Source organism: Methylocucumis oryzae (assembly GCF_000963695.1).
In the GTDB taxonomy this organism is placed as follows: domain Bacteria; phylum Pseudomonadota; class Gammaproteobacteria; order Methylococcales; family Methylomonadaceae; genus Methylovulum; species Methylovulum oryzae.
Genome location: NZ_LAJX01000047.1, coordinates 1 through 44,648, shown reverse-complemented (window position 1 = coordinate 44,648; position 44,648 = coordinate 1). Strand labels below are relative to the sequence as shown.

44 protein-coding genes and 6 pseudogenes are annotated in these 44,648 nt (G+C 43.9%); 27 read left to right on the top strand and 23 right to left on the bottom strand.

Annotation, left to right across the window (positions count from 1 at the left end; genetic code table 11):
* Window positions 1-283 (top strand): annotated as a pseudogene (locus VZ94_RS25800) (hypothetical protein); the annotation flags it as partial.
* A gap of 22 nt (window positions 284-305) precedes the next feature.
* Entirely contained in the window at window positions 306-1,190 is an 885-nt protein-coding gene (locus VZ94_RS05710) for an ABC transporter permease (protein WP_052700244.1), read from the top strand.
* Window positions 1,191-1,260: 70 nt separating this feature from the next.
* On the opposite strand, the gene VZ94_RS05705 is transcribed toward VZ94_RS05710, so the two are convergent.
* Window positions 1,261-1,497, bottom strand: a complete 237-nt coding sequence (locus VZ94_RS05705) for a CCDC90 family protein (protein WP_045778498.1) — start codon at window positions 1,495-1,497, stop codon at window positions 1,261-1,263.
* A 224-nt stretch (window positions 1,498-1,721) separates the two neighbouring features.
* Here VZ94_RS05705 and VZ94_RS05700 point away from each other — a divergent pair, with 224 nt between their 5' ends.
* Window positions 1,722-1,964, top strand: a complete 243-nt coding sequence (locus tag VZ94_RS05700) for a hypothetical protein (protein WP_045778497.1) — start codon at window positions 1,722-1,724, stop codon at window positions 1,962-1,964.
* 18 nt (window positions 1,965-1,982) lie between these two features.
* Window positions 1,983-2,864: a PfkB family carbohydrate kinase gene (locus VZ94_RS05695; RefSeq protein WP_045778496.1), complete on the top strand. Its 882-nt coding sequence runs from the start codon at window positions 1,983-1,985 to the stop codon at window positions 2,862-2,864.
* 6 nt (window positions 2,865-2,870) lie between these two features.
* On the opposite strand, the gene VZ94_RS05690 is transcribed toward VZ94_RS05695, so the two are convergent.
* Together VZ94_RS05690 and VZ94_RS30275 are read right to left on the bottom strand one after the other, a co-directional pair.
* Window positions 2,871-3,329, bottom strand: coding sequence for an alpha/beta hydrolase (locus VZ94_RS05690; RefSeq protein WP_275575145.1), 459 nt, complete (start codon window positions 3,327-3,329; stop codon window positions 2,871-2,873).
* Window positions 3,292-3,543, bottom strand: coding sequence for an alpha/beta hydrolase (locus tag VZ94_RS30275; RefSeq protein WP_275575144.1), 252 nt, complete (start codon window positions 3,541-3,543; stop codon window positions 3,292-3,294). The genes VZ94_RS05690 and VZ94_RS30275 overlap by 38 nt, the downstream gene beginning before the upstream one ends.
* Window positions 3,544-3,646: 103 nt before the next feature.
* Between VZ94_RS30275 and recD the strand changes: the two genes are divergently transcribed.
* The 4 genes from recD (at window position 3,647) to VZ94_RS05675 (ending at window position 7,855) form a co-directional block, all read left to right on the top strand.
* A complete protein-coding gene (gene recD, locus VZ94_RS05685; protein ID WP_045778495.1) occupies window positions 3,647-5,278 on the top strand; it encodes an exodeoxyribonuclease V subunit alpha in 1,632 nt (543 codons plus the stop codon).
* A 153-nt stretch (window positions 5,279-5,431) separates the two neighbouring features.
* Window positions 5,432-6,676, top strand: coding sequence for an alkaline phosphatase (locus VZ94_RS05680; RefSeq protein ID WP_275575143.1), 1,245 nt, complete (start codon window positions 5,432-5,434; stop codon window positions 6,674-6,676).
* Window positions 6,648-7,007, top strand: a complete 360-nt coding sequence (locus tag VZ94_RS30270) for an alkaline phosphatase (protein ID WP_275575142.1) — start codon at window positions 6,648-6,650, stop codon at window positions 7,005-7,007. The genes VZ94_RS05680 and VZ94_RS30270 overlap by 29 nt, the downstream gene beginning before the upstream one ends.
* Before the next feature lie 134 nt (window positions 7,008-7,141).
* A complete protein-coding gene (locus tag VZ94_RS05675; RefSeq protein ID WP_045778494.1) occupies window positions 7,142-7,855 on the top strand; it encodes a putative periplasmic lipoprotein in 714 nt (237 codons plus the stop codon).
* Here VZ94_RS05675 and VZ94_RS05670 read toward each other — a convergent pair whose 3' ends face one another.
* Window positions 7,856-8,869: a polyprenyl synthetase family protein gene (locus VZ94_RS05670; protein ID WP_045778493.1), complete on the bottom strand. Its 1,014-nt coding sequence runs from the start codon at window positions 8,867-8,869 to the stop codon at window positions 7,856-7,858. It lies immediately after the preceding gene.
* 253 nt (window positions 8,870-9,122) lie between these two features.
* On the opposite strand from VZ94_RS05670, the gene rplU reads away from it, so the two are divergent.
* The 4 genes and pseudogenes from rplU to proB all read left to right on the top strand — a co-directional run bounded on the left by rplU (window position 9,123) and on the right by proB (window position 11,934).
* A complete protein-coding gene (rplU, locus tag VZ94_RS05665; RefSeq protein WP_045778492.1) occupies window positions 9,123-9,434 on the top strand; it encodes a 50S ribosomal protein L21 in 312 nt (103 codons plus the stop codon).
* 17 nt (window positions 9,435-9,451) lie between these two features.
* Entirely contained in the window at window positions 9,452-9,709 is a 258-nt protein-coding gene (gene rpmA / locus VZ94_RS05660; protein WP_045778491.1) for a 50S ribosomal protein L27, read from the top strand.
* 84 nt (window positions 9,710-9,793) lie between these two features.
* A pseudogene (gene cgtA, locus VZ94_RS05655) lies at window positions 9,794-10,826 on the top strand (Obg family GTPase CgtA).
* Window positions 10,813-11,934, top strand: a complete 1,122-nt coding sequence (gene proB, locus VZ94_RS05650; protein WP_045778490.1) for a glutamate 5-kinase — start codon at window positions 10,813-10,815, stop codon at window positions 11,932-11,934. The pseudogene cgtA and the gene proB overlap by 14 nt, the downstream one beginning before the upstream one ends.
* On the opposite strand, the gene VZ94_RS05645 is transcribed toward proB, so the two are convergent.
* Both VZ94_RS05645 and VZ94_RS05640 read right to left on the bottom strand, forming a co-directional pair.
* A complete protein-coding gene (locus tag VZ94_RS05645; RefSeq protein ID WP_204369061.1) occupies window positions 11,883-12,707 on the bottom strand; it encodes a TIGR02117 family protein in 825 nt (274 codons plus the stop codon). The two genes, proB and VZ94_RS05645, sit on opposite strands and share 52 nt — an antisense overlap.
* Window positions 12,685-13,242 (bottom strand): YiiX/YebB-like N1pC/P60 family cysteine hydrolase, encoded by a 558-nt coding sequence (locus VZ94_RS05640; RefSeq protein ID WP_045778502.1) that lies wholly within the window; start codon window positions 13,240-13,242, stop codon window positions 12,685-12,687. The genes VZ94_RS05645 and VZ94_RS05640 overlap by 23 nt, the downstream gene beginning before the upstream one ends.
* Window positions 13,243-13,873: 631 nt before the next feature.
* On the opposite strand from VZ94_RS05640, the gene VZ94_RS05635 reads away from it, so the two are divergent.
* The 4 genes from VZ94_RS05635 to VZ94_RS05620 all read left to right on the top strand — a co-directional run bounded on the left by VZ94_RS05635 (window position 13,874) and on the right by VZ94_RS05620 (window position 19,221).
* Window positions 13,874-14,884 (top strand): hypothetical protein, encoded by a 1,011-nt coding sequence (locus VZ94_RS05635; protein ID WP_131655477.1) that lies wholly within the window; start codon window positions 13,874-13,876, stop codon window positions 14,882-14,884.
* A 349-nt stretch (window positions 14,885-15,233) separates the two neighbouring features.
* Complete coding sequence (locus tag VZ94_RS05630; RefSeq protein WP_109867658.1) at window positions 15,234-16,811, top strand: CARDB domain-containing protein; 1,578 nt, start codon at window positions 15,234-15,236, stop codon at window positions 16,809-16,811.
* A 616-nt stretch (window positions 16,812-17,427) separates the two neighbouring features.
* Window positions 17,428-18,309: a helix-turn-helix transcriptional regulator gene (locus tag VZ94_RS05625; protein WP_045778488.1), complete on the top strand. Its 882-nt coding sequence runs from the start codon at window positions 17,428-17,430 to the stop codon at window positions 18,307-18,309.
* Window positions 18,310-18,429: 120 nt separating this feature from the next.
* Window positions 18,430-19,221, top strand: coding sequence for a LamG domain-containing protein (locus tag VZ94_RS05620; protein ID WP_045778487.1), 792 nt, complete (start codon window positions 18,430-18,432; stop codon window positions 19,219-19,221).
* 207 nt (window positions 19,222-19,428) lie between these two features.
* On the opposite strand, the gene VZ94_RS05615 is transcribed toward VZ94_RS05620, so the two are convergent.
* Genes VZ94_RS05615 through VZ94_RS30260 form a run of 7 tightly spaced genes read right to left on the bottom strand, consistent with a single transcriptional unit; the run spans window position 19,429 to window position 25,180 of the window.
* Window positions 19,429-21,072 (bottom strand): ABC transporter ATP-binding protein, encoded by a 1,644-nt coding sequence (locus VZ94_RS05615; RefSeq protein WP_045778486.1) that lies wholly within the window; start codon window positions 21,070-21,072, stop codon window positions 19,429-19,431.
* A gap of 2 nt (window positions 21,073-21,074) precedes the next feature.
* Entirely contained in the window at window positions 21,075-22,250 is a 1,176-nt protein-coding gene (locus tag VZ94_RS05610) for an ABC transporter permease (protein WP_045778485.1), read from the bottom strand.
* Window positions 22,243-22,578 carry an ABC transporter permease gene (locus VZ94_RS26835; protein WP_239649663.1) on the bottom strand — a complete coding sequence of 112 codons (336 nt, stop codon included), beginning with the start codon at window positions 22,576-22,578 and terminating at the stop codon, window positions 22,243-22,245. Before VZ94_RS26835 ends, VZ94_RS05610 begins: the two co-directional genes overlap by 8 nt.
* Window positions 22,532-23,317 (bottom strand): ABC transporter permease, encoded by a 786-nt coding sequence (locus VZ94_RS05605; RefSeq protein WP_204369059.1) that lies wholly within the window; start codon window positions 23,315-23,317, stop codon window positions 22,532-22,534. Before VZ94_RS05605 ends, VZ94_RS26835 begins: the two co-directional genes overlap by 47 nt.
* Window positions 23,318-23,329: 12 nt before the next feature.
* On the bottom strand, window positions 23,330-23,635 hold the full coding sequence (locus VZ94_RS26830; protein ID WP_204369058.1) for a hypothetical protein: 306 nt from the start codon (window positions 23,633-23,635) through the stop codon (window positions 23,330-23,332).
* Window positions 23,636-23,684: 49 nt separating this feature from the next.
* Entirely contained in the window at window positions 23,685-24,419 is a 735-nt protein-coding gene (locus VZ94_RS30265) for an ABC transporter substrate-binding protein (RefSeq protein ID WP_204369057.1), read from the bottom strand.
* Window positions 24,420-24,475: 56 nt separating this feature from the next.
* A complete protein-coding gene (locus VZ94_RS30260) occupies window positions 24,476-25,180 on the bottom strand; it encodes an ABC transporter substrate-binding protein (protein ID WP_204369056.1) in 705 nt (234 codons plus the stop codon).
* Between the two features lie 189 nt (window positions 25,181-25,369).
* Here VZ94_RS30260 and VZ94_RS05595 point away from each other — a divergent pair, with 189 nt between their 5' ends.
* The 4 genes from VZ94_RS05595 (at window position 25,370) to VZ94_RS05580 (ending at window position 28,375) form a co-directional block, all read left to right on the top strand.
* Window positions 25,370-26,152, top strand: a complete 783-nt coding sequence (locus VZ94_RS05595; RefSeq protein ID WP_045778484.1) for an enoyl-ACP reductase FabI — start codon at window positions 25,370-25,372, stop codon at window positions 26,150-26,152.
* A gap of 87 nt (window positions 26,153-26,239) precedes the next feature.
* Window positions 26,240-26,500, top strand: coding sequence for an AAA family ATPase (locus VZ94_RS05590; RefSeq protein WP_045778483.1), 261 nt, complete (start codon window positions 26,240-26,242; stop codon window positions 26,498-26,500).
* Window positions 26,500-27,567: an AAA family ATPase gene (locus VZ94_RS05585; protein ID WP_052700241.1), complete on the top strand. Its 1,068-nt coding sequence runs from the start codon at window positions 26,500-26,502 to the stop codon at window positions 27,565-27,567. The genes VZ94_RS05590 and VZ94_RS05585 overlap by 1 nt, the downstream gene beginning before the upstream one ends.
* Window positions 27,548-28,375, top strand: coding sequence for a hypothetical protein (locus tag VZ94_RS05580; RefSeq protein WP_045778482.1), 828 nt, complete (start codon window positions 27,548-27,550; stop codon window positions 28,373-28,375). The genes VZ94_RS05585 and VZ94_RS05580 overlap by 20 nt, the downstream gene beginning before the upstream one ends.
* 168 nt (window positions 28,376-28,543) lie before the next feature.
* Here the strand turns inward: VZ94_RS05580 and VZ94_RS05575 are convergent, their stop codons facing one another.
* The 9 genes and pseudogenes from VZ94_RS05575 to VZ94_RS05540 form a co-directional block, all read right to left on the bottom strand.
* Entirely contained in the window at window positions 28,544-29,038 is a 495-nt protein-coding gene (locus VZ94_RS05575; RefSeq protein ID WP_045778481.1) for a hypothetical protein, read from the bottom strand.
* 165 nt (window positions 29,039-29,203) lie between these two features.
* Window positions 29,204-29,722, bottom strand: a complete 519-nt coding sequence (locus VZ94_RS30255) for a septal ring lytic transglycosylase RlpA family protein (protein WP_045778480.1) — start codon at window positions 29,720-29,722, stop codon at window positions 29,204-29,206.
* Window positions 29,719-30,465, bottom strand: a complete 747-nt coding sequence (gene mltB / locus VZ94_RS05565) for a lytic murein transglycosylase B (protein WP_275575146.1) — start codon at window positions 30,463-30,465, stop codon at window positions 29,719-29,721. The genes VZ94_RS30255 and mltB overlap by 4 nt, the downstream gene beginning before the upstream one ends.
* Complete coding sequence (locus VZ94_RS30250) at window positions 30,431-30,712, bottom strand: lytic murein transglycosylase (RefSeq protein WP_275575141.1); 282 nt, start codon at window positions 30,710-30,712, stop codon at window positions 30,431-30,433. Before VZ94_RS30250 ends, mltB begins: the two co-directional genes overlap by 35 nt.
* A complete protein-coding gene (rodA, locus tag VZ94_RS05560; protein WP_045778479.1) occupies window positions 30,709-31,842 on the bottom strand; it encodes a rod shape-determining protein RodA in 1,134 nt (377 codons plus the stop codon). The genes VZ94_RS30250 and rodA overlap by 4 nt, the downstream gene beginning before the upstream one ends.
* A pseudogene (mrdA, locus tag VZ94_RS30245) lies at window positions 31,839-33,693 on the bottom strand (penicillin-binding protein 2). The gene rodA and the pseudogene mrdA overlap by 4 nt, the downstream one beginning before the upstream one ends.
* 12 nt (window positions 33,694-33,705) lie before the next feature.
* The gene (gene mreD / locus VZ94_RS05550; protein WP_045778478.1) at window positions 33,706-34,191 is read right to left on the bottom strand and encodes a rod shape-determining protein MreD; all 486 of its coding nucleotides are present in this window, start codon (window positions 34,189-34,191) and stop codon (window positions 33,706-33,708) included.
* A complete protein-coding gene (gene mreC / locus VZ94_RS05545) occupies window positions 34,188-35,015 on the bottom strand; it encodes a rod shape-determining protein MreC (protein WP_439097701.1) in 828 nt (275 codons plus the stop codon). Before mreC ends, mreD begins: the two co-directional genes overlap by 4 nt.
* 78 nt (window positions 35,016-35,093) lie before the next feature.
* Window positions 35,094-36,275, bottom strand: a complete 1,182-nt coding sequence (locus VZ94_RS05540; protein WP_439097700.1) for a rod shape-determining protein — start codon at window positions 36,273-36,275, stop codon at window positions 35,094-35,096.
* 114 nt (window positions 36,276-36,389) lie between these two features.
* On the opposite strand from VZ94_RS05540, the gene gatC reads away from it, so the two are divergent.
* The 7 genes and pseudogenes from gatC to glyA all read left to right on the top strand — a co-directional run bounded on the left by gatC (window position 36,390) and on the right by glyA (window position 43,742).
* A complete protein-coding gene (gene gatC / locus VZ94_RS05535) occupies window positions 36,390-36,674 on the top strand; it encodes an Asp-tRNA(Asn)/Glu-tRNA(Gln) amidotransferase subunit GatC (protein WP_045778476.1) in 285 nt (94 codons plus the stop codon).
* A gap of 8 nt (window positions 36,675-36,682) precedes the next feature.
* Window positions 36,683-38,152, top strand: a pseudogene (gene gatA, locus VZ94_RS05530) (Asp-tRNA(Asn)/Glu-tRNA(Gln) amidotransferase subunit GatA).
* An 8-nt stretch (window positions 38,153-38,160) separates the two neighbouring features.
* A pseudogene (gene gatB, locus VZ94_RS05525) lies at window positions 38,161-39,640 on the top strand (Asp-tRNA(Asn)/Glu-tRNA(Gln) amidotransferase subunit GatB).
* A 24-nt stretch (window positions 39,641-39,664) separates the two neighbouring features.
* Complete coding sequence (locus VZ94_RS05520; RefSeq protein ID WP_045778475.1) at window positions 39,665-40,045, top strand: hypothetical protein; 381 nt, start codon at window positions 39,665-39,667, stop codon at window positions 40,043-40,045.
* A 216-nt stretch (window positions 40,046-40,261) separates the two neighbouring features.
* Window positions 40,262-41,119: an NADP-dependent methylenetetrahydromethanopterin/methylenetetrahydrofolate dehydrogenase gene (locus VZ94_RS05515; RefSeq protein WP_045778474.1), complete on the top strand. Its 858-nt coding sequence runs from the start codon at window positions 40,262-40,264 to the stop codon at window positions 41,117-41,119.
* A 7-nt stretch (window positions 41,120-41,126) separates the two neighbouring features.
* Window positions 41,127-42,461 carry a glycerate kinase type-2 family protein gene (locus tag VZ94_RS05510; protein ID WP_045778473.1) on the top strand — a complete coding sequence of 445 codons (1,335 nt, stop codon included), beginning with the start codon at window positions 41,127-41,129 and terminating at the stop codon, window positions 42,459-42,461.
* 28 nt (window positions 42,462-42,489) lie between these two features.
* Window positions 42,490-43,742: pseudogene (gene glyA / locus VZ94_RS05505) on the top strand (serine hydroxymethyltransferase).
* 765 nt (window positions 43,743-44,507) lie between these two features.
* On the opposite strand, the gene VZ94_RS24260 reads toward glyA, so the two are convergent.
* On the bottom strand, window positions 44,508-44,648 hold a 141-nt coding region (locus tag VZ94_RS24260), incomplete at its 5' end, for a transposase domain-containing protein (protein ID WP_131655444.1).

Genomic DNA, 44,648 nt, shown 5'->3' with positions numbered 1-44,648 from the left:
ACGGCTGCCTACACCTTATGCTTTAGTATTAATCCCGTTACTGCATAAAAAAGCAAAATGCTTAAGCGCACAGCTTGTATTAATCCTAACCGGCATCATGTTTATCGTCATTATGAGCTTGGCTGATTCACTGAAGTTTACCTTAGCTAATGAATTAGCGCGTAGTCACTATACGTTGCGGCTGAGTTTTAATCGAGATCAAACCCAAGCGCTGATACAAACACTAGCTAATGCAGAGCCGGAAACACAAAGCATAGAATTTTTGGCAACGCCAAGCCATTGAGCTATCGTTTCAACAAAAGCCAGTGACTCAAACAGGCAGTTTAGGCGCACAACTGATAGGCTTACCGGTTATGACATCCGCTTATCAACCTTTAATTACAGAAGGCCGCTGGTTTAACCGTGATGACGATGCAAAGCCGCATTTAGTCTTAAGCGCTGATACTGCTGCATTGAATCATATAAACATCGGAGATGTTATTCAGCTCACGAGTGCTGGACAGACTGCTCGTGATTGGCACGTGATTGGGTTTTATCGTAGCTTCGCCGGCACGTCATTTAGCATAGAGCCTATTTATGCACCGATAACGGCATTAACACAACCTAATGGCCCTGCCCTAGCTGCTTATGCCTTGATTAGCACAACTATTCAAACCCTTGCCGACGAACAACACTACGCCGAACGCATTAAACAAGCGTGTTACGAGCAAGGTATTCCGGTCGATATTTACGCCAGCAACAGCTTGCTGGCACAACGCCAGCACAGTGAAAATCAGTTTCGACCCAGTTTAGCCATGTTGCTAGGACTCGCCAGCATGATAGCCTCAGTAGGTGCGATAGGTTTAACCGGCTATATGAGCAGTCAAGTGTTACAAAAGACGCGAGAAATCGGCGTATTACGTGCGATTGGCGCTGACGCTAAGCAAATCAGTCGGCTTTTTATCTTAGAAGGCTTAGCGCATGGTATCCTAGCCTGGGCTATAAGCTCACCGATTGCCTACGCTATCGCTGAGCCATTTGCGGATAAGCTGGGTTTTATCATGTTAAACATGAAATTAGATTTTGCTTTTTCCTGGTACTCGGTTGCGCTATGGTTAGCGCTTAGTGTGCTCTTAGCCTTATTAGCGACACTGATACCGGCTAAGCGAGCGGCTAATCTAACTATAAAGGATTGTTTAGCGTATAGTTAAACAGCGTTATTGGCGCGTCTTAGAGCAAAACGTAGATCGTGGAAACGAGAAAGTGTTTTCTGATAACTACTTAAAATAGCTTAACCAAGGCTGCAATCAACCCAGCTTGCGCTAGCAACATGCCAGCAATCCACTTAATCAAATCAACCTTATTTTCGCTCAATCTAGCATCAAGATAATCGCGTGTGACCATGTTATCCTGCGCCTCGACAATGACACGTACTACTGTTTCTGCTTGTGCTGCGTCAAACCCGGCTGCTTTCAATTTGTCAGCCAAAGCCAAGGTATCAAAAGTTATTGTAGCCATGTGTTATCTCCTTTTTATTTGACCGGTAGTCTACCACGGTTGGCAGACCTGGCAAATTGGGCTACTCTGTACGCCCAGATGCTGAAAACACCGACATACTAGACAATAGCAACACGTAGAAGCGAACATAAACAAAGTCGTGTTGAGTTAAAGATAGGTATGCGTTCCCACGCAAAGAGCGTGGGAACGAGAAAATACTCAAGCGACAGAACAGGATAACTATCATGACCACAGTAACTTTTGATACCCTTGACTTGGTAGAGCGATTAAAAACTGCCGGAATTCCGCCAGCCCAAGCTCAAGACGGACTGGTAACCAAACAAGACTTAGCTGAAGCCAAAAATGAACTAAAAGCAGAAATGAATGTGCGTTTTGAACGCATTGATGGCGAGCTAAAGTTAAATAGATGGATGTTAGGTGTACTATTGGCGGGCGTTATCTCGTTGGTGTTAAAGACATTTTTTTAACCGACAACCATTGCCGTTATGCCTAAAACCATTGCTCTCATAGGCGAAGTGTTATTTGACCTTTATCCTAATCAAAAACGTATCTTAGGTGGTGCACCGTTTAATGTTGCCTGGCATTTACAAGCCTTCGGTGCGGTGCCTGATTTTATTAGCCGTATTGGCACGGATGCGTTAGGTGTTGAGGTGCGTAATGCCATGCTTGCAATAGGCATGAATTTTGAGCATTTACAAACTGATGTGACTCACCCAACTGGCCAGGTATCTGTCTATTACGAACAAGACGAGCCGCGTTATCGGATAGAAGCCAATCAAGCTTATGATTACATTGATGCACGCCCTTTAGTCAATCGTCGTTACGACATTATTTACCACGGCAGTTTAGCGCTACGTCATGCGGTGTCTGAGCAAGCCTTGGCAACACTACTTGCTAATCATCATGGCTTACGCTTTATTGATGTCAACTTAAGAGCGCCTTGGTGGCAGTTGAGCACTATACAATCCCTGATACAACAGGCTGATTGGCTAAAACTCAATCAGGAAGAAGTGACTTTGTTAGTACCTAATTACGCCTCGCTGAACGCGCGTATTGACTATTTATTTGCACAGTCACAGAAGCTTAATACGCTCATCGTTACGCGCGGTGCAGCAGGCGCGATTGCGGTTAATCGCGCTGGCGACTATATCAATGTTGCGCCTAAACATCGATTACCGGTAGTGGATACGGTAGGTGCAGGAGATGCTTTTGCTGCGGTGATTTTATTAGCAATGCAACGTGGCTGGTCATTAGCGGATATGATGGCGCGAGCACAACAATTTGCTGGCGCACTGGTGAGGATACAAGGGGCTACAGTGCAAGATTTATCGTTTTATCAAGCATTTATTGACGAATGGCAGTTATAACCCATATTAACCTTGCATGACTTTTTCAATAAATGCTGAAATGTGTGCAATCTCTTCTACACACACTGAATGCTCCATTAAATAATCATGCCAACTGACTTGGTAACCCAGCTCATCTAAGCCATCGTAAGCAAGCTTGGCGTATTCGATAGCGATTTTACTGTCCAAAATGCCATGCCCCATGAATATAGGCGTGGTGTAATTCGCCGTTGAGCCTTCGGATTTTAATTGTTCTAAGGTCGGTAAGCAGGTCGACAACGCAACGATACCGGCTAATTTTTTCGGATAACGCAAACCTGCATGTAAGGCAATAACACCCCCTTGCGAGAAGCCGGCAAGTAAAATATGCTCAGAGGCAATGCCTTTATCTAGTTCGTGTTGTATGAGTTTTTCGATTTGCGCTGACGAGCGGTATATACCGGCAATATCAACCTCTGTTTCTAATGTAGCGCCTAAAAACGTCATACCACGCTCGCATTTGATAGCCAGCATTCACTGTCACAGGGATAATAGGTGCATTAGGAAAAATAAAATGCACATGTTCAAGCATGGATAAATGCAACTCAGGCACAATGCCTTCAAAATCATGACCATCGGCACCTAGTCCATGCAGCCAAATAATCGTGTATTGATGACTTGCAGTCGCAGGGATTTCTACAGTAGTCAATTCAGTGGTCATAAGCATCGTCCATATCTATGTTATTGAGTGTGCGATTATAGTATCCGATGCTTAACTAAGTGCAATAACTAACTGACAATTTTTTATCGCTATAGGTGGCGACATGACAGTTTTAGAACAACCGAGTTATTCTCGTTTAGACCACGTTTTTGCGCGGTTTTTAACTAAACTCTCGCCCGTCGATGATACGACTAAACGGGTGTTTAACGCGATACTGTTGCGTTTATCCAATCAACTTAGCCAAGGTCATAGTTGTATTAGCGTTAATGCGGATGAATGCGCGGTATTGATAAGCTCTACATTGGCCGATGCATCAGGCTTACTGCCATTAGTCATAGAGGACGACCGTTTATATTTACAGCGTTATTGGCATTATGAAACGCGTTTAGCTCAGCAATTGCAAGTATTGCTCACCACAGAGAAGCGCGCGGCTGACCTAGACGTATTAAGGCGTTATTTTCCTGCAGCTTCAGACACTGTCGTCGATTGGCAATATGAGGCGGTTAAACACGCATTACAACACGCATTGACGATTATTACCGGTGGTCCGGGTACGGGCAAAACAACAACGATTGTAAGATTGTTAGCGGCATTGCAAGAATGCGCAGGCGAACAGCCGTTGCATATTGCTTTAGCGGCACCTACCGGTAAAGCGGCTATGCGTTTAGCCGAAGCCATTCGTACTCGCATAGCTGAATTACCTTGTGGCGATGATATTAAACAACGTATTCCTGAACAGGTTTATACCTTACATCGTTTACTAGGCCCTAAACCACCCTCGCCGTATTTTTCTCATGATAGCGATAACCCATTAACCTTTGATTGGGTTGTCGTTGATGAAGCCTCTATGGTGGATTTAAGCTTAATGAGTAAATTAGTCGATGCGCTAAAACCCGGTGCTAACCTCGTGTTATTAGGCGATAAACACCAATTAGCGTCAGTAGAAGCCGGCGCAGTTTTAGCCGATTTAACCAGCGCATTACCGGCACAAACCGTTGAGTTGCAAGTTTCACATCGTTTTCATGGCGCGATTAAAGCATTGGCCGATTCAGTTAATCAGCAACAAGCACAAACCGCATGGGCTTTGTTACAACAAGACTCATTAACATGCAACTTACTGTGCGAAGACTTACTGAATTTTATCGTCGCGCAAGTAGAGCCGTATTTTACTTTAGTCGCGAATAACGCTGATTTTGTGACGCTGTTTACCGAATTTAGCCGTTTTCAAGTGCTATCCGCTACGCGATTAGGTGACTATGGCGTAGTCGCATTAAATCAACGATTAGAACGCAAACTCGTACAATTACGCAAAATTCCGCATGATGGCTGGTATCCTGGCCGCCCAGTGATTATTTTGCAAAATAACCCTGCATTAAGGTTGTACAACGGCGATATAGGTTTGTGTTTACCTGACCCTAAACAAAACAATCGCTTAATGGTGTTTTTCCAACGTGCAGACGGTCAAGTACACAGCTATTTACCAACGCGCTTACCGCCTTGTGAATCGGTTTATGCCATGACCATTCATAAAAGCCAAGGCTCTGAGTTTGACGAAGTGCTAATCGTCTTACCCGAATATGACATACCGCTATTAACCAAAGAACTGCTTTATACCGCAATTACCCGTGCCAAAAATAAAATAAACGTGTTTAGCCAAGCCAACGTTTTTTTAGCGGCTACACAACGCAAAATCGAGCGAGTTTCAGGACTGGCGGCCAAGCTCAACAACTTCTAGCAGATAGTCATCAAACTGTAACAGAATTTTAACCATTCATTCATCAATCTTACTTTTTAGAAGCATAAAATCTCTGAATAAGGTGTAAAGCCTTTGTTTAGCCTGTATATGCCTGGACGGCAATACGGCAGTTTTCAAAATCCGGAGATTAAAATGAAATTAAAATTAATGACGATGGCAGTAGCAGCTATTTTATCGGCTGGCACCGCCTATGTTAGCCAAGCAGCGACGGCTGATGCTTTCCCTGCCCCCCATTCTGACCGCAACACCTGGTATGCAGACGGTGAAGCAGCCGTGAAAAAAAATGCGGCGGTTAAACGCATCCCTGGCAAAGCAAAAAATGTAATTCTATTTATCGGCGACGGCATGGGGGTTTCTACTGTAACCGCAGCCCGTATTTTAGCCGGTCAACAACCAGGCATTATTGATGCCAGCAACACAACGGCGGGCAGCAGTGGCGAAGAAAACTATTTAAGCTTTGAATTATTCCCACACTTAGCGTTATCAAAAACTTACAGCGTTAACCAACAAACCTCAGACTCTGCACCGACCATGACAGCGATGGTAACCGGTGTTAAAACGTTAGACGGCGTTATCTCGCTTGACCAAGATGTAACACGTGCAGACTGCGCAACCGATATTAAAACGCATAGAATTACGACGATTTTAGAAATCGCGGAAAAAGCTGGTAAATCGACTGGTGTAGTTTCTACAGCGCGTATTACTCATGCGACACCAGCGGCTAACTTTGCCCATGTGCCTGAGCGCAACTGGGAATCTGATGCTAACCAACCGACTGGCTGCGGCGTGCCGGATATTGCGCGTCAGTTAATCGAATTTAAATACGGTGACGGCCTTGAAGTGGCATTAGGCGGCGGACGTGAATACTTCCGTCCTAACACATTAGAAGACACTGAAGACGCAGGCAAATTTGGCAGACGTAAAGATGGTCGTGATTTAACGGCTGAATGGACGACTAAATTCGGTGCTAACAGTGCCTATGTTTGGAATAAAGCGCAATTCGACGCGATTAACCCAAGCACCGCCACACACGTTTTAGGTTTGTTTGAGCGTTCACACATGGAATACGAAGCAGACCGTTTAGCCGATACCGCAGGCGAGCCTAGCTTAGCCGAGCTAACCGACAAATCGATTAGAATTTTAAACAAAAACCAAAAAGGCTTTTATCTTCATGTTGAAGCCGGTCGTATAGACCACGGTCATCACGCAGGCAATGCCTATCGCGCGCTAACCGACACTATCGCGATGGCGGATGCGATTAAGAAAACCGTCGCAACGTTAACGGAATTAGGCGAGTTAGATAATACGCTAATCGTCGTTTCAGCTGACCATAGCCATACCTTTACGATTGCGGGTTACCCACAAACGCGGCAATAACATCTTAGGCAAAGTCATTGAACCTGGTGATAGCGATTACGCCAAAGCTTCAGACAATATGCCTTATACCACGTTGTCTTATGCCAACGGTTTGGGTTATCACGTTGGTGTTAAAGGTGATGATGTTTATGCTCTAACGGCACAACCGGGTCGTGTTGCCGATATGACAACCGTCGATACGACTGACGCGGATTTCCACCAAGAAGCCTTAGTACCAACCAGTGCTGAAACCCATGCTGGCGAAGACGTCGCTATTTATGCTCAAGGCCCTGGAGCGCATTTATTCCGTGGTGTGGTAGAACAAAAACGTTATCTTCCATGTGATGCATAGAGCCATGGCAAAATAATATCGAACTGACCGGATGTTAGCTGGTTTTAGTTAAAGCTAATTGGCAGGAAATTGTAACAAGGGTGCGTTATGCACCCTTGTTCGTTTTCGCATGAAACAACATAAATGGAAAAAATATGAAGAATTGCTTGATATTGACAGTGGTGCTGACGCTAACAGGCTGTGCGTCGTCTCCTCAAGACTTTTACGAATTACCGGCAGGCTTAAGCCAGATAACGGATGCCTCGGTGTTAGCTTGCCAATTTGATAAACAAGTGACAACCGCTAAAGATAAACAACAATCTCATTGGTATTTATGGCGTGCGCCTATGCGTATGGAAACCCGTGATGAACTAACTCAGCAAGGCGAGCTTTGGGAGCGCAATAACCAAGCTCAGATGTTTTACACTAAATTATTTTTCAATGAGAAAACCATTGTCGAGTTTGTGCCGGGCGATTTAGCCGCATTAGGCAAGTCACCGTCATGGCCGCAATTGCATTCACTGATTGATCCCGCCGTATTAGGCAAGCGATTGCTGTTAACCCAGGAACAACGTATTGGCGATACGCAAGTCCAACATTATCGCGGCAAACTGCAACAAGCCGAGATTGAATTGGCTTGGCTACCTAATATGCAATTACCGCTACGCTTGTGGAAAAAAATGCCCGAAGAAGAACTGGTATTAACCCTTAAGACGTGCGCACAAACATTGCCCGTGCAACCCATTAGCCAAACTGAACTGAGTCAGTTTAGGCATTTGGATTACACGGATTTTGGCGATATGGAGGACGACCCGCTGGTGAAGCGTTTAGAAATGTTAATAGGCGAACACCAGCACAGCGGGCATTAATCAATAGCTGCGTTGTACCGAAAACTTGGCTAATTGAATCAATGCCGTTTTATAGTCCGATTCAGGAAGATTAGCTAACGCGTCAATCGCTTTAAGTGCTTGAGCTTCGGCGCATTGTTCTGTGTAAGCAATCGCTTGAGTGCGTTGTACAATAGCATACACATCGTTAAACGCCTCGCGATTGCCGTCTTTAATGGCAGCAATAATAATAGCAGCCTCTTCTGCACTACTGTTTTGTATCGCATAGATTAATGGTAACGTTGGCTTACCTTCCGCTAAATCATCGCCTAAATTTTTGCCTAAGTCTTCTTGGCTGGCCTTGTAATCTAACGCATCATCGATTAACTGAAACGCAATGCCTAAGTGTTGGCCGTAAGCGGCTAACTTTTCTTCTGTTTCATTATCCGCATTGCTTAAGACAGCACCTAAGCGCGTAGCGGCACTAAATAAAATAGCGGTCTTACGGGCAATGACTTCTAAGTACTTAGCTTCTGTTGTTTCTGGATTATTGCAATTTAATAACTGTAATACCTCACCTTCAGCGATAGCGGTAGTCGTTTTGGATAAAATCTCCATGACTCGCATATTGTCGGTTCGTACCATCATTTCAAATGCACGTGAATACAGATAATCACCGACTAAGACGCTAGCGGCATTACCCCAAACCGCATTCGCAGATTCTTTACCGCGTCTTAACTCTGACTCATCGACAACATCATCATGTAATAAGGTTGCCGTATGGATAAATTCAATTACAGCCGCTAGCAATAAGTGATAATCACTCATTGGACCTAACGCCTTCGCGACTAGCAACAATAACATAGGGCGTAAACGCTTGCCGCCATTACCGACAATGTAATGACCCATTTGGTTAATTAAAACGACATCAGAACTCAGCTCGTTAATAATCAGTTGATCTACAGCTTTTGACTCTATGTTTGTCAGGCCCTTGATAGAATCGAAATCGATAAGTTGAGAAGAATTTAAGCTAGAGGGTTGGGTGTGCAATGCCATTAGGAAATCTACTAAGAGTTGGATGGTGTTTGGATTGGTTTTCTAGGCTATGTCTATGAATTTAGCTGTTTTTAAGCTATTATAACGTAATTAAACCTAAGCGCCCATGCCGTTTGATAGGTATATTTACCTATACTTAAATAAACCTCGCTATTTTAAAGACTTAGAATCTTTCATTGACAGAGTTTTGTTTTATAAATTAGAATTAACGGTTTACGTTTAACAGATTAATGCTTTGACGGAGCTTACGCACATGTATGCGGTAATACAAACAGGTGGCAAACAGTACCGGGTTGAAGAAGGTACGACCTTAAAAATAGAAAAACTCGAGTTAGGTACTGGCGACAGCGTTGAATTCGATAAAGTCTTGATGGTTCATTCAGGCGACTCAATTAAAGTGGGTATGCCCTTTGTAGAAGGTGGTAAAGTCACCGCTACAGTTTTATCACAAGGCCGACACAAAAAAATTAAAATCATTAAATTCAGAAGACGCAAGCACCACATGAAACACATGGGTCATCGTCAATATTACACAGAAGTCCAGGTCACTGGCATTTCTGCATAAAAACAAGGAGTTAAACAATGGCTCATAAGAAAGCGGGTGGTAGTACTCGAAACGGTCGTGACTCTAATGCGAAACGCTTAGGTGTTAAACGTTATGGTGGTGAACAGGTCGCAGCTGGCAATATCTTAATCAGACAACGCGGCACACAATTTCATGCAGGCGTAAACGTGGGTTGTGGTAAAGACCATACGTTGTTTGCCTTAACTGAAGGCAAAGTACAGTTTCAAATCAAAGGCCCTGATAATCGCCAATACGTTAGCGTTATTGCCGCATAGTGCGCGCAGTTTTTGCTAAGTAAACAAAAAAGCCCTGCCTTGGCGGGGCTTTTTTGTTTATACAGTTTGTAGCTAAATAAAAATATGAAATTTGTTGACGAAGCAGAAATTAAAGTGGAAGCCGGTGACGGCGGCAATGGCGCAATAGGCTTTAGACGGGAAAAATATATTCCGTTAGGTGGCCCCGATGGTGGTGACGGTGGCGATGGCGGAAGCGTTTACCTTGTCGCAGCGGAAAACGTTTAATACACTGGCTGATTTTAGATTTCACGCCGTGCATAGAGCCGAGCGCGGTCAAAATGGCAGTAGCCGCAATTGCACGGGTAGAAAAGGCGAAGATTGCTTCGTACCGGTACCATTAGGCACCTTAGTCAGCGATGCCGAAACAGGCGAAAAAATTGGCGATTTAACGCGTAGCGGAGAAACCTTATTAGTCGCAAAAGGCGGGTTTCACGGCTTAGGCAATACGCGTTTTAAAAGCAGTATTAACCGGGCACCACAAAAAGCCACTAAAGGCACGCCTGGCGAACATAGATTTTTAAAGCTAGAACTCACGTTAATTGCCGATGTCGGCTTGCTCGGTATGCCTAATGCCGGTAAATCCAGTTTAATTAGAGCCGTTTCCTCTGCCACGCCTAAAGTTGCCGATTATCCATTTACCACTCTCTACCCTAATTTAGGCGTTGTCCGGGTAGATGATTTACGCAGCTTTGTCATCGCCGATATTCCAGGGGTTATCGAGGGTGCTGCTGAAGGCGCGGGATTAGGCGTACAATTCTTAAAACATTTATCGCGCACGGGGTTATTATTGCATTTAATCGATGTTGCGCCTTACGAAAGCCAAGATACACCCGCCCAAGCCGCGCAAAAAATCATTCGCGAAGTCGAAAAATGGAGTGATGAATTGGCTAATAAGCCTAGATGGCTAGTATTCAATAAAATCGACCGGGTGCTGGACGAAGAACTGGACGAACACTGCCAAGCCATTATCGATGAACTGGGCTGGACCGGCCCGGTATTTAAAATAGCCGCTATTAATAGCACCGGTACGCAAGCATTAATGTTTGCCATTATGTCATTTTTAGAAGAGCAACGACGTCAACATGAGCAGAACTGAATTTGCAACCGCTAAACGCATCGTTATAAAAATAGGCAGCTCTTTACTCACCAAAGGCGGGCGCGGCCTAGATAAAATCTCAATTGCTGCCTGGGTAGCCCAAATGTCAGCCCTAAAAGCTCAGGGTATTGATGTCGTACTGGTCTCGTCAGGCTCAGTAGCAGAAGGCATGAGCCGATTAGGCTTAAAAACTCGCCCCACCACTTTACATGAACTGCAAGCTGCCGCTGCCGTTGGTCAAATGGGCTTAGTCCGAGTCTTTGACGATAATTTCCAGCAACACGGGCTACACGCCGCGCAAGTCTTATTAACCCATGATGACTTATCAGACCGCCAACGTTACTTAAATGCACGCAGCACACTACTTACGCTGATAGATTTTGGTGTTATCCCCGTCATCAACGAAAACGACACCGTTGCTACCGAAGAGATTCGCTTTGGTGATAACGACACCTTAGCTGCCTTAGTTGCTAATTTAGTCGAAGCTGATTTACTCATCATCTTAACCGACCAACAAGGCTTATTCACCGCCGATCCTAGCGTCTATCCCGAAGCAGAATTAATTTCTGCCATCAGCGTAAACGATGCGCGCTTAGAAAAAATGGCCGGCGGAAGTCGTAGTGGCCTGGGGCGCGGAGGCATGACGACTAAGGTACGCGCCGCTCGCTTAGCCGCCCGCTCAGGCGCCGGAACCATTATTGCTGCCGGTACCGTCAACGATGTCATTAACACTGTCATGCAAGGACATGAATTAGGCACATACATTATCCCAGACATCGCTCCGTTAATCGCTAGAAAACGCTGGCTAGCCGGACAATTGCAAGTTAAAGGTCATGTTGTAATAGATGCTGGCGCTGTTAATGTATTACGCAACGAAGGCAAAAGCTTACTAGCAGTTGGCGTTAAAACCCTATCCGGCACGTTTCAACGCGGTGAGCTGGTGTCTTGTATCGATGAAGCGGGTATTGAAATAGCGCGCGGCTTAATTAACTACGACTACAACGACGCTAACCTCATTATCGGAAAAAGCAGCACATTATTTGAAAGCATCTTAGGCTATGCCAATGATGAAGAATTAATACATAGAGATAATATGGTGCTAATGTAGAGTATCGAGTACCCGTTTTGATGCTCTACAAAACCATGCTTTTTACTTAAACTCAGAACGACTCGAACAAGCATGATGCGCGCCGCAAACTCTTCCATTACACTACCAGCCGTCAGCTTAAACGTCCAATCAATGACCACACCCGCACTGCGTAATGCTTTTGCTGTCCATGTATTGCAAGTATTAAAAAAATAATAACGCCCCTGCCCTAAGTAAAACTCACTATCACCATAAATACCGCGCCGCAACGCTGTTATGACACCGGCTTTGTTGTGTGCAAAACTTGCCGCTAAAAACTGTTGTAACGAGCTCAGTTCATACTTAGCAAGACAAGTACTGACGATAGTATCGCCGACAAAATACTGCTCGGGCGCGTCAGGAATCGCGACCACATGCAATACTGAGCCTTTAGACCAAAATAATGCTTGCAGCGTTAAGCCCGTCGTAATTTCTTGTGCTTGATAAAATCCCTCATCGCCCCATCCGATTTCATAATACGCTGGCTCGATAAAACGCCGCTTAAGCTCAGGAACAGCAGCATTTAATATCACACCCGGAACAATCAACCCAGTATGCCAACCATGACTAACCACCGAAATTTGATAGACGCGAGAAATATCAATGCTGGCAACGGCTGGCTGAACAACACTTGGCTCACTAGAGCAAGCCGCCAGCAACAAACACAAAATACGTGGTAAATGGCCAATCATGCCAACTAAACCGCATTCGCTACCCTTAAAACAAATACAACTAACCAGTACTTTCTGATTCATAAACCGTTGTTAATTTTTCACAAAGCATTTGACTGGCAGGAGATACCGTCACTCTCTGCCAAGGAATCCTGCCAAAAAACCATAAACGCCAAAACCATAACTGCGTGTTTGGCTGTTTGTGCAATAACTCGGCAAATGTTTCAAGCTTGCCGATTTCTATAGCTAACGCGTTAGCAAACGCATCATAAACTAATTTAGAACAAAACAAGCGCTTAGATTCGTAGCGAAAGCCTAAATGATAAAACCGCCCCATTTGCTTATCACATTCGCGCCTTAATGCTTGAATATCTTGTGGAGTTAATGGATTCAGGCAACGCCTAACCGTTACCCAGCCGTTATCAGTACGCGCTAAATAGCATGCCAATGGCGTATATTTCGCAACAGGAAACGTGCTTTCAGCGACTAACCAACCTTGTTGCTCATCATAAAAAGCAATCCCCATATGCGAGGCGCGTGAACCTGTTGCCGCTGCCACTCGTCGATAAAGCGGATTAGGAATCGATAAGAAAATCAAATCACCGTCTTGTAGCTGCATAAATACCTCAAAATTAATCAATGTTTAATTAATAGCATAATAATGCTTGTGTGCTCGTGTCAAGCAGGTTTAATTGCTAACGGTATTTTAAACACGGATACACTGTTACCAAACCAACATAACAGCTAACGTTTACTGCAACACAAGTAGCGCACTGCTCGAAACATCGAACAGCACTGCTCAAACAAATTATATACTTATGTATATAATTTGTTTGGCATTGTAATTGAATCTTTTTAAAAGCTAGACATAAAAATACGGTATTAAACGTAGTTATTTAAAGAAAATACGGCAAATGCCTTACTATCAGATAAACACCCTCAACGCTTTTTCCCCTAAGCAAACGCCGAGTTAAAACTAATTACTCGTAACGTCATGCACTTATTACTTGAATTCACGACTCTTTTTAACGTCTTTTTCAGAAATTTGCTACAAAAACTCAACATAGACACAGCCCCCAAATATACTTAAGCCATTGTTTATAAATAAACAATTATAAAAAAACCTACGTTTAAGCAGATTCACTCATTATTCCTTGGCACTAAATTTGCTGTTAGCGTCATTGAATCAGCATTTAGCTGCTTCAGCAGTCGGCATTACTACCGAATTGAACTTTACAAACAGAGGAACGATGAAAATGAAACAATCGATAAAACAACTGAGTTCTATTTTAGCCGTCTCGGCAGTGCTGGCATTTTCTGCCATTACACCCGCCGAAGCAGCCCCTAAGACGTTTAAAGACGGCGTCTTAACGTTTGATTTTGCACCTGATGTCTGGGGCGTCATCATGAGCCGTGCCGGTAATGCGTATAACGGTGTAGATAGCAATGGTCGACCAAACGATGAACATTGGCAGCAAGACACATCTGGAACTAACAACATGGTTTTCGATAACGGTCTAAAAGGAATTATTGAAGGCGATGCGTATAACACGCGTGACTTATATCTGGATGACTACTTTACCGCCGAGGAAATCGCACCATTGACCGCTTATCAAGTCATCGGTCAGTCCAAAAGACTAGGCGCTTCAACGTTAGCATTTAACTTAATTTATCTGCATAACTTTAACCCGTTACTCACCGATGACGCGGTCAACTTAGTGGGTATTCACCGTTTGCCTTTTAGCGAACCGTGGCCAAAACCGCCGTTCAAAGTCTTCCCATACGGTGTTACTCCGACAAAATCAGCTAATGATAACGGCGGCCGCAACCCACAAGCAACCACAGCCATGTTTGATGATTTTGACCCGTTAGCGACGTTTACCGGACAAATTGGCTTAGGCGGTGCTTTTAGAATGTTTGGTCGTTGGGGCCAAGTATCTGTAGGTGACTTAGCCTTACGCTATGACCCACTACGCTCTACCGTCAACGCCTATGACCGCACAACCGGTCTGCCATTGGGTGGTAAAGAAGGTACTGACGGCTGGTATTTCACTGCCCACATGAATTTGACCTCTGAATTGGGCCTTAAAGGCACTCCAGCGTTTGAAACGGCTGATACTAAAGTGAAAATTACAGGCGACAAATTTGTATTAACCGGCAATATCGTATTAACACCGTTTTGGCGTGGTAAAGAAGGCCCTAACGGCGTAAGAAAAGCCGGAACATTCCGCTTAGTTGCGAAATTAATGCCAGCACCATAGCCCCCCCCCAGAATCCCTGATAACAAGCAGGCAGAATCAAAATCAATATTGCCGTCTTATAAAGACTTTTGCCTAATCATCGGCAACAGCTATAGACACCTGAGAATTCTGCCGTGTTCTCACCCATAACCACGAGAAGCCTAATGTTAGTAAAAAAACCGTTTACTGTAACTAGAAATAAACTATCCACTGCCCTCCAGTCTGCACTACTGATTGGCTTGACATTATCAACTGCGAATGCTGTTGCTGAAGGCGAAACCACCCGGCTTAGCCTTAGCTCCGATGCAAAGAAGCCGTTATTACCCGCAACGGCAGTTGGCGCCCTGCCTTCAGCGCCGATAACCGTTACGTGGTGTTCCAGTCAGACGCGACTAATCTGGTAGAAGGCGATACCAATGCATTACTTGATGTTTTTGTGCGTGACCGCTTAACGAATAAAACGACGAGAGTCAATGTCGCCTCTGACGGCACACAAGCCATGGGCGGAACGAGTAGGCAGCCCACGATTAGCGCGGATGGCCGTTATATCGCCTTTAATTCCGGCGCGACTAATTTAGTTCCAAACGATCTCAATGTTAGAAGCGATATTTTTATCCGTGACACCGTAACCAAAACCACTACACGTATTAGCGTCGCACCGGATGGCTCTGAAGCAAATCATAGCAGTGCCATGCCGTCTATCAGCGCTGATGGTCGTTATGTATCATTCAGATCGACCGCGACCAACTTGACCGCAGACGTCGATACCAACAATGATAATGATATTTTTGTTCGCGACCTTAAAACCAACACCACGACAAAGGTTAGCGTCTCTTCTGACGGCGAAGGTGCGAATGCGGGTTGTTTTAAACAATGGATTAGCGCCAACGGTCGCTTTGTGGTGTTCCAATCTGGAGCGTCTAATTTAGTGCCTGGCGACACCAATGATAGAGACGATATTTTTGTCCGTGACCTTGACAACAACACTACCGAGCGAGTCAGCGTATCCACTGACGGCGTACAAGGCAATAATGGCGGCTGGCACCCCGTCATCAGTGCTGACGGTCGTTATGTGGCGTTTTGGTCTGCCTCTTCCAACTTAGTTGAAGGCGATACGAACTTTATTGAAGATGTTTTCGTTCATGACCGCGAAACCCATGAAACCACACGCGTCAGTGTCGCCAATGACGGTACAGAAAGAAGAGGAGCAAGCGAAACACCATCGATTAGTTACGATGGTCGCTATGTCGGCTTTAGATCCTGGTCTGCTTTCACGCCGAATGACGATAACGGCGTCGATGATGTTTACGTGCATGACCGTTTAACGCATACAACCAGCTTAGTCAGCGTCACATTAGACGGTACGTCCGGCACAGGCCCTGGCGGACGCTTCGGTGCAGGCATTAACACCAACGGCAGCCGAGATGCTATTATCAGCCCTGATGGTCATTATATGGCGTTTAAATCATTAGTCACCGACTTGGTGGAAAATGACAAAAATGGCGGCGCGATTGTCAACGGCGTAGTCACGCCGGGTATTGATGTTTTCTTGCGTGACCTAACCCTGATTAAAGATGAAACAGCCAACTTGTCAGTCACTCAAAGAACAAGTCCTGCTAAAGCCAAGAACGGTAAACCGTTCAGCTTTATCGCAACAGTCACCAACAACGGTACTGATGCGGCTACCAACGTCAACTTGACTAACGTGTTCTTAGGCAGCTACGGTGCAGACCTGGTATCGATAGAGCCTAACCAAGGCGAATGTATGAACACAAGCCCTGCAATATGCCGACTCGGTACGCTTGCTGCTGGCGAAAGCGCGACCGTTACTGTTAACCTCAATGCTACCGCCAAAGGCACGGTCAACAACCACGTCAGCGTTAATGCCTCACAAAAAGACCCTTCTGCTAAAAACAATATTAGTAGCAAGGCTATTAAAATTAAGTAATTAACACCGGAGTCCAAAACATGTTTTGGACTCCATTCCCCCCCTGTATTCCCGCCTTTTTAATCCCCACATCTCGCTTATTGCCTACCTATTATTTTCTACCCAGCATCAAATGTGATAGCTCAATCATAGATACGCATTCCCACGCTTCGCGTCACTGCCATTAACTTAAGCAATATATCCAAATAATCAATGACTTGCATATTGTGTTTATGAAATATTCTTCCGTAAGTCGGGTTACTTCTTGCATGACCCAAATGGACGTGGAGAATCCAGATAGTGCAGGGGCAACTATCTGTCCATGCCGTAACCCGACACAACGCTCATTATTTGATTTTTAATATTTATCTCTTAACTGTGGGCAGTGACGCGAAGCGTGGAAACCAGAAAAACAACCATTGTTTGATTAGCGCCAAAACTACGTCATGTAAATAATAACATTTTGTTATCTAGTTAATTTTTAATAATTTTTTAAATTGGTAATAGTTGTTGTGTTAAAAGACTTCAAGGAATAATAAAAATCTCTATACTCAGAGCGTTACGTTTTATCGACTACTCTGTTTATAGAAGAAAAAAATATTAATACACACGGAAAAACCCATGAAGCCTAAAAAACATGATCGAATTAATGGAACAAGAATTGGCGCCTCCGCCTAATCCCCCGCTAGTTTCTAGTGACGGCATGGGTTGGGAAAAGCTGCAATTTTACTATTACCATCAGCCAGCCAGTGCTATTCAAGAGCATGTTCAAACCCATTATGTTATTTGCATTAATCTTGGCAATCCTGTTGTGGTAGAAAAGAACATAGACGGCAAGCAACACATTTTAGATGAACTGAAAGGCGATATGAGCATATACCCCGCTAATACCAGGCAGTCATTTCAATGGAATAAAAATGCCGAATTTTGCCAAATACTGCTGCAACCATCGGTATTATTTGATGCCTTGGATGAAATTTTTCCCACTCAAAATATTGAGTTTCATCCTGATATAAAAACAAAATCCGACCCAATTATTACTCATCTTGGGCTTTCACTAAAAAATGCCGTTGAAACCAACGGGGCAAGCAGTAAACTCTATGCCGATAGTATCGCTCATGCCTTAGCGATTCATTTGGCAACGCAATATGCCAGTGGTGGTAACCCACTTATTTTAGACAAAACCAAAAAAAGCGGCTTAAGTAAGCTTCAACTAAGTCGTGTGTTGGATTATATCCATAGCTATTATTGCTCAGACATCAGCTTGTCTGAATTGGCTAAAGTTGCTTACTTAAGCCCTTACCACTTTTCACGATTATTTAAAGAATCGACAGGGCTATCACCTAACCAATATCTTATCGAGTTCAGGATGAAAAAAGCTAAACAACTACTGCTAGAAGACAAAATTTCTATCGCAGAAATCTCCCAAAATGTCGGCTTCTCTAACCAAAGCCATCTAAATTATCATTTTAAAAAGCTATACGAACTATCTCCTAAAGAATTTAGGGCAAAAAAATAGCAAGTTTTTGTATATTTTGCGCAGGTTTTTAATAGTTTGCTATCTGTAACGCCGCTTAAAATGCGAACGACATCCTCATTTGGATGTACATCCTTTTGTCTTTAAAACAGGAAGATAGCAATGAAACCGATAAGCAAAATTCTAGTCCTCGCCACTTACGCCATTAGCGCTTATGCCGTCCAAGCGGCACCGGTTAACAAAATAGTCGGCAATTGGCATTTAGATGAAACTCGCGGGCAAAAAGCCTTTGATTCATCAGGTTACAATAAGCATGGACAATTAGGTGCAAGCAAAGCAGCCGATAGTTTTGACCCTGTGCGAGTTGCGCGCCGCTTTGATAATGCCGCCTTAAGTTTCTCTGATGGCCAGTTTGTAAAAGTGCCGCACGCCAATAACTTACAGCCACAAAAAATTTCTGTTGAAGCCTGGGTTAAACCAGGTACCGCACCCGCATCAAGCCTGCCTTATATACTGGCAAAAGGCCAACAAAACTGCAGCTTTGCTAGTTACGCGTTGTATATTTACAACAAAGACAGCGATGAACAAGCACCTAACACCGCACATTTTTATGTAGCGTATGCCGATGGCAGCGCAGAAGGCACTTATGTGGAATCGCCGGTAGATTCACCAGACATTTTAGACGGCAACTGGCATCACTTAGTCGGTACCTATGACCAAACCGCCGTCAGACTTTATGTTGATGGCGTAGAAGTCGGTACAGGCACACCACATACGGCACCGATACCTTACGACATGTTTACCAACAAAGACCTCTATATTGGCGACTATGACGGCGATGCCAATTCATGCGACAACTACAACGGCAATTATGTCGGCGAACTTGATGAGGTTAAAGTTTGGAGTAAAGCACTGACGGCTGAAGAAGTGGCTAAGCGTTATTTGGGTGATTAAGAAATAGGCTTGGTTTCTCGTTCCCACGCTTTGCATCACTGCCATTAAGTTAAGGAGTATAGCCCAATGATCAATAACTTGTGTGTTGTGAAATATTCTTCCTACACAACGCTAATCATTTGATTCTTAATGCTTATCTATTAACTTAATGGCAGTGACGCGAAGCATGGATACGAGAAGAAAAAAGCCGGGTTACGCTAACCCAGTCTACATGAATGCTTTTAGCCTTGGCACAGCGGATAGTAAGGCAGCCGTATAAGACTCTTTCGGTGACTGACACACAGTAGCGGTAGGCCCTTGCTCGACGATTTTGCCTTTATGCATGACGACGGTCCAATCGCTTAAATATTCCACGACACCGATATTATGGGTAATAAACAATAAGGTTAAATGCCGCTGTGCACGTATCGTTAACAACAATTCTAAAATTTCAGCTTGTACCGACACATCTAACGCGCTGGTAATTTCATCACAAACAATAAATTCTGGATTTAAACATAAGGCTCTGGCTAAGCCTATGCGTTGACGTTGACCGCCGGAAAATTCATGCGGATAACGCCATAGGTGATCAGGACTTAATTGCACACTGGTTAACAGCTCCGCAGCCAGTTCTAAACGTTGCTGTTGGTTTTCGCCTATGCCGTGTACCTTCATCGGCTCGGTTAATGTGGTCGCGATTAACAACCTGGGGTTTAACGACGATTGCGGGTCTTGAAACGCAATTTGCATGTACTTGCGCAATGGTCTTAACGCCCTTCCCGATAAACCTGTTAGGAGTTGGTTTTTCAGCCGAATATTACCCGATGTCGGTTTTTCTAATTGCAATAACGCACGGCCTAATGTGGTTTTGCCGCAACCGGATTCACCCACTAACGCCAAAATCTGCCCTGGATAAATGGCTAGCGAGACATCGTCAACGGCGCGTACATAATCGACAGTACGTCTAAACAAGCCTTTCTGAATAGGAAACCAGACATTTAAATGCTCAATGTCAATCAGCGGTTGTGTTGAAGCTTTAGCGTCGTTAGGCACTGTAACCACTTGTGTTGGCTTGGCTAAGTTCTCTGGTAACGAATTCAATAACGCTTGCGTATACGCATGTTTAGGCGCGCGTAAAACGTCAGAACACGTACCGACTTCGACCAGTTTGCCATAGCGCATCACGCCTATGCTGTGCGCCATTGCTGATACTACACCAAAATCATGGGTAATAAACAACATGCTCATGCCCAAATCGCGCTGCAAGCTTTGTAACAGCTTTAAGATTTCAGCTTGTACCGTCACATCTAACGCGGTCGTCGGCTCATCGGCAATTAATAAATCCGGCTCACACGCTAATGCCATCGCAATCATAACCCGCTGGCGCTGGCCACCGGATAATTGATGGGGGTAAGTGCGTAAGCGTTGCTCGGGATTAGGAATTTGTACTTGCGTCAGTGCCGTTAATGCTTTTTGTTCGGCTTGCTCAAGCGTTAACTCAGGCTCGTGGAGTAACAGCGCTTCGGTAATTTGCTCGCCTATCGTCATAACGGGGTTTAACGATGACATAGGTTCTTGAAAAATCATCGCAATACGACTACCGCGCACCGCTTGCATCTCAGTTTCGGTTAACGCCAAGATATTTTGGCCTTGAAAAATAATCTCGCCATTAGGGTGACTCGCAATAGTTTCAGGCAATAAGCGCATGACCGATAATGCCGTGACCGATTTACCGCTACCCGACTCTCCGACTAAGCAAAATGTCTCACCTTTACGCAAGGTAAAACTAATGTCGTCTACCGCTTTAACCAAACGACCAGCACTTTGTAAATGCGTGCTTAACCCGCGTATGTCTAACAAGACGTCACTCATGGTTAAGCCTCGCTGTCATTGGCTAATTTGGGGTCAATAGCGTCACGGAAGGCCTCACCGATTAAGTTATACGCAAATACTGTAAAAAAAATCGCCCCGCCGGGAAACACCGCCATCCACCAATTAAACGTTGACGACTTCACCGCTTGATCCAACATTTGTCCCCAAGATGGCGCATCAACGACACCTAAGCCTAAAAAGCTTAGCGTCGCTTCAGCTAAAATAGCACCCGCCACGCCAAAGCTTACCGCTACTAATAAAGGTGCAATACCATTCGGTAACATGTGCCTAAACAATATCGACGGTAACGGTAGCCCCGCCGCAATAGCCGCTTGTACATAATCTTGTTTACGCAGTTTTAAAAACTCACTGCGCACGAACCGCGCATAACCGGTCCAGCCGGTAACCCCTATGATAACCATCATCATGTATAAACTACGGCCAAAAAAAGCCACAAACGTTAGCAATAAAAATAACGTCGGAATATCCTCAAATATCTCCAATAGGCGCATACCCAGCATGTCAATGACACCAGAAAAATAGCCCATTAAACCACCAATGATTACGCCTATGACCAATGCAATACCGGATGCGATTAAGCCTATGCTCAGTGAAATCCGGCACGCATGAATCATACGGCTTAATACATCCGCACCGTTTTCTTCCGTACCCATCAGATGCCAATGACCTTGGCTGGCAAACGGAGCTTCTAGTCCTTTGCTGTTTATATCGCGTAAATAATCGGTAGGTGCATACGGAATCGGTGGCATAAGACGCCACTCAGCCGTACTAAAAGGCGGGCTTCTAAAATCATCATAAATCACTAGCGCAGGCGGCTTTACCAATGCATTAGCTAATAAGACAATGACGACGCAACCGGCTAACCATAGCCAAAACCGTTGCGCCATAGGCTGTTTCATCATTGCCAACAAACCAGCTAATAGCGCCGCACCTAATAACACGACATCTTCAACCGATAAATAACTTAACACCGGTGCAGATAACTCGCCCTGATTCAGCATTAGCAAAGGCATGGAATTGGCCAAAAATGGCGCAAACACGGCCGCAAAGATTAGCAACGCTAACCACGATAAACTTAACGTGACGCCAACACCGGCTAAAGTTCTACGCCAAACTAACGCAGGATAAGAAAAGCGTGACAGTACGGGCTTAGTCATACGTCACCCTTGGATCGGCTAAGGTGTAACAAAAATCGGCGATTAAATAACCCACTAAGGTTAAAAAGCCGCTCACCCAGGTAATCGATAATACTAATTCACGGTCCCGGCCTTTAACGGCTTCTACGGCTAGCTGTCCCATGCCATTAATACTAAAAATATTTTCAACAATCAGCGAACCGGCTAATAGTCCAGGTAGCAAACCTGCCGACACAGTAATTAATGGCAATAAACTATTGCGAAACACATGCCGCCATAACACATCATCTTCTGCGACGCCTTTAGCTCTGGCAGTACGGGCATAATCGGCCGATAAGTTTTCTAACACAGCGGTACGAGTTAATTTTTGCCAATGCGGCAAAGCTACCATAAGACAAACACAACACCGGTAAAATCAAATGCCAAAGCCTGTCTAGCAAAAAGCCTCGCACAAAGCCATGCTCATCCCAATGCGGTAAAAAAGGCATATCTAACGCTTCCCGGCTGCTAATCCCCGCCGTCGGAAACCAATTAAAATACTGTACGTTTGCGAAAAAGCCCAGTAATAACACACCCGCTAACATCGTCGGAATAGACCATAGCGCTAACATCGCAATACCCGAAGCTACGTCAAACGAGCCGCCACGATGTTTCGCCGAATACACGCCGACTAAAATCGCAATCACATACGTCACCGGAATGGTTAGCACATTCAGCAACAACGTGATGGGTATGCGTTCGGCCAAAATATCCGCTACCGGTCTACCGTATTGAAAACTAGTGCCTAAATCCATGCCTTTGGTAAAAGAAAACTCGCGTTCACCGTGCTCATGATTGACAAACCCTACCGGTGACACATTATTCAACCAACGCAAATATTGCATAGGCGCAGGTTGGTCTAAGCCATAACGCTTATTGTAATAATCCAATAAGGCTTGTTTCTCCTGGGGTTTCATATCCATACCACCGATTAGCGATTGTGCGCTAATACCACCCGGAGACATAGCCATGACGGTAAACACCACAATGGTAATGCCCAACAACGTCGGTACCATTAACAACACTCGGCGTAATAAATACGTCAACATAACAAGGCTCCGCTATTGGCTATATTTTTGCGACGCTAACGGCACATAGTTTTCTAGCGGCAATGAGCCAAAATTAAGTCCTAATTTAGTCATGGTTAAGTTTTTAATCCGGTTATCAATGAATAACAAACTCTTGCGCCGCATTAAAAACGTATAAGGCTGGTCTTGATACAACACGCGTTCGGCTTGACGCCACAATGGCATACGCTTGCCTTCATCAACGGTAGCGCGGGCTTGCTCAATTAATTTATCAAGCTCAGGATTTTTATAATTAATGAAATTATCGCCTTTACTTATCGCTTGCGAGCTATGAAACATTTGATATAAATCGGTTTCTATGCCACTAGTCCAGCCTAAGGTAATCGCATCAAAATCTTTTTTTATCGATATTTTCTAACATGACAGGCCATTCCTGCGGCGTAGGAATCATTTTTATACCGGCTTTAGCATATAAATCCTTTAGCAGTAACACTAAGCGCTTAGTGTCTTCATTCGCTTCAAAATACGTTAACTTAAATTCAAACGGTAGCCCGGCGTTGTCTTCTAACACGCCGTCGTTGTTCTTATCTTCGTAACCCGCTTGTTTTAACAAGGTTTTTGCTTTTGCTAAATCGTAAGAATATGGCATTAACTGAGCGTCATGTTGTTTACTAATCGGGCTAAACGGACTGACGGCGGGTTCGGCATAAGCCAAATAAATGTCTTTAATGATGCGGCTAACATCGGTTAAATAAGTCATCGCTTGTCTTACCTTAGCATCGGCAAAACGAGTAGGCTTGCCTGCACGTTGCTGATTCCAAGCAATATAACTATAACCGACTACAGGTGGCATATATTCAAAATGCTGGCTTTTATCTAAGAGTTGCTTATCCGTTTTTAGCGCTTCGTACTCCACGGCTCGCGCTGAATACGAATCGATACCGCCATTGCGAAACGTGGTGAGTCTCGCGCTATCGTTTTGAATAATTTTCCATAAAATGCGGTTGTACGGTGGTTGCACATCCCCCCAATAACGCTCGTTACGCACCAGTTCGATATTGCCTTTATCAGGCGTCCACAGTTTCGCATCCGTTAAGCGATAAGGACCTGTGCCTAATAACAAACCTTTAGACCCATTAAACTGCTGTGGTTTGGTTAAATAGTCGCTATAAAAAGTGCTTAGCCAAAAATATTCATGCCACCGGCTAATGACAACGCTTCAAAATAAGGCTCTTTAAACGTGAAAACGACTTCGTATTGACCATTGGCCTTAACGCTGTTGATTTTTTCCAAATAAGCCCGTTCGCGAGGCGCTTGAATCGCCTCGGTCATAATAAAATCGTAAGTAAAGACGACATCATCAGCGGTTAACGGCACGCCATCGGAAAAATGCACATCTTCGCGTAATTGAAAGCGAATAGTTAAGCCATCAGCACTGACTTGCCACGACTTAGCAATCAATCCTTCCCAAGCTAAGGTTTCGGGATCGCGATTAATTAAACTTTCTAATACAAAACCTTGCACATTGGCGGCGTAAGCATCCGACGATACCAGCGGCGTAATGGTTTTTATATTAGTACCAAACGCATCAACACTCCAATCGCCTTGGGCATAGTCTGGTAATTGACTGGCTTGGTAAGCGCGTTTAAACGCAGGCGCAACGCTGTTCTGTGATGTTTTAGCCGCATTCGTGCGTAACGGCGCATTAGCCAACGCAGCGTTTAACTCTCGCATCGCTTTCGCTTGCTCGGATAGCGTTGTCTCTATATCTGATAGCTTTAGCCATTGCCTATCGATTTGATACATGGTCAAAATCAATAACAAAACTAATATAAACAATAAACTATAAATAATCCGATCATGTACGGTGAGTTGTTTCTGCATCGCGAAGTCAAATCTCTTAAGTTAAAAACAAAGAACTCGTTAGCTCTTGGTAAAATACCGGCTTGCAGGTTAAGCATACCATAAATGCTTCACCAGCAAAGTAACCAGTGCGCGGTTGAAAACACTAGACACGACTGCTGGCGTAAGATACTTTAAACAAAATAAACAATAACAACACGGGGAAAATCCATGGGTTTCATGCAGGGTAAAAGAGTATTAATCGTTGGCTTAGCCAGCAACCGTTCTATCGCTTGGGGAATTGCTCAAGCCATGTACAGAGAAGGCGCTGAACTGGCCTTCACCTTTCAAAATGAAAAATTACAAAGCCGCGTCGTCGAAATGGCCGCCGAATGCGAATCTAATATTACCATCGAGTGCGATGTCAGCAGTGACGAGCACATTGATAATGTGTTTAAAGTATTGGCTGAGCATTGGGATGGCTTAGATGGTATCGTGCACTCGGTAGCCTTCGCACCCCGCGAAGCCTTAGATGGTGATTTTATTAGTGCTACAACGCGGGATAATTTCCGTATCGCTCATGATATTAGCTCCTACAGCTTTACTGCCTTAGCAAAAGCGGGACGTCAAATGATGGCAGGTCGTAATGGCTCTTTATTAACCTTAACCTATTTAGGTGCAGAGCGGGTTATTCCTAATTACAACGTCATGGGTGTTGCTAAAGCCAGTTTAGAAGCCAACGTGCGTTATATGGCCGTTGCGTTAGGTGAAGAAGGTACGCGCGTCAATGCCATTTCAGCCGGCCCTATTAGAACCCTAGCCGCCTCTGGCATTAACAATTTTAAAACCATGTTAAGCAAAGCCGCTGATAGCGCTCCGTTAAAACGCAATGTCACGATAGAAGAAGTCGGCAATGTCGCCGCGTTCTTATGTTCTGATTTAGCTTCAGGTGTGACTGGCGAAATCACTTATGTTGACTGTGGCTATAACATCGCTGGCTTAGCGGCTATGTAAACAAATTTCTAATGGCGCAATAGCGGTAAGGTATTGCGCTCTAAAAGATGGTTATCTCCTTGCGACTAGTAATCTTAAGAAATCAATATGTTAACAAGCATAAAAATTGAAAAGCTCTTTGATATTTTTGATTACAACATAGAGCTTAAAAAACAAGGGATAACCATTTTGACAGGGCCTAATGGCTACGGAAAAACTACGATATTGAAAATATTGGAGGCTTTTGCTAGCCAAAATGGTTATTTTTTTACTAAGATTCTGTTTTCAAAAATTATTTTAACGTTTGATGGACATGATACTGCTACGATAGAAAAAGAATCCAGCAAAGACATACAGTTAAAAAATTAATGGATCAGATTCCGGGCAATGGCATGGCAAATTTTCTCTTAGCAAAAAAGCAATTGAAAAGATTTTGCGGAAAGGCCCATTTCGACAGTTTGGAAAAAAATACCTGGATTGATATAGTTTCGGATAAAGCTTTCGACCAAAATTCACTTTTGGAACATATTGGATTTCAATATCCTGAGCTTGTTACTGAATTTCAATCAAATGAGGCGCTTGAATTACCAAAATCTAAAATTCCTTCAATTTACTTCATACGAGAACAGCGTTTATTGCGCCCAGTATCAAATGACAAGATTAGGAGTTGGAAGAATTTGAGCATGTTAGCATCTATTGAATCTGAAATAGATGGTGAAGTGAGTGCCTTTAGTCAAACTATTGAAGAGTATGCCAAGGAGTTACGTGAAAACATAAAAGAAACCCTAGCTAAATCTTCACAAATTAATCAAGAACTTGATAGCAGCTTTCCCCGTAGGCTTTTTGATCAGCAACTCGATATATCTGAACAAGAATTTACTCAACGTTTTGATAAAGTTAAAGACATTCAAAAAGCTCTGAGTGAATTTGGCCTTTCTGACGTAAAAGAGGACAACCATCCGACCTATAAGAAAGAAAATGCCAAAGCTCTTTGTGTTTATATCGAAGATACCGAGCGTAAATTAGCCGTTTTCTCAAGTTTACTTGAAAAGCTAAAAGCGTTTACTGAAATATTAAATGAACGAAGATTTACCTTTAAACGCATTGACATTTCAAAAGACCACGGCTTTAAATTCAGTACTCATCAAGGTACAGAACTCGCATTAACCGATTTATCTTCGGGCGAACAACAAGAAGTCGTTATTTTGTATGAGCTTTTATTTAAAGTGAGGCCAGGTACTTTAGTATTAATTGATGAACCTGAATTATCTTTGCACGTAGTTTGGCAAAAGCAATTTTTAGATGATTTGTTCAAAATAATCGAATTACAAAAAATTAATATCATTATTGCAACTCACTCCCCGCAAATAGTAAATGAGCACTGGGAGTTAACAGTAGACTTGGAGGAGTTGCAGGATGCAGCGCTATCTCAATGAGTCGGATGTTATCGGAAGTATCACCTTACAGTTACATCACCCTAATACCAAACACAAACTATGGGTTCTTGTCGAAGGAGAAACGGATCAAAAGCTTTACGGCAACCTGATTACCGGTAAAAACACTGTAATCGAAAGAGTTCATGGTGGTGTAACGGCTTTACGAAAGGCAATGGCAGCGCTAATTATCAAATCGCCTAGAATCATTGGCATACGAGATGCCGACTTTTTACACTTGAATGGACAACAAGAAATCATTGATCGGTTATTTTTAACTGACGCGCATGATGCAGAAATGATGATGGTTGCTTGCGATAAAGCTTGGCAACAAGTCGTTGCGGAATATTTACCTGAAAAACGTACTGATTTTGCTCAACTACGCTCTGATTTATTACTATCCCTTAGATTTCTAGGTGGCCTACGCTGGCTGAATGATTCTCAACAGTTGGAGTTAAATTTTAAAGCTGGAATTACGAATTTTTATGATGCTGAGAATTTAGCGATTCCAAATCAGATGAAGTGCATTGAAATCATCGCTAGTTGTTCGCCAAATAAAACAGATATTCCAACAGAGCGTGACATCTCCGAGAAAATTATGGCTATTACCGATGACTATAATTTATGCCAAGGTCATGACTTTGAATGCGCTTTCTCTTTGCATGTGAAAGCAAAAACAAATAAGGGTATAAGCGATACAGATGTTGGCAAAGCTTTGCGCTTGGCATATCGACTCGAGGATTTTGTAACAACTAGCCTTTACCAACAACTTAAAAATTGGGAATCAGAAACAAGAAATATGCTGTTTTAACCATGTTGCTCAATAGGGTATGTGACATAAACAACATCAATCCCGCCACGCAACCCCTTCGCTAACAGCCTAATAGCTCAGACTTATTGCATTCTATAAACAAATAGCTACAAAATCTTGAAGGGAACTGCCGTTATAGTTTAAGCCCTGATTTCAAAAGCCCCCACCTCACCGAACCATCCTAGCCTTAGAGTAGCGTTTAAGCCTTGTTTTGCCAGAGACAATAGTATTCTTATTAACGAATTTGCCTTGAAGGCCTAAGCAAGCATGATCCCGTCCAATCGCGTCGGAGACAATTTTGACTCCAAAGAATTTGTTAGTGCCGTTGGCCCGCACCGCATAAAGTCCAGTGCCGTCATAACGACTACAGAACGTATTTTGCAAAGTGCAGACATAATTGGTGTAGTCATATATACCTAATCGAGTGAAAGATTCGTAAAGGTAACTCACTTGGTTAGTAGCGGGTGAGGTAGTCGTTGATAACCATGTACCACTCAGCTTATCCATAATAGCTTGGTTGCTTTGACTATCCAGAAGCCGGTAAGCATCCGTGGCTTTTTGGTCGATTTGCTTGGTGTTGGGGTCTAGGCAATAATCCTCGCGAGCCATTACGACTTGCGGTAGTAGAACTACCACGACAAGCATCGCTATCATGCTAGTCATAACGTAGCGAGCCAAGAAAGCTGGGTATTTAATGCGAACCACGATTGCCCCCTAAAACGATTGAGTTAACGTGTGAAGAAGCGATGTCTTCATTAAGAAACGCTCCAGATTATGATGGGGGGCAACATAACCTGGAGCGATGGGACGCTTGGGTTAGGCGGGTAGTTAGCCTGGATTGTCTAAACTATTTGCAGCACTTGATTTTGCGTCACTGCTTAATGGGGTAATTTTAATCGTTCCGGTACCGGTTTTATGAATGCCTAATTCTCTAGCAGCCGCATACGATAAGTCCATAACGCGGCGTTTATGATGAGGGCCTCGGTCATTGATTCTGACAATCACTGAGCGATTGTTTTTAACATTAGTCACTTCTGCATACGATGACAGCGGTAAGCTATTGTGGGCAGCGGTCAAGGCATACATATCGTAGGTTTCGCCATTTGCCGTACGATGGCCGTGGAATTGATTACCGTACCAAGAGGCAAGGCCTAAGCGATCATTTCGATGATGAGCAACATGATGGCTTAAACGGTGACGACTGTGACGATGATGAACAGAGCTGTGATTATGATGGTGTTGTAAGCTGGCAGCATGTTTGTGCTTAGCTGCTTCAGCGTTTTTAATAGGATTGGTTATAAAACCACATAACAGAACAATAGATACTGCTGGTATGAGTTTACTCATGGGAATGCCCCTTTTGTGTTGTCAACTTGCTTAGCCGCCAATAAGCGTTGACTCAATTGATAAACCGCCATAGCGTATAACGCGCTGTGATTGTATCGAGTCAAACAATAAAAATTATCCAGACCTAACCATAACTCGTCGCCTTGTTCTAAGCTTAAGGCGATAAGCTTTACTTTTGTGTCTGGCGCTAATGGCACCGATATTTTTAAGTCGAGTGATTCTAACCCGCTAAGTCTTAAATCCGGCTTAAGGTTGTCCGTTAAAAGCTTTTTATATCGGTTGTCCGGTGCAAAGACCGGATAGGCTATGCCCTGCCCTGGTTGCCAGCCGTACTGCGCAAAGTAATTTGCAACACTGGCAATGGCATCGGCAGGATTACGCCATATATCGCGTTGACCATCGTGTTCATAATCTTTCGCGTAATGACTAAAACTGCTGGGCATGAACTGCGGTATGCCCATAGCACCGGCATAAGAACCGGTAAGTTCGGTAGGATTTTTATGCTCTACTTGGCACAGCAACAGGTAATGCTCTAACTCGCTTTGGAAAAACTCACTACGCTTAGGATAATCAAACGCTAGCGTGGCTAAGGCATCGAGTACGGAGTATTTACCGGTAAACCGCCCGTACTGGGTTTCTACACCAATAATGGCGACAATAATTTCAGCGGGTACTCGGTAGTGTTGCTCAACAGCCGCTAAAACCGCCTCATGTTCGCGCCAGAATTTTACCCCGTCTTGAATACGTGTTTCGGTCAGAAAAAATCTTGCGATAACGATGCCAGGGCAATGCTTCGGCGGGCTTATTCATCTTGTCGATAATATCTTGGTTAGGCTGATAGTTATCGAATAACGCGTGGAGTTGCTGTTGGTCGTAACCATGCTTATCTATCATGTTACGCATGAAAGCTGTTTTTAACGACTCTGACTGTGGTGTCACACAGGCGCTGAGTGCTAAGCTGAGTACAGTGGTTATGAGTTTTTCAGTCATGCGCGTGCCATACGTTTTTTATGTGTGTGAATAGACATTAAAATGCCAAAGCCAGCTAATAACGTGACGATAGACGTTCCGCCATAGCTGATTAACGGCAATGGCACACCAACTACAGGTAAAATACCTATGACCATGCCGATATTGACAAAAACATAGACAAAAAAGGTAAACGCTAAGCTACTCGCCAATAAGCGGCAATAAGTATCTTGTGCTTGCGAGGCAATATATAAACAGCGCGCGATAATCGTTAAATATAAAATCAATAAGCTGACACAGCCAAATAAGCCAAACTCTTCGGCAAATACCGCAAAAATAAAATCGGTAGAACTTTCCGGTAAAAAATCTAATTCGGATTGGGTACTACCTAACCAACCTTTGCCATAAATACCGCCTGAACCTATAGCAATTTTCGATTGTATGATGTGATAACCACGACCTAAAGGGTCAGCTTCTGGGTCTAAAAAGGTTTTAACCCGGTCGCGCTGATAATCGCGCATAAAATGCCAAATTATCGGGGTTAATGCAGCGAGTAACGCGATAATCGCAATAATTAAACGCCACGATAAACCCGCAAAAAATAAGACACCCGCGCCAGAACTGGCCACTAAAATAGCGGTGCCTAAATCAGGTTGCACCGCGATTAACAAGGTGGGAATTAGGATTAATGCCGTTGCGATAAGCAACTCTTTAAATCTAGGCGGTAATGCGTGCTCTGATAAAAACCAAGCAATCATCATAGGCGTGGTGATTTTTATCATTTCGGAGGGTTGGAAGCGAAAAAAACCTAGTTCTAGCCAGCGCTGAGCGCCTTTACCGATTTGTCCCATAATTAATACGGCGAGCAATAAGACAATGCCTATACCGAATAATATCGCCGAAAAACGCTTAAATTGATAAGGGTTAACATGCGCGAGTGCAGTCATTAAGCCAAACGCTAAACCTATGCGCGCAAATTGCCGGAACAACACATCCATGCTTTGTCCACCGGCGCTGTATAAAATGACAAAGCTTAACAATGCTGTCAGCGTAAGCCCTAAGAATAGCGGTATATCAATATGCAAGCGTCTTAGAATCATGCCAATTATAGAGGGCGGTTCTAAATGCTCGTGTCGCGTCTCAGTCTTCATGGTTGCTCAGAATGATAGATTTTTAAATACTGCTTAATGACTTTGCCAGCAATAGGTGCGGCTACTGAGCCACCATGCCCACCATTTTCGGCAATCACGGCAATAGCAATTTCTGGATTATCGGCAGGTGCAAACGAGATAAAATAACGCATGGTCGCGTAATTTAAAGTCTATGTCGTTTTCGTTGTATTTAGCGTTTTGTTTAATATTAAACACTTGCGCCGTGCCGGTTTTGCCAGCGATTAAGACACTGGAACTACGACCTAAGCTTTTAGCCGTGCCACGTTCACTGTGTACGACATTAATCATGGCATTAATGACGTCATTTAAATTTTTCGCATTTAAGGGTAATACGCCTTTATGCACTTCAGGTCCTGGCCTAGTCTCATGCGCACCAACAATTTTCTCGACTAAAAAAGGCGTCACAATATTGCCATGATTCGCTAACGTTGCGGTTGCACGCGCTAATTGTAGCGGCGTGACTTGATGATAGCCTTGGCCTATACCGGTAATAAGTGTTTCGCCCGGATACCATGCCTTATTTTTCTGACTTTGCTTCCATTCTCTTGACGGTAATAAGCCGGCTTTTTCGCCAACTAAATCAATGCCTGATTTTTCACCAAAACCGAATTTTTGTAAAAACTCGTGCATACGGTCTATGCCTAATGTGCCAGCAAGACGGTAAAAATACACATCACACGATTGCGTAATAGCTTCGTTCATATTGACGGAACCGTGTCCGCCTTTACGCCAATCGCGATATTTATGACTGACACCGGGTAATTGATAATAACCTGGACAGAATAATTTTTGCTGTGCGCTAATCGCATCATATTCTAAACCAGCAAGCGCGATAAATGGCTTTACCGTCGAGCCAGGCGGATATAATCCGCGTAACGCGCGGTTATATAAAGGTTGGTCTTCAGATTTTTGCAACGCTTGATAAGCATCGTTGCTAATGCCTACCACAAATGGATTAGGGTCAAAACCTGGTCTGCTGACAAATGCCAGTACACCGCCAGTCTTAATCTCAATAGCCACGACGGCACCGTTATAATTTTCCAATCCCTCATAGGCAATTTTTTTGTAAATCAATATCTAGTGTTAAAAAGATATTAGCACCGGGCTCTGGATTTAACTCGTTTAACGTATTCAGCGAACGCGCTTGCACATTGGTTTCGATTTCGGCATAGCCGGTTTTGCCATGCAGATACGTCTCGTAACTGCTTTCAATGCCTAATTTGCCAATATGCGTAGTACCGCGATACTCTGAAACCGGCAATTCTTTTAATTCAGCTTCGTTAATACGTCCTACATAGCCCACGACATGCGAGGCTAAATCACCATAGGGGTAATGCCGCACTAATTGGGTATGAATATCAACGCCCGGAAAATAGGGTCTAACCACCGCAAATTTCGCTAACTCTTCGTCTGTCATATTGAGCAATAACGGCGTACTGGTAAAACGTTTTTTGCCGCTTACGTTGCTTTTGGAACAGCTCGATTTTTTCGTCGGAAATATCTAGTAGTTGCTTTAACTTCGCTAAGGTGTCATCTATATCGGCGATTTGCTCTGGTATTAACTCTAAGCTGTAAGAGGGTGTGTTCTCCGCTAAAATTCTGCCTTTACGGTCATAAATAATGCCACGCGTAGGCACTAGCGGTATCAGTTTTACACTATTGCCTTTAGCAAGTGCTGTGTATTTTTCGTGCTCAACAATTTTGCAGATACACTAAACGCGCAACCAATCCCGTCGTTAATATAAAAATCACGACAAAAGCCGCGATAATACGATTAACAAATAAGCGGTTTTCGACGGTATTATCTTTAACAGAGTAAACGCGCGACATAAAACCTAAGACTTATTTTTGCACAGGTTGTGCTAAGCGAACAAAGCGCAATACAGTATAAATCAATGGCCAACACAATGTACCCGTAAAAACAGGCAGCCAAAACGTGCTATGTAGTTGCGCGGGATGTAGTAGATTTTTGACTAAAAACAATAACAACTGCGATAACAGCAAACAAAAGAAAATAAACACTTCTTGCTGTAACAATGGGAATTGTCGTATGCGTTTATGCAGTTTCAAACAAATATAGACGACCAGCGAATAAGCTAACGCATGTTGACCGATTAATTGCCCAGTTAACACATCAGAGAACAAACCAAACGTCCACGCAGTAAAAATACCGACTGTTTCTGGCACGGCTAATGACCAATAGATTACGACTAATAAAACCCAATCTGGATTATAAACCGCCGATTCTGAGGATAATGGTAGAATTCTAAGACACATAGCTAAAATCATCGTTAAGATGATTTTGCTATAACCATAAGAGATATTCATGGGCTGGAGTTAGGGGTTGAGTCAGTGGTAGACGGCTTAGTAATAAGCGGCACAGGTGTTGAGTTACTCCATACAATCATTAACTCACGATTTCTATCCAGCTTAGCCATGGGTGTTGCGGTGATATTGGCAAATGGCTTGTTTAATTGCGAGGTGAATTCATCAACCACTGCAACAGGATAGCCTTGTGGAAACGTCCCACCTAGCCCTGAAGTAATTAATAAATCGCCGGGGCGAATATCTGCGTTACTGGGTAAATAAGGCAACAGCAGCTTATTAATTTGACCACTACCCACCGCAATCGTCAGCAAGCCATTACGATTGACTTGCACGGGTACCGCATGATTAGGGTCAGTAATGAGCATGATTTCAGAAGTCAGCGGCATTGCTCTAAACACTTGGCCGACAACGCCATTCGCATCGAGTACCGGTTGTTGTTGATGCACACCAAAACGCGTGCCCTTATTGACCACAACAATATGCTCATAAGGCGCCATGTTTACCGACAGCAATTCTGCGATTAAGACTTGCTCGCCTAATTTAAAAGAGTTTTCCAGCAACGCACGCAAACGAATATTTTCTTTTTCTAGCGCTTCTAATTTCAACAGCTGGGTTTGGTGAATCAGCTGATAGTCACGCAAACGCCCATTTTCCTCTTTTAAATTGACATAAGATTGAATAGATTCTGAGGCTTGTTTATAAACCGTTGACGGTAAATCCACCAGATATTTAATAGGGTCGACCACAAACGATAATGCGGCGCGTAATAAATCGATTTGCTGGGTTCTTTGTCCAGCAATTAATAACGCAACAGAAGCAATCACCGCCACCAGCAAACGCGTGTTAATCGATGGGCCGGTTGCAAATAACAGTTTGATAGCGGGGTTCCTCGTAATGTAAGGCTATGCAAGTCGTTTATAAGGAAAAGAAATACGCCAAGCGACCACGTTTACAGTTTTTAAATCCGCCGTAGGGTACGCCATGCATACCCTACATAAAACCAAAAACTCGACTGCGGGTAGTACAAATAACAGCCAATCTATTCTAACGAAAAAAGTTGATAAGCCTTTTTTATCCAGTGATTCTAATACAATACCACCGCCACGCGCGACGCAGGTTAATGGGTCATCAGCAATGAATACTGGTAAACCCGTTTCTTCAGCCAATAATCGGTCTATATCTTTAAGTAACGCACCACCGCCGGTTAAATAAATACCACGATTGGCCACATCAGCGCCTAATTCTGGCGGGGTTTGTTCTAGCGCTACTTTAACAGCGCCAACAATACCCGATAACGGTTCTTGCAAGGCCTCTAAGATTTCATTGCTGTTTAATGCGAAACTTCTAGGTACGCCTTCCGCTAAATTACGCCCTTTAACTTCAATTTCTGTGACTTCGCTGCCTGGATAAGCCGTGCCTATTTCTAATTTAATCCGCTCAGCCGTCGCCTCACCAATTAACGTACCGTAATTTCTACGCACATAATTAATAATCGCCTCATCAAAACGGTCGCCACCGATGCGCACTGAGTTTGAATAAACAATACCATTAATAGAAATAACAGCGACTTCCGAGGTACCTCCGCCAATATCCAACACCATAGAGCCACAGGCTTCATCAACGGGTAACCCTGCGCCAATAGCTGCCGACATAGGCTCTTCGATGAGATAGACTTCCCTAGCCCCTGCCATGGCAGCAGATTCTCGAATAGCCCGGCGTTCAACTTGAGTTGAGCCACAAGGGACGCAAATTAATATTCTAGGGCTAGGACGTAATAATTTACTTTTATGAACTTTTTCGATAAAAAAGCGCAACATGCGCTCGGTAATAGCAAAATCGGCAATCACGCCGTCTTTGAGAGGTCTAATTGCGGTAATATTGCCCGGAGTCCGGCCTAACATGCGTTTTGCATCAGCGCCTACGGCTGCAATGGTTTTATTGCCGCGAATTTTATCCTCTTTAATCGCGACTACCGATGGTTCGTTGAGTACAATGCCTTGTCCTGGGATGTATATCAGGGTATTTGCGGTGCCTAAGTCAATCGATAAATCGTTAGAAAAAAGCCCGCGAATTCGTTTGAACATTTGTGCCTGTTGCCCTTAAGGAATAAAAATTGTAATACTTTATCAATCAAGCGGGTATTTGAGCAAGATATAAAGTATTATATTCGGCTAACCCGCTTTAAGGAGTCAAACGCTTTGTTAACTGCAACCGATGTTAAAAAAATTGCTTATCTGGCAAGACTTGGCATAGACGAGCAAGATTTAACGGCTTATGCCCATGATTTATCCAATATGCTGGACTTAATGACCCGCATGAATGAATTAACGACTGACGGTGTAACCGCTATGGCGCACCCGTTGGATCAAACCCAACGTTTACGTGCTGACCAGATTACCGAATCCGACCAACGCTCACATTATCAAACTATCGCACCGCTTGTTGAAGACGGATTATATTTAGTGCCTAAAGTCATAGAGTAACTAGCCCCATGCATACGCAATCCATCAGTGAATTAGCCCAAGGCTTACGGCGCGGCGATTTTTCTAGCGTCGAGCTAACCCAACATTTTCTAACGCGCATTAAACGTTACAGCGACCTGAATGCCTATATCACCGTGACTGAAGACAGCGCGCTAGCCTCAGCCCACGAAGCCGATCAACGTTTAAAAACCGCCAATGCCGCGTTACTAACCGGTATTCCTATCGCGCATAAAGATATTTTTTGTACACTAGGCGTTAAAACTAGTTGCGGCTCCAAAATGCTGGATAATTTTATCGCACCGTATAACGCTACCGTCGTGGAAAAATTGGCCCAAGCCGGTGCTGTCGTGTTAGGCAAACTCAATATGGACGAATTTGCTATGGGTTCGTCAAATGAAAACAGTTTTTATGGCCCTGTTAAAAACCCCTGGCATACCGATTATGTACCCGGCGGTTCATCCGGTGGTTCAGCCGCCGCCGTTGCGGCTGGTTTAGCCGTAGCGACGACCGGTACTGATACCGGAGCTCAATTCGCCAACCAGCCGCCTTTTGTGGCATTACTGGCTTAAAACCAACCTATGGACGCGTTTCACGCTGGGGTATGATTGCTTATGCCTCTAGTTTAGACCAAGGTGGTCCATTAGCGCGTAGCGCTGAAGACGCAGCCATTTTATTATCCGCGATGGCAGGCTTTGACCCCAAAGACTCAACCAGCGCTGACCAAGCGGTGCCAGATTATTTAACTCACTTAACGCAGCCATTAACCGGTTTAAAAATTGGCTTACCTATTGAGTTTTTCAGCGACGGCTTAAGCGAAAATATTGCTAAAGACCTAGCGTCAGCGATTAACGAATTCAAACAATTAGGCGCCGAAGTCATAGAAGTCTCTATGCCTACGTTAAAACATGCAATACCGGCTTATTACGTGATTGCATCAGCGGAATGCTCATCTAATCTGTCTCGTTACGACGGCGTGCGTTTTGGTTATCGTTGTGAAAATCCAGCCGACTTAACCGATTTATATGTACGCTCACGCGGCGAAGCGTTTGGCGCAGAAGTTAAAACGCCGTATTTTAATGGGAACGTATGCATTATCTGCAGGCTATTACGATGCTTATTATTTAAAAGCACAGAAAATACGCCGTTTAATCAGCGAAGACTTCAAACAAGCCTTAAGCCAAGTCGATGTCATTATGAGCCCGGTCACGCCTAGCAATGCCTTTGGTATAGGCGAAAAATCGGCAGACCCCATTCAAATGTATCTAGCTGATATTTTTACCATTGCGATTAACTTAGCAGGCTTACCGGCCATGTCGATTCCGGTTGGCTTAAGCGCTGACGGCCTAGACAAACCTAATTTACCGGTAGGCTTACAAATCATAGGCAATTATTTTGCCGAACAACGCCTATTAAATATTGCCCACCAATATCAGCTAGTAACCGATTGGCATAAACGTATGCCTAGCGCTTATCAATAGGTTGCACCATGACTACAACATTTGAATCTGCATACAATGATACCTGGAGTGATACTTGGGAAGCCGTTATAGGCTTAGAAATTCACACCCAATTAGCCACGCAATCAAAAATTTTTTCAGGCTCGGCAACGGCTTACGGCGCTGAACCGAATACCCAAGCTTCGGCCATAGATTTAGGTATGCCTGGTGTGTTACCAGTACTCAATGAAGATGCTGTGCATAAGGCAGTCATATTTGGCCTAGCTATTAATGCTGAAATCGCGCCTTATTCTGTGTTTGCTCGCAAAAAATTATTTTTACCCTGATTTACCTAAAGGTTACCAAATCAGCCAATATGAATTGCCTATCGTCGGTAAAGGCTTTTTAGACATAGATGTCGATGGTGTTAGTAAACGCATTGGTATCACGCGTGCGCATTTAGAAGAAGATGCGGGCAAGTCATTGCACGAGAACTATCACGGCTTCAGCGGTATTGATTTAAATCGCGCCGGTACGCCCTTATTGGAAATTGTCTCAGAACCTGATATGCGTAGCGCTAAAGAAGCCGTCGCCTATATGCGTAAATTGCACGAATTAGTCCGTTATCTTGGGATTTGCGATGGCAATATGCAAGAAGGCTCATTTCGTTGCGATGCCAACGTATCGGTTCGCCCTAAAGGTCAAGCAAAATTCGGTACGCGCGCAGAAATTAAAAATATCAACTCGTTTAAATTTGTTGAGAAAGCAATTAATCACGAAATTGAGCGACAAATTGAATTATTAGAGCGTGGTTTAACCGTTATCCAAGAAACAAGGCTTTATGACTCAGTTAAAGATGAAACGCGCTCTATGCGCAGCAAAGAAGAAGCCAACGATTACCGTTATTTTCCAGACCCAGACTTATTACCGGTACACATTGAAGAGCGCTTAAAGGCTACGCTGAAAGCCTCTCTACCTGAATTACCTGATGCAAAAAAGCAGCGTTTCAAAGACGACTATCAGCTTGATAATGACAGCGCGCAATTATTAGCGTCATCGCGCACTTGGGCTGATTTTTATGAAGCTGTCATCAAACAATCGGGGTGTGATGCTAAATTATGTGCTAACTGGATGACCGGTGAGTTAAGTTCCGCGCTCAATAAAGCCGCGCTTGAAATCACTGAATCACCGGTGAACCCGGAGCATTTGGCCGGTTTGATAAAACGCATTGCCGATAATACAATTTCTGGAAAAATCGCCAAGCAAATTTTTGAAGAACTATGGCAAAATCCAACACTTAGCGCTGACAGCATAATCGATAGCAAAGGGCTTAGACAAATTAGTGATACCGGTGCTATCGAAGCGATTATCGATAAAATCATTGCTGACAACCCAGAGCAAGTTGAGCAATATTTAAGCGGTAAAGATAAAGTATTCGGTTTCTTCGTCGGACAAGTCATGAAAGCGATGCAAGGCAAAGCCAATCCGGCTGAAGTCAACAAAATGCTGGTGGCTAAGCTTAAAAAGTAATTAACCTAACCCTAAAGAGCAACTATGAGTTACAAAGTCAGCTTAATTAAAACAGCAATTAAACTCACGCCATTCAAATTATTTTTTTGGCTTGCTAACTTTAAATTAAAAGGTGTCGCGGAAGTACAAGCCTTTAATTTCGACATTGATAATCGCACACTCAGTGCGAGTACGTTGTTATACGGAGAGCCTGAAGCGATAAACGTCAGCGTGGAAAATTTCGCAATAATCGCTAGCGAACACGGTTATCAATTTAAACTAGAACACGCCAGCTCAAACAAACCTTGGCTAAATAACCTACTCGCCAAAATCACCGGTAAAGCGTGGGATATTCCAGTACCTAAGCAATACCAAGCTGAAATGGCGTTGGTCGCAGAATTATTTGCCCCTAAGTCTGAGCAATAAATTAGCTTATACTTCAAACGCTCAAACTTTTGGTTTTTAGGTAGGGTGCGCTGTGCACACCTTTATAACATCATAAAAATCAATGAAAAAGGTGCGCACAGCGCACCCTACGGCAACACAAGATACCAAGGTTGACCGTTCAAAGTATAACCCACGAAAAACGCAACCCTAATTCTTTGAAGTATAAGAAAAAATCGTATTAAACCTTAGTTTTTCATGAAAAAATTATTATTTCAATTTGATACTGACCCTAATCCCGCAGTATTCGATACCGTCGTAGGTTACGACGGCGGAGCTGATCACGTTATTGGCTATGGCGGTATCACACCCGATAATGTTAAAGCGCTAGTTGAAGGCGCGATATTTACGCGCGCCCCTAAAGATAAAAAAAATACCGCGATATTTGTCGGTGGCAGCGATATGGCCAAAGGACAAACATTGTTTAACGCCGTGCAAAGCCATTTCTTTCCAGGCTTTCAAGTATCAGTCATGCTCGATAGCAATGGTAGCAATACGACAGCAGCAGCGGCAGTCGCTAAATTAGGCAGTAGCGGCGTGTTAAGCGGTAAAAAAGCGGTAGTTTTAGCCGGTACAGGTCCTGTAGGACAACGCGCTGCCGTAATGTTGGCACAAGAAGGCGCTGAAGTATCGTTAACCGGACGACACTTAGTCAAAGCGGAACAAGCATGTAAGCTCATGCATGAGCGCTTCGGTGTTAATATTACGCCTATGGAAACGGTTGACCATCTAGCTAGAGCGGAGGCTATACAAGGCGCTCATATTGTCTTAGCGGCTGGCGCGGCTGGCATAGAATTATTACGCGAAGAACACTGGCGAGATAACCCGACGCTTGAACTCATGGCGGATGCCAATGCGACACCGCCGTTAGGAATTGGCGGTACTGACATGATGGACAAAGGCATTAACCGACATGGCAAAATTGTTTGGGGCGCTATAGGCTTTGGTGCGTTAAAACTGGCATTACATCGTGCTTGTATTGCCAAATTGTTTGAGGACAATAAGCAAGTTTTTGATGCCGAGAAAATCTACGCCTTAGCCAAAACCATGGCTTAATTAATCCATGGCTGACTTGGCGGAACTTAGACAACATGCCCAGCAAATATTTGCTGCCGGTGTCGCCGCTGCTAACCCTACGCTAGCACTGAATCGATTTTTAAGCACAGAACACGACCAATTGGTTATTGGCTTAACTAACGGCGCTGTGCGTAGCCACGCTTGGCAAAAAGTACATGTGATTGCGTTCGGTAAAGCAGCCGGCTTAATGGCATCGGCAGCCTTAGCACGAATCCCAGCGCAATTATTGCAACTGCCGGTTATAGCCGTCACCAATTATGAAAATTCAGCTGACTATCGCAATATAGAGCTATTAACCGCTGCTCATCCATTACCTGATCAAGCAGGACTCAAAGCAGCGCAACGAATAGCCGAACGCATGAGTTTGGTGCAAAAAAATGAGTTAGTGTTAGTCTTAATTAGCGGCGGTGGTTCGGCTTTAATTCCCTACCCTATTAACGGCATTAGTCTTGCCGAAAAAACTCAAGTCACTGAATTATTACTCACTAGCGGTGCAACGATTAATGAAATCAACACCGTGCGCAAACATTTATCGGTGTTAAAAGGCGGTGGTTTAGCAAAACTGGCTATGCCCGCCGACTTACACGCATTAATTTTATCGGATGTATTAGGCGATGACTTAAGCGCTATCGCCAGCGGCCCTACCGTGCCTGACCCAACGACGTATGCCGATGCTGTTGCATTGTTACACGACAAACAACTGTGGCCCAAGCTACCCCGCAGTGTGCAAAACCATTTACAACACGGTGTACAAGGCTTAATACCGGAAACACCTAAACCCAACGACGTTATTTTTGCTCGAACCGGGCATAGCTTAATAGGCAGCAATACCGTAAGCTTACACGCCATGCAACAAGCCGCGAGTCAGTTAGGTTACCAAACCTTAATCTATCAAACCCAACTTCAAGGCGAAGCCAAACTTGAAGCTGAAAAACTCGCCGCTTACGCCAAAACCTTAAACAAACCTCTAGCGCTAATCGCTGGCGGCGAAACGACGGTGACAGTCACCGGGCAAGGCTTAGGCGGGCGCAATCAAGAATTTGCCTTGGCGTTTGCTTGTGCGGCAAGCCAATATGGCTTAACAAGTGAATGGACTTTGTTAAGCGGTGGTACCGATGGTCGAGACGGCCCAACTGACGCAGCCGGAGGGTTAATCGATACATGCAGCATTTCTCGTATGTTAACTGCTGGCTTAAATCCTCTAGCAAGGCTGGCTGACAATGACGCTTACCACGCCTTACAAAGCTCAGGCGACTTATTGTTAACCGGTGCAACTGGCACAAATGTTGCTGATTTACAAGTCTTATTAATAAATACCTAGTTTTTTTGAATGCCCAAAGGAGCACACTATGTTTAGTCAATCTATGACGATTGCCGAATTTGATGACGAATTATTTAAAGCCATCGAACAAGAGCGTCGTCGCCAGGAAGACCATATCGAACTTATCGCCTCGGAAAACTACACCAGTCCACGCGTCATGCAAGCACTAGGCTCGCAACTCACCAATAAATACGCAGAAGGCTACCCTGGCCGCCGTTATTATGGAGGCTGTGAGTATGTTGATATTGTCGAGCAACTAGCGATAGACCGTGCCAAGGCATTATTTAAAGCGGATTATGCCAATGTCCAACCCCATTCTGGCTCACAAGCTAATATGGCCGTTTTCATGGCCATGATGCAACCCGGCGACACATTATTAGGTTTAAGCTTAGCCAATGGCGGCCATTTAACCCACGGCGCTAAACCAAACTTCTCTGGCAAATTGTACAACGCCGTACAATATGGCTTAGATGCGACAACCGGTGAAATCGATTACGCTGAAGTCGAAGCGCTAGCCAAACAACATCAACCGAAAGTCATTGTCGCTGGTTTCTCAGCCTATTCCAGAATTTGGGACTGGCAACGTTTCCGCGCGATTGCCGATAGCGTCAACGCGTATTTAGTCGTCGATATGGCGCATGTCGCCGGCTTAGTGGCAGCGGGCTTATATCCTAACCCTGTACCTTATGCTGATGCAGTGACCAGCACTACGCATAAATCATTACGCGGCCCGCGTGGTGGTTTAATCTTAGCGCGTAGTAACCCAGAGTTAGAGAAAAAAATCGACTCGAATATTTTCCCTGGCATACAAGGCGGCCCGTCTATGCACGTTATTGCCGCTAAAGCAGTCGCGTTCAAAGAAGCCATGGAGCCAGAATTTAAACAGTATCAACAACAAGTTATTAAAAACGCGCAAGCATGGCGAAGGTCTTTATCGCAAGAGGCTATAATGTAATTTCGGGTGGCACAGATAATCACTTAATGCTGGTTTCTCTGGTCGCCAAAGGCATTACCGGAAAAGCTGCCGATGCCGCACTAGGCCAAGCCCATATTACCGTTAACAAAAACGCTGTCCCTAACGACCCACAATCACCTTTTGTCACCAGCGGCATACGCGTAGGCACACCCGCACCGACCACGCGCGGCTTTAAAGAAGCAGAAATGATTGAAATCGCTCAGATGATGTGTGATGTGATGGATAACATTGAAGATACTAGCGTTATCGAAGCGGTAAAAGAGCGCGTGGCTAATTTATGCGCGCGGTTTCCGGTTTATGCATAAACGTTAAGGCATGTGTAGCACAACTGTTACACAAACATGCACAGAACCTTAAGACCTTTCAAGTACTTACAACTTGAAAGGTCTTAAGTGACGAAGTTAAGTAAAGCCAAACCACCTTTACCTTCTATGACGTTATTTTCTTGAAAACACCAGCCTATCTTGTGATTGCAAGAAAAACCTCTGAAAACTATATTTAACGCGGCTTGCAGACGATTTGTGCAATCGAGGTTTTTTAAAACTTAACGTGTTCAACATAAGCTGCTAAATCGCATGGATGTAAGATATTAATGTTTAATGAGATTTTCTAATTTTGAAATTAAGTTAAAAAATCTTCGTCATGATGCTACCGTCTAAAACCCACGCCACATAAGGCTTATAGGGGTTTTCTGGTTGACACTATCTTGATTACGCAGCGACTACATCGTTTGATAGGCTGTATTTTTATGGTGAAGGCCCGTGCATGTGAGCTTTGGAGCGGAGTTTAATGAGGATTATATTGAGATGATGTTGTTCGGAAAAGGCAGGTTGGTACTACCGAAAATTAATTTTAAACTTTAAGATGACGGCAAAATATCCCGACCAATAATTTTCCGCCAACAGAGATCCTATCGGGATAAAAATGGATTCGATCTCTATCAGGCTCAAGTTTACTATGCCACCAAAAAATAATGTCCGTGCCGTTAATATTGATAGTCCGTTCTTTCCTGGCTTCACTATTGCTTTTCGTGTTTCCATTGTAACCGTTCAATCTAGCCACGTTGTTTTCTAAAAGACATTCTGATCCTTAACTGTCTCGGAATTTGCCGTTGCAAAAGGCAGCAACTCATCGATACGACTGTTGGGCCAAGTCGGTAATTTTTCCAAAGTATCCTTGAGCCATTCGGTAGGGTTTAAGCCATTGAGTTT

Coding starts and splice junctions, on each gene's coding strand:
- proB (WP_045778490.1), top strand. CDS start 10,813: ATGAGCAGAACTGAATTTGCAACCGCTAAACGCATCGTTATAAAAATA.
- VZ94_RS05515 (WP_045778474.1), top strand. CDS start 40,262: ATGAAAAAATTATTATTTCAATTTGATACTGACCCTAATCCCGCAGTA.
- VZ94_RS05620 (WP_045778487.1), top strand. CDS start 18,430: ATGAAACCGATAAGCAAAATTCTAGTCCTCGCCACTTACGCCATTAGC.
- VZ94_RS05700 (WP_045778497.1), top strand. CDS start 1,722: ATGACCACAGTAACTTTTGATACCCTTGACTTGGTAGAGCGATTAAAA.
- rodA (WP_045778479.1), bottom strand. CDS start 31,842: ATGAAGACTGAGACGCGACACGAGCATTTAGAACCGCCCTCTATAATT.
- VZ94_RS30260 (WP_204369056.1), bottom strand. CDS start 25,180: ATGCAGAAACAACTCACCGTACATGATCGGATTATTTATAGTTTATTG.
- VZ94_RS05520 (WP_045778475.1), top strand. CDS start 39,665: ATGAGTTACAAAGTCAGCTTAATTAAAACAGCAATTAAACTCACGCCA.
- VZ94_RS05675 (WP_045778494.1), top strand. CDS start 7,142: ATGAAGAATTGCTTGATATTGACAGTGGTGCTGACGCTAACAGGCTGT.
- VZ94_RS05575 (WP_045778481.1), bottom strand. CDS start 29,038: ATGACTAGCATGATAGCGATGCTTGTCGTGGTAGTTCTACTACCGCAA.
- rplU (WP_045778492.1), top strand. CDS start 9,123: ATGTATGCGGTAATACAAACAGGTGGCAAACAGTACCGGGTTGAAGAA.
- VZ94_RS05670 (WP_045778493.1), bottom strand. CDS start 8,869: ATGGCATTGCACACCCAACCCTCTAGCTTAAATTCTTCTCAACTTATC.
- VZ94_RS05590 (WP_045778483.1), top strand. CDS start 26,240: ATGTTAACAAGCATAAAAATTGAAAAGCTCTTTGATATTTTTGATTAC.
- VZ94_RS05690 (WP_275575145.1), bottom strand. CDS start 3,329: ATGACGTTTTTAGGCGCTACATTAGAAACAGAGGTTGATATTGCCGGT.
- VZ94_RS05605 (WP_204369059.1), bottom strand. CDS start 23,317: ATGTTGACGTATTTATTACGCCGAGTGTTGTTAATGGTACCGACGTTG.
- mreD (WP_045778478.1), bottom strand. CDS start 34,191: ATGAATATCTCTTATGGTTATAGCAAAATCATCTTAACGATGATTTTA.
- VZ94_RS26830 (WP_204369058.1), bottom strand. CDS start 23,635: ATGTTTCATAGCTCGCAAGCGATAAGTAAAGGCGATAATTTCATTAAT.
- VZ94_RS30275 (WP_275575144.1), bottom strand. CDS start 3,543: ATGACCACTGAATTGACTACTGTAGAAATCCCTGCGACTGCAAGTCAT.
- VZ94_RS05595 (WP_045778484.1), top strand. CDS start 25,370: ATGGGTTTCATGCAGGGTAAAAGAGTATTAATCGTTGGCTTAGCCAGC.
- VZ94_RS05610 (WP_045778485.1), bottom strand. CDS start 22,250: ATGACTAAGCCCGTACTGTCACGCTTTTCTTATCCTGCGTTAGTTTGG.
- VZ94_RS05705 (WP_045778498.1), bottom strand. CDS start 1,497: ATGGCTACAATAACTTTTGATACCTTGGCTTTGGCTGACAAATTGAAA.
- VZ94_RS05625 (WP_045778488.1), top strand. CDS start 17,428: ATGATCGAATTAATGGAACAAGAATTGGCGCCTCCGCCTAATCCCCCG.
- VZ94_RS30250 (WP_275575141.1), bottom strand. CDS start 30,712: ATGACTGAAAAACTCATAACCACTGTACTCAGCTTAGCACTCAGCGCC.
- rpmA (WP_045778491.1), top strand. CDS start 9,452: ATGGCTCATAAGAAAGCGGGTGGTAGTACTCGAAACGGTCGTGACTCT.
- VZ94_RS05580 (WP_045778482.1), top strand. CDS start 27,548: ATGCAGCGCTATCTCAATGAGTCGGATGTTATCGGAAGTATCACCTTA.
- VZ94_RS05680 (WP_275575143.1), top strand. CDS start 5,432: ATGAAATTAAAATTAATGACGATGGCAGTAGCAGCTATTTTATCGGCT.
- VZ94_RS30255 (WP_045778480.1), bottom strand. CDS start 29,722: ATGAGTAAACTCATACCAGCAGTATCTATTGTTCTGTTATGTGGTTTT.
- VZ94_RS05635 (WP_131655477.1), top strand. CDS start 13,874: ATGAAAATGAAACAATCGATAAAACAACTGAGTTCTATTTTAGCCGTC.
- VZ94_RS05585 (WP_052700241.1), top strand. CDS start 26,500: ATGGATCAGATTCCGGGCAATGGCATGGCAAATTTTCTCTTAGCAAAA.
- recD (WP_045778495.1), top strand. CDS start 3,647: ATGACAGTTTTAGAACAACCGAGTTATTCTCGTTTAGACCACGTTTTT.
- VZ94_RS05510 (WP_045778473.1), top strand. CDS start 41,127: ATGGCTGACTTGGCGGAACTTAGACAACATGCCCAGCAAATATTTGCT.
- VZ94_RS05645 (WP_204369061.1), bottom strand. CDS start 12,707: ATGAATCAGAAAGTACTGGTTAGTTGTATTTGTTTTAAGGGTAGCGAA.
- VZ94_RS05615 (WP_045778486.1), bottom strand. CDS start 21,072: ATGAGTGACGTCTTGTTAGACATACGCGGGTTAAGCACGCATTTACAA.
- VZ94_RS05540 (WP_439097700.1), bottom strand. CDS start 36,275: ATGTTCAAACGAATTCGCGGGCTTTTTTCTAACGATTTATCGATTGAC.
- VZ94_RS05695 (WP_045778496.1), top strand. CDS start 1,983: ATGCCTAAAACCATTGCTCTCATAGGCGAAGTGTTATTTGACCTTTAT.
- VZ94_RS05640 (WP_045778502.1), bottom strand. CDS start 13,242: ATGCAGCTACAAGACGGTGATTTGATTTTCTTATCGATTCCTAATCCG.